The organism is Streptococcus sp. HMSC078H12, from assembly GCF_001814615.1.
Taxonomy (GTDB): Bacteria; Bacillota; Bacilli; order Lactobacillales; family Streptococcaceae; genus Streptococcus; species Streptococcus salivarius_F.
The window spans coordinates 1-57,671 of the sequence record NZ_KV817303.1; the positions used below are offsets into that span (position 1 = coordinate 1).

Below are 57,671 nucleotides of genomic sequence, written 5' to 3' on the forward strand. Positions count from 1 at the left end.
CGGAGCGAAACGGACTTAAAGTCACAAAAATATAAAAACCATCGAACATGACATTCGATGGTTTTTTCATATGACTTAAAGATAGTTAAACCCTAGAAGAATCAGCAATAGTAACAGGTAGGTTAAAAGGGCTGTAGAACGCCAACCTTTACTAAATAAGCGACTTTCAACCTTATTGGCCAAAAAGATAGCTGCAAGAGCACCTCCAACTAAACCACCAAGATGGCCTGTAATCCCAACACTAGGTGTAAACAGGTTGAAGATTAAGTTTATGACAATCAAAGCCAAGTAATTGCGACCTAACTGATTAAGCAAAGGACTATGACTATAGTAGCCAAGAATCACAACAGCCGCAAAAAGTCCAAACAAGGATGTCGAAGCACCAGCTGCAATAACATTAGGCGTAAAAAGTAAGGTAAAGGCATTTCCCATAACACCAGCTAACAAATAGAGCCCTAGAAAACGTAGAGTCCCAAAAATCTGCTCAGCCATTTTCCCCATAAAGTAAAGGGCAAGCATATTAAATAGAAAATGCTCAACACCTATATGCACAAAAATTGGTGTTACAAGACGCCAGAGGTTCAGTGGGCTGTACTGAACAAAAGCACCATACATAGCCCCCATCTTAAAGAGGCTCAAAGGCGAGGTCGCTTGAAAGCCGTTTAAGAGATATTGACAGATAAAAGTCAACGTCGTAAGCCCCAACAATAGATAGGTTGCTGGGTATTTCTTCCACTCATTTATTTGCATGTGACGACCTCCTTAACAGGAATATCATAGCTGTCTGGTTGAAAATCATGTTTCTGGCAAGGATAAACCGTACTAACGGTCTCCCCTTCAAAATCAGACAAATAGCGGTCATAGTAACCTGCTCCGTAACCAATGCGATAGCCTTCATCATTGAAAACTACTCCTGGCACATGAATCAAATCAATCTCTGATTTTTCCACAGCCAAATCAGACGCAGGTTCCATCAAGCCAAAAGAAGTTGCAACAAGATTATCTGGATCATAATCCACAAAAATCATTCGACCTTGTTTATATGTTTTAGGAATCAAAAGTCGTTTACCATCCTTTAAAGCCTGATTGATTAAAAGACTGGTATCATATTCATGAGGAAAAGACAAATAAGTTGCAATCACCTGGGCATCTTTATAAGCAGGTAAGGCAATCAATTGCTCCAAAAGATATTTATCTATCTTAGCCTTAGTCTCAGGATCTTGTGAAGTTAACTGAGCCAAGACTGTTTTTCTAAGTTCATTTTTCATAGGTTTATCATATCAAAAAAGCTACCAAAAGTCAGACTTGGTAGATTTTTTAGCTGTATCAACTAAGGTTAGGCTTCTGCCTTGTGTTTAAGGAATTTTCCAATTTCAGCCACTGCAAAAGCGAGGGCATCTTCATTTGGACTCATCTTAGGATGGTGAAGTGCATATGGCGTGTCAATTCCCAACCAGAACATGACACCAGGAACCTTACTAAGCAAATAACCAAAGTCCTCTCCAGTCATAGCTGGTGGACAATCAATCAGGTTAACCTCTGGGCTAGCATCAAAGAAAGCCATCAACTCTTTGGCCAAGGCTGGATTATTTTCCACAGGAAGATAACCACCTTGTTTCAACATGATATCCACTTCCATACCAAAGCTAGCTGCTACGCCCTCTGCAATCTGGCGCACGCGCTTCTGGATAAGGAGACTCATTTCCTGAGTAAGGGTACGAATAGTTCCATAAACCTCTGCAGTTTCAGCGATAACATTGTTAGTAGTTCCTGCATGGAAAGAACCAAAGGTAACTACCCCACCCTGGATAGGGTCAACATTACGACTGACAATTGTTTGCACCTGAGTAATAAAGTAAGAAGCTGCTACAAGGGCATCATTGGCCTCATGTGGAAAGGCAGCATGTCCACCTTTCCCCTTGAAAGTAACGAGGACTTCACAAGTCCCAGCAAAAAGGGTGCTTGTGTTAGTCGCAATATCACCTACCTTGAAATCCGGACGGACGTGGAGCCCATAGAACTCATCTGGCAACCAATCTCCAAAGGCACCGTCCTCATACATAAGCATACCACCAGCTTCATTTTCTTCAGCTGGTTGGAAGAGGAAGAGCATGTTATTTTTAGGCTGTACTTGAAGCATCTGATCCAAAAGACCAAGTGCCGTAGTCATGTGCATATCGTGTCCACAAGCATGCATACGACCTTCATGAGTAGACTTGAAGTCAAGACCTGTTTCCTCTACGATTGGGAGACCATCAATATCTGTACGCCAACCAATAGTCTTTTCAGGAGCATGCCCGTGAAGATAGACAAGAATCCCTGTACGCCAAGTACGTTGCTCCACAAAGTCCTTACCTTCAGTCATTTCAGCAATACGCTCTAAGAGATAAGCCTGAGTTTTAAATTCTTCCAAACCAATTTCAGGAATTTGGTGAAGGTCTCGTCTGATTTTAATTAAATCAAGTGTCATGTTTTTATCCTTTTTATTTGTCTTATTTTATAGAGAATCTAGAAATAGAGGCCCTACAGGCCTCTACTATCAATATGTTACAAGTTACGCAAAGCGTCTTCAAGTGCTGTTTTTTGTTGTGTTTTTTCATCGATTTCCTTGATGATACGAGCTGGAACACCAGCTACAACCACATTTTCAGGAACATCTTGAGTAACGATAGCTCCAGCAGCAACGACTGAACCGTTACCAACTTGAACACCTTCAATAACAACAGCATTGGCACCAACAAGAACGTTGTCACCGATACGAACTGGGTCTGCTGAAGCTGGTTCAATCACACCAGCAAGGACCGCACCTGCACCGATGTGGCTGTTTTTACCAACAGTAGCACGACCACCAAGGATAGCACCCATATCAATCATAGTACCAGCACCAATTTCAGCACCGATATTGATTACAGCACCCATCATAACGACAGCATTGTCTTCGATAGTTACTTGGTCACGGATAATAGCACCTGGTTCGATACGTGCATTAAGGTGACGTTTATCAAGCAATGGAACAGCTGAGTTACGGCCATCTTGTTCCACAACATAGTCCTTGTTTTCAGTCAAATTCGCAAGAAGTGGTTCGATATCTTTCCAATCTCCGAAAAGAACGTTACCAAGTTTAGTGACAGAAGCTGGAACAGCAGTTGCCAATTCCCCTTCAAAAGTTACCTTAACATTCGTTTTCTTTTCAGCATTACCGATAAAAGCGATAATTTCTTGTGCAGACATTTTTTGTGCAGTCATGAGATTCTCCATTCACATAAAGTTAGGAATTATTATACCAAAAATTCTGATAATTGTCTTTGCTTTTGCCAAATACAGTGTATTTTTATGTAAAATTGGTCTTTAGAGCTTCTATATCAGTAATCACTCGGTCTGGCTTGATTGGGGAATTCTCCAACTCTCGAGGAGAATAAGGGAAGGTATTCAGCAAAATACCATCGATCCCAACTGCTTCAGCCACAGCAATATCAGTCGTTAAGTCATTTCCAACCATGACAGTCTCAGACGGGTTTAACCCATGATCATCCAAAACTTGCTTTAAAAATTCAGGTTGAGGCTTACAGATACCGGCATCCGAAGACAAGTAAATAGCATCAAAATAAGGTCTTAAAGCCATTAAATCAATCTCAGCGTTAGTAAAGGCTGCTTGAGCATTAGACAAGAGATAAATCCGACAGCCCTGCTCTTTTAGAAAGGCTAGCACCTCCTTGGTATGGGGATAAGCCGTCACATGTTTGCGAGATAAGACGCGAAAGACCATTGCTATCAATTGTCCCCAATCTTCCGGCTGATTAGAACTACTAGACTGAGGCCGAGCATCTACATAAAGCTGGTTAAAAATGTGGGCTAAGTCAATTTCTGGATAAGCAACACCTTTGAGCTCTATTAACTCCTTACGGGCCTGATCCACGCGCTTAGCATAAGCCTTTTTAAGAGCCTCACCCTCATAAGCCGCTCCATAAGCTTGATATAGCTGGCCTAGTTTATCCCATAACACAGGATCCTTCTCATCGGTTAAGATATCAACCAAGGTACCATAAAAATCAAAAATGTAGTTCCTATAGGCTCTATTTTTCATCGCTTTTTACCCAATACTGAAACTTTCTTACTTATTGCTCTCATCATACACCTTTTAGGAAGACCAAACAAGCTAACTGAGACATTTTCCCATCAAAAAATCCCAACGACTGTTAGGATTGCTTATCATCTCTAATACGACCAATCAGCAGTTCTCCTGCAACGGTTAATTGCGTCACTGAAGTCAAGTCCAAAGTCTCCTTATTGGCATGAAAGAAAAGAGGTGTCATCTCAGCAAATGTTTGAACATGCTCTGATGGCATAGACCAAGTCTTAGCAATCGTCACACGCTCTAAAAGGTCACAGGACTCTTGAAAATGTTCCAGAACATCCTGGTTCGAATAAGCCTGCGCCTCCGGTAACAATTGGCGAAACTCTTTAAGATGATCCTCATGAGGAATAACCTTAAAAATCAAGCCATGATCAGACAAAAGTCGTCCAAATTCTTGATAATTAGCTGGTGAAAAAATATCTAAAATCACATCAATACTGTGTTCACGTAAAGGCAACTGAGCCAAATCTCCAACAAACCAAGCTACATTTTTCCGAGGATTTTGACGAGCCGCAAGAAGGATAGAATCCTTAGACAAATCAAAGGCCATGAAATCCTTGTCAAACTCTTGAGCCAACTGACGGCTATAATAGCCCTCACCACAAGCAACATCTAGAACGTGCGAGTGTCCAGGAAGGTCACGCAAGCGCTCTGAAATCACCTCCAGGATAGGATCGTAATAGCCTGCTACAAGAATCTGACTCCTCTTTTCAAAAGAAGCCATATCATAGTGCTTATCTCCCTTAGTCTGTCTCAAAAAATTGACAAAGCCCTGCTTGGCGATATTAAAGGTATGCCTATTCTGACAAACCAAGCTAGACAAATCCAAATGCATTGGCGCCTGACAGATAGGACACGCAAAAAGACTCTCTTGATCTTTAAAAACACTAAATTTGGCCATAAATCCTCCTTAACACAAAAAAAGAGCACACACCTGAAATCGCTTAGGGCTGCTGGATTCCTCCCCTGACCCGCTTCACGCACAGATGTTGCTCCGAAAAATATTATACCATAAATTGAAGTGATTGCAAGTAGAGAACTTATGATAAGACTAGCTAGACCTACCCCTATCAATCCCTATTATCTTCTTCTGTCAGTATAAACTTCGATAAAACATAAGACTTACCATGGTGACATTTATGTCACTACTTTTTTATTTCTCGACACCTTATAATAAATCCATAGCTTGAGGAAAGCACCAAAAGCTAGTGACATGGCTGACTTTATTTAAAGGAGAAGTCATGTTTAACATATCTCTTAACTCGTGGTGAGAGGGTATGAGATTTAAAAACTCACCAAAAATAAAAAAAGGAGAATGACAATGATTAATAAAGAAATGAAGGCAGCTGACCTAGCCTCAGTAACAGGAGGCGGATGGAAGACCAACCTCGCCATTGGAGGGCTCTGCCTAGCTTCAGGACCTATTGGAACTATGGTATGCCTTGGAGCCTACAATGGCTATATGGACTCTGCACGATAAAAGAAAGGATATATGAACAATGACTAAGACCATTAACAATCGTAAAAACATGACTACTCAAGAACTTGAAGCTGTATCAGGTGGAGTGGTTCCTTGGGCCGCTATTTCTGTTGGCATGGCTGCTGCAAAACTAACTTATGATCTTAGCTATGCCGCAGGTAAATCTTTCTATAACCTCACTCACTAACTAACAGAACTCGGCTGACATCTCAAAGATTTTGAGGATGATAACTCATGAAACATATAAACAATCAAACAAATGATACTACTGCTAATCAATCACCTAAAACGAATAATTATTTACTCGTAAAAATAGCTTTAGCTGGAATTATCAGTAGCCTACTTCTGATACTCCTAATCAACATTATCTTTCATGTACGATTAGGAACACCAATTATTGATACTAATTTGAAGTCCGCTTTTGGTACTCTGATTCTCTTTATGCCTATTTTTCTTTTAACAAGAGAGAAAGAAAAAAATAAAGCATAGAAAGAGTGACCTAAATTGCCTTCAGGAAAACAAAAATACTCTTCTTCCATTAAAAAGTGCAAGTCCCTTTGGACTTGCACTTTTGTTTACATATCTTGCCTTGTTTCCAATTTAGCCAATCGTTTGGCTTCTTTTTTACGTTCACGACTCTGACGGAAAAAGTCTTGCATAATCTTAGCACACTCTTCCTCCATGACACCAGTCTCTACTTCTACACGATGGTTGAGACGCTCATCTCTTAGGATATCGTATAGGCTACCCGCACCACCAAACTTTTGATTGCTTGCTCCATAGATCACTTTAGGAATACGAGCCAAGCCAATTGCCCCACTACACATGACACAGGGTTCGATGGTTACAAAGAGGGTACAATCTAACAAACGCCAATTGCCCACAGTCCTATTAGCCTCTTGAATAGCCATGACCTCCGCATGCATGATAGCTTGATTGAGCTCCTCACGTGCATTGTGCCCACGACCTATGACTTCGCCATCTTTAACGATGACACAGCCAATTGGAATCTCTGCTTTATCTAGAGATTTTTCGGCCTCCTTAAGAGCTTCAGACATAAAAAAGTCTTTCTCTTCTTGGGTAAAGTCAAGCATTAGTGTCACTCCCGTTCCAAGATTTGCGAGACAATATCTCACTTAGTCCTTCTATTATAGCATAAGAAAAGAAATACCGAAGACCTCCATTTTAAAGGACACAAAAAAAGCTAAGACGAATCATCCTAGCTTCAAACACATTAGTCTGGTGAGTCTTAGGAATCACACCAATGTGTTCCCCCAAGGCTAGACGAAAAGTCAACGACCGCTTAACATCCTAATTCATATGTCAGTCGGAGTGTCATAGTCAATTGTCTGTGAAATCATTATATAGGCCTAAGGCCTCACAACGATAAACAAAAATGCAACTGTCTCAAACAATTGCAAGGATAGCGTTATAGTTGTGATATTTCACACTTTCCTTCCAAACAAATAATGCCTACTATAAAAGTAACTTTTATAGCTTTTTCCTTACCCACCTATAGTTTATCATGAAACCTCTATCATTTAATTTAAAAATCGGTAATAAAACAATGATATACATTAGAAACAACTGTTAATTGTATGCATTCTTTTGAATATTTTGCTTAACACTTAAAATGTTGGTATATCAACCTTTTAGAGCTTCATAAACTATTTTTTCTAGTCTATCTACACTATTAAACACCTATCATCCTAAGTCTTATCTAATTTTACTGTTTATTAGTCTAACAAGTGTTTAATATTTTATCTCCAACAATTCTTTAAAACAAGGTATGGAACAAGATAATGATTTTTTAGAGAGGTTGCTTCAAAGATAGGAGACCTAGATAGCTAGTCAAAGGATAAACTAGAAGGGAAGTTCTTCTTCCAAGACGAGGTCAGCCAAGTCATTATCAGGATTATTTTCCCTAACAGCACGCTGAGCACGACTCTCCAGAAGCTGGAAAGAGGAACAAAGCACTTCAGTAACGTAATGGGTTTGACCATCCTTATCGTACTTACGGGTACGAAGCTCCCCATCAAGAGAAATTAAACTCCCCTTGCTAGCATAAGATACTAAGGTCTCAGCCAAACGCCCCCAGACAACCACTGTAATAAAGTCAGCCTCACGCTCACCATTTTGCGTCTTATAGCGACGATTAACCGCAACTGTAACACGTGTAAAAGACCTATCGCTAGCAGTCTTAACCATTTCAGGAGTCGCCGTCAAACGTCCAATTAAAATAACTTTGTTATACATTTTTTTACCTCCACCTATCTATTCGTAAGCGGAAGTAAAAAAATAACTGATTACAAAAAAAGAAGCAACAATTATTGCTCCTTCTACTATTTAACCTTTCCAGTGTTTAGCTGGATCAAAAGCCTCTCCGACTACTGCTGAATCATCAAGTTCAATAATACCACGTTTTTGTGGGGCATTTGGAAGTGCCAACTCACGTGGGGCGCACATCATACCATAACTATCTTCACCACGAAGTTTTCCTGGGAAGATAAGGGCACCGCTAGGCATCATAGCACCAGGAAGAGCTACAATAGTTTTAAGCCCAAGCGCTGCGTTTGGTGCTCCTGCAACGATTTGGACCTTCTTATCACCGATGTTCACTTGGCAGATGTTAAGGTGATCGCTATCTGGATGTGGAACCATTTCATCAATTTGTCCAACCACAAAGACTGGTCCTTGTGTGTTTTCCAAACGCTCTTCAAAGCCCTCTTTAGCCAATTCCTCGTTCAAGACAGCTACATCTTGGTCTGACAAGAAAACTTGACCATTACCTTCGATATTAATGAGGCTTGATGCTTCAAAAATATTCCAAGCAAGAGTCTTACCTGTTTCATCAGCTGTGACACGCGCCACTTTACCTTTACGTTCTACGCTACGTTTGATGTCCTTAGTATCTTCCAAGATAACCAACAAAACGTCGCCAACTTGTTCCTTATTGTATGCAAAAATCATGGGTTCTCCTTCAATAGTTCTTTTATAGATTTTAAAATCGACTGACATGCCAAGAATCGTCATTACTACCATAGCGATAACTAATCTTGTCAATTTTCCAGTCACTCTCTGTTAATTTTACGATAAATTGTTTATGGTACCAAAAGTCATTCCCATAAGAAAATTCGAGAAACATCTTAGCCTTACTCTTCATAATAAACTTAACTCGACAGGGCTCTAACACAAAATCATAGGTGCCCGGAGAACCAAAAGAAGCTGAAAAACCTCTTTTATAACAGTTATCAGTCAAGTGTTTTTGAGCTAAAGGAGTCAACTTCACTTTAAATTCATCAAATAACTCCATTTCTCCAGGAATAGTTTGATGTGTAGGAAGATTATTTTCCTTTTTGTAGGTGTTTATTTCTTGGTGTTTTAGGAAGATATCACTTTCAATTTTGGAATGCTCTACTAAAATTTGGCATAATTCTTCGATAATCTCCTCATTTTTTTCTGTCAGATACTTTTCTTTAGTTTCTGAAATATCAAGAGAGATATTAGGAAAGTGATTGATTTTCATCTTTTAAATCTCCGACAAAAAGGCATTGATTTCTTCTTTGGTTTTACGAGCTTTATTGACCAAGCGTCCCAATTCCTGACCTTTCTGAGTCACGACAAAACTTGGAATACCAAAGATATTCCAAGTTTGTGCCAAAGCCATATAATCATCACGGTTAACACGCACAAAGGTCATATCTGGATGGAGGGCTTCAATTTCAGGCATAACGGGATAGATGAACTGGCAGTCTGGACACCAATCAGCAGTGAAAAAGAAAACCACCTTTTGATCACTTTCAACATAGCTTGCCAATTCTTCAAGATTCTTAGGAATAATCATGCCTGCTCCTCCTCATAGGTCAAGATATCCTCTGCATAAACAAAGCTATAGGCACGTCCATCCTCTAAGACGATACCTCCTGTAAGCTCTGGATTCTCCTTATCAGTGGGATTTGTATAAAGGACTGCAATGGTCCCCAGGTGAGATAATTCTTGTCTAATATCTTGGATTAATGCAGCCTTCTTCATTTCTGCACGTGACTGTCTATACTTCTCTGCCATTGCCAAGAGACCTAAAGCTCCTACGCCTCCAGCAAACAAGGCCAATGTTTTACGTTTCATAAGAAACATTTTACCATAATTTTAGACGAATGGGGAGAGGCTACCTATCTCTTGAGAATCGTGCTAAAATAGTAGAAAGTACTACTCAAGGAGGATTTTATGACTACCCTATTTGACAAAATTAAAGAAGTAACCGAGCTCAGTGCTACTTCAGGCTTTGAAGCTCCTGTACGCGACTACCTTCGCAAAAACATCACCCCACTTGTAGATGAGGTCCAAACAGATGGTCTCGGTGGTATTTTCGGTATCAAACATAGCCAAGCAGAAAATGCCCCTAAGGTGCTTGTGGCTGCCCACATGGATGAAGTTGGGTTTATGATTAAGGAAATCAAAGCAGACGGGACTTTCCGTGTCGTCGAACTTGGTGGTTGGAACCCACTGGTTGTCAGCTCACAACGCTTCACCCTACACACTCGTGACGGTCGTATCTATCCTGTCATCTCAGGTTCAGTTCCACCTCATTTCTTACGTGCTAGTGGCGGAGCTTCAAGTCTTCCTAGTGTTTCTGATATCGTCTTTGATGCTGGTTTTGCCAACCAAGAAGAAGCAAATGCCTACGGTGTTTTCCCAGGTGATGTCATCATTCCTGAATCTGAAACGATTCTCACAGCCAATCAAAAGAATGTCATTTCTAAAGCTTGGGATAACCGTTATGGTGTTCTCATGATTCGTGAACTCTTGGAAAACGTTAAGGATCAAGAACTCAATAATACTCTAATCGCTGGTGCCAATGTTCAAGAAGAAGTTGGTTTACGTGGTGCCCATGTCTCTACCACTAAATTTGATCCTGAAGTTTTCTTTGCAGTGGACTGTTCTCCTGCAGGAGATATCTATGGTAATCAAGGTAAGGTAGGCGATGGTACCCTTATTCGTTTCTTCGATCCAGGTCACATCATGTTGCCCAATATGAAAGATTTCCTTTTGACTACAGCTGAAGAAGCTGGTATCAAATACCAATACTACTGTGCTGCGGGCGGAACAGATGCTGGTGCCGCTCACTTGCAGAATGCTGGTGTTCCATCAACAACTATCGGTGTTTGTGCCCGCTACATTCACTCGCACCAAACCCTTTATGCGATGGATGACTTCCTAGAAGCACAGGCCTTCTTACAAGCTATTGTTAAGAAGTTGGATCGCTCAACAGTAGATTTAATTAAAAACTACTAAGACAAGGAGTAACCCATGATTATAGGTTTTATCGGTGTCGGAAAAATGGCGACAGCCATTATCAACGGCCTAAATACAAGCTCACATCGTATCATTATTTCAGGGTCTTCCTTGGCTCGTTCACGCCAGCTTGCAGAGGAACTAGAGGTTGAAGCGGCTGCTTCCCATCAGGAATTGTTGGATAATGCTGACCTGGTCATCCTTGGTATCAAACCTCAAATGTTTGACAAGGTACTAGCCGGTCTCAATTTTCATCAACCTATCATAAGTATGGCTGCTGGAGTGACCTTAGAACGCCTTGCTTCCCTCACCAGTCCAGACCTTCCTCTTATTCGTATCATGCCGAACCTTAATGCTCAGATCCTCAAAAGCACTACTGGTCTTTGCACTAATGATAAGGTATCCGAGGACCTTTTGGCAGTTGCCAAGGAAATCACAGACAGTTTTGGAACCACTGTTGAATTGGCTGAGAAAGACTTTGATACCTTTACTGCCCTAGCAGGTTCTAGCCCTGCCTACATCGCCCTCTTTATCGAGGCTCTAGCCAAGGCTGGTGTCAAAAATGGCCTAAGTAAGCAGGTCGCTCTGACCATTGCCACACAGACGGTTCTAGCTACTGCTGAAAATCTCAGTCTTGGTAGCGACAGTCCACATGATCTTATTGACAAGGTCTGTAGCCCTGGTGGGACTACTATCGCCGGTCTCATGGAACTTGAGCGTACAGGCCTCACCCATAGTGTAGTTTCAAGTATTGATACAACCATTGCTAAAGCCAAAAAACTATAAGAAAAAAGCTCGGAATCTTCCGAGCTTTATTTGATATATGGCGCTAAAAATTGTAAGAGTAACAACATTGAAACCGCAATACTATTGTTAATGATATGGGCCATGATACAGTACTCTAACTTTTGAAACTTACGATATGCTATTCCAAGGGCAAGACCCATACCTGCATATACAATCCAAACACCGATACTATTCGGCATATGAACAAGGCCAAAAAGTAAACTACTAACAATCAAGCCAACAATAGAATCTGGATTAAAGACGCGTCCCATGAGGAGCCCGCGAAAAACCAGCTCTTCCACAATTGGTGCCATAATTACTGTAAACGTTATGAGAAGGAAGGGATTCATATGGGCATTTTCTATGGCTGCCTGATTGGTGCTATTACTAACACCTTCCATCATCATGACTATAGAACCAATCCTAGTAACGATATAAATACCTAGGTAGGTCAAGCCAATCATACCCCAGACCTTCAGGGAAGAAAGGGCCTTAAAGCCTTCGAAAAGCCCAAGATGTTTTCCTAAGAAAAGAGCTCCTGCGCTCATAAGAAGCAAGACAAAAATTAAGAGACAGACCAGCCTTATATCTTTGACACCTAAATAGATGGTTGGAACTTGATCAATAATTAGTATTAGGAAAGCTAGTAAAAAATAAAGAAAGCGTTTGAGAATTGACCCTTTGTTCATGAGAATCCACCTCTTTTCATCATTTATTTGTATCTTTATTATAATACAACAAAACTTGTTTGACAAGACAAAAAGAAAACGAAAGAGGAGTTTTTCAAGATAATATAGGCTCTTATCCTATTTTAGATAGGATGAGACGAATAAGAGCAAATCCCAATACTAAGCCATAGAGCAAGACTGATAAGACTGTAACATATGGCAACTGAATATTGACAAAGGCATATAGGGCAATCAAAGCAAAGATAAGCAAAAACTCTAAAATCAGAGTTGCAACTGCTGTCGCCATTAAAATCTGTTTATTTCGCTCATCATAGGCAGCAATATACATCTGGTGAAGACGTTTAGGATGAGTAAGCGTCGCAAAATAATAGATTGACAAAACATAAACCCCAATGGTAAGTCCTAAAACTAAGCCTAGAGCATAATCACTAAGACTGTTAGAGCGAACAATAAATAATCCCAAAATACCCAAAGAAAAGAAAGAGCAGGCTACTCGTGTAATGTATTTCTTAAATTCGGCCTCTGTTTTTCTATTTCCTAATAACATTTTTATTAACATATCTTAACACTCCCTTTATTATCCTTTATAAGAGCAATATAACTTTTTTCACTGACAACTTTAAACACTTATTCACCTTAAACGAAAAGGCTGAGTAGTACAACTATGCTATTGTTTAAGATATGGACACCCATACTGTACTCGATACGCTTAGTCTTATAATATGTTATCGCAAGACCAGCTGACATAATACCATAGATGACAATTGTCTGAAGCGTAAATGCTGAGTGACCAGCCATAAAGAGAAGACTGGAAATAACAAGACCCGTCTTAAAGTATTTTCCAAAGAGCACCTTGGCTAAGAGTCCTCTAAAAATGATTTCTTCCATAATCGGAATAATAAAACCGGCGACTACTAGGTAAAGATAGAATGGTACGTGGGCAAAGATAGCATTTAAAGCATCTTGATTTTCCATAGTCGCATTGTGTGTTAACTGACCAATAAAATACCCTAGAAGATCACCTAGGAAAAAGATGACGAGATTAAGAGAAGCAATCGCAACGAGACGTCTCCAATTAATCTCTTTAAGCGATAAGAGTTTAAATCTATAAGCAATCACGATAAAAATAGCCAAACTCCCTAATGCCCAAATACCGTAACCTATTTGCTCCACAAGTGAAAACTTACCATCCTGAGTAAGTAGCGGGAAAGCACCTAATAGTGTTAAATCTAAGATTAGTAGAGTGAGCGCTAAAACAATAACACCAATTTTCTTCATGACTTGTTTAAACATATCTTTTCTCCTTAATCTTCCTCAAAAATAAAGACTTCTTCAATAGTCTTTCCAAAATATCTAGCAATTTTAAAAGCCAGTTCCAACGACGCATTATAGCGACCTTTTTCGAGTGAAATGATGGTCTGCCTCGTGACCCCCATCTCATCTGCTAACTCTGCCTGACTAATCTTATTAGCCTTGCGAAGTTCCTGAATTTTTGTTTCCATGTGGCACCTCAACCTTATCGTTTATTCTCAAATAGTTAAACTCCTTACTTTTCTTTGTTAAGTTAACTTTACATTTATAGTATAGTTCACTTTACATGTTTTGTAAAGTCTTTTTTACATTTTCTGTAAAGTTTTCTTTACTTATAGAATTACACATAAATAGAAATATTCGAATGATTCTGTCAGTGCATTCAAAAAAGCTAGCCAATCACTCAGCCAACTTTTCTGGTCTTATCAAATTTTTGATAACTTATTTAGTTTTAAGGCGCTCAACATCACGCGCAATCACCAACTCTTCATCTGTTGGGATAACAAATACTTTAACAGCTGACTCTGCTGTTGTAATGTCGCCTACATGTCCAAAGACATTCTTTTCAGGATCCACTTCAATACCAAACCAAGTGAGACCATCCAAAACTGAAGCACGAACTTCTGCCGAGTTTTCACCAATACCTGCTGTAAAGACGATAGCATCCGCTCCGTTCAACACACCGAAGTATTGAGCAATGTATTTACGCAAACGATCCACATAAAGATCATAGGCCAAGGCACATTTTTCATCACCAGCATTTTTTCCCGCAATGATATCACGCATATCGCTTGATTTTTCAGAAATACCAAGGAGACCTGATTCCTTATTAAAGACGTGACGGATACGCTCAGCATCAGCCATTTCAGGCTCACGGTCAATAACGAATGGAATAATTGCAGGGTCAAGATCCCCAGTACGTGTTCCCATCATAACGCCACCAAGTGGTGTCAAGCCCATTGATGTGTCTACTGATTTACCACCATCAACGGCAGTAATTGAAACACCATTTCCCACATGGGCTGTGATAATCTTAGTTTCTTCAATTGGCTTACCTAACAACTTAGCTGCTTCTTGAGAAACATATTGGTGGCTAGTTCCGTGTGCTCCATACTTACGGACTTGGTAGTCTGTATAGTAACGATTAGGCACTGGATAACGGTAGGCCACTTCTGGCATAGATGTATGGAAGGCTGTGTCAAAAACAGCAACACTCGTAATATCTGGGAGGAGCTCCTTAAAGGCACGAATTCCTGATGCAGCACCTGGATTATGTAAAGGCGCCAAGGCTGACAATTCTTCAATCTTAGCCAAAGCTTCCTCATCAACCAAGCTTGATTCTTTGAAGTATTCCCCACCAGCAACTACACGGTGACCAACACCTGTAATTTCATCATAACTCTTGATAATGTCAAAACGAATCAAGTCATCAAGCAAGATTTTAACTGCCTGAACATGGTCAGCAATATCTAGAGTTTGCGATTCTGAACGGTCATCAAATTTTACTGTTGAAACAGAATCTTTCAAGCCGATACGTTCAATCAAACCCTTAGCAAGAACAACTTCATCTGGCATCTCATATAGTTGCCATTTCAAGCTTGAGCTTCCTGCATTAATTGCTATTGTTTTTGTCATAAGCCACCTCTTTGTAAAACGCTTTCAATAATATAGTCCTATTCTAACATGTTTTGCTAGAAAATGGAATTATCTGATTTCCATTTTTGGAAATTCTCTGTAAAATCTTTGAGGACCTCTGGGTTTTGCAAATCACTAAGTGGATAAACAAAGGTCTCAGGAGCATTTTCAGTTTGTTTTTTAAGCACAAAGATAGACTTCATGTTATGTTTATTGCCAAAAGCTGCTTCTGGAAGAGTGATAACGGCAATAATATCAGCATATCCTGATAGCCATTTCTTAAGCAAATCACTTTGTGGGCTTGTCAAAAGATTAGTTGGTGCCAAAAGAATAGCAATACCATCTTTCTTCAGGTACTTGAGTGATTGCTCCATGAGAAGGTGATGGGCATAGGTGTGTTCACCGGTTGCTGCAACCTTGAAACGACTCGCAATCTCATCATTTGGGTAATAACCAACAGGTAGGTCACTGATAATAACATCACTCTCTTTGAGAATATGTGGTCGAACAGCATCTTCTTGAATGTAAACTGCACTTGAATTCACCACATCAGCAATACTAGCTGACAAATCGATAAGGAGATCGTCAACTTCCATTCCCATATAATTAAGGGTTTTCTGACTATTATTTAGAAGAGTCTCAGCCAAGTTTCCTGTCCCCGAACCAATCTCCAAAACATCTAATTGGTCATCCTTGGTCAACCCTTCGAGTAGGTAGAGGATGATAAATCCAATAGCATCAGGTGTAAATTGGTGATTGGCTTGTAAGGCTTCCAATTGCCCTAGTTTGATAAACAAGAACTGAAAAGCACGACGCCACTCCTCTTTACTTAGATCAAGAGCACGTAATTTCTCGTTGTTTTTGATGATGACTTCATTAGCTACCTCAGCCCCCAAATAATAGGAATTTTGCTCAATAAGCGCATCGTAAGCATGGGTTCCAAGATCATTTTCAATGGTTTGGACATTTTCTAACAACAGCTCAAAGGCTGTCTCAATTGCTTCAAAATTCATGATTTCCTCCGTCCTTCTATCATATCAAAAAGGAAAGAGAATTTCTATTTCTGCTCCTGCTTCTTCACATAACGATAGGTCTTGATTTGGCCTTTACTGGCAACTCTAACAATCACTTGTTTGTCCTTAACCTCATAAGTCGTAGTTCCCTGAGAGAAACTAAAAGCACCTGCTTCCTTGTCCGCCAAGTCCATGGTCATCTCTGCCATGAGACGACTTTGACTGGAGATCATTTGCGCTTGGTTCTGTCTAGAGCTAGCAACCACCCGCTCCAGATAAACATGCAGAAGAAGTGTGAAAATGCCAGCCATAAAGAGAGCGTAGAGAAGAACGCCTCCCCTAACCTGTTTTTTCAAAAGCATAAACAAAACTCCTTTGTAGCCCATTTTTAAGAGTCACTTGGATGGTGACTATCTGGTTATTTTGACTAATTGTACTAGCTTTTACATTGAAAAGCATTGGTTGGTAGCCTCGACCGTCAGCATTTGTTTTTCGAAAATCAGTAGCACTTGAAAGTCCAAAAGCCAGGTCTTGATTATCCTGCTTAACATAGAGTTTGTTCCCTTCTACCTTTACCAACTGACAACCTTCTAATTCTGCCTCCATTTGTTGAACAAATAGAAGCCAGTCTTGGCTTTCTTGTTGCTTGATCTGCTTAACATTGCTCACCAATACTGTAGTCAGACCTTGATAAACTTGAACTGAACCAGCAATCACCAACAAGGCCACTAGACATTCCAAGAGGGTAAAGGCGCGAACCTTACTATTGAGAGACATGAATAATCTCCTTTCCTGATTCATAAACCGCGATACCTTGCTTGCTACGTTTTACTGTCACTGTGATGCCATTTAAGGTCAACTGATCCTGTTTGGTCTGAACTGCCATGGTTGCCACACTCAAGACCTCCTGTTGGTGGAGATTCCTAGCCATTAGCCTACGATTGGTATTGATCTGATCCAAGATAAGACCACTGACGAGTACTAAGACAGCCATTGCTACCAAGCTTTCGATAAGAATATAGCCTCTAAGAGACCGTCTTTTTATATTTACCGCTGCCCATGTTAAGCTGATAGGTCACCACCTCCTTATCACTTGAAAAACGAATCTTTGTGAGGCTAGAGTTGCCTCCTTTGGCATCAAACACTAGCGTCTGCCCCTTATCTAGATGTATCTTTTTAGGAATCACCAGACTTGATTTTCCGTTACTGATTTTATCCTTGGATAACTGCAATTCAACATTGGACCCTTCCGCCGCTGCCAAGCGCTGACTATCTCGGTATAGGTACTCAAAGCGCAGATAAAAAAGATTAGTCTCAACCTGCTGAAAAATACCTGTGACTGAGCCTGATAAACTCAGAGTGAGAAAGGCAACCACTGCTAGAGTCACCAGACTCTCCAACAAGGTGAAGGCTCTAATTGGCCACTGAGCGGCTTTCGCCACCATGTTTCGCATAGTAATCATTGTATGAATCTGCCTGTTTTTGCGTGATTTGACCTTCTGAAACAAGAGCGGCTAAGCTAGCTGTCTTGTTATTCTTCATTTCATAAAGTTCTGCTTGAGAATCCACGACCTTGACCACAGCCGCATTTCCAGTCTCTTTAACAGAATCCTTCTGCTTGCTCAAGTTAGGTACAAAGAGCAAAAGGAGAATACTGATAATGAGAAGCACGACCAGCATTTCAATCAGCGTAAAAGCACGTAATTTAACGGCATTCAATTTTTTCAACATCATTTTCATGACATCATTCCTTCCATATTTTGATACATTGGTAATAGCATGGCTGCATAGATCATTACAATCACGACAGCAACAATAACAAAAATGAGAGGTTGCACAAAGGTTGTTGCCTTATTAAGACGGTTAAAGAAAGCCTGCCAAACCTCTTCAGCATAGACTTCTAACTCATAGCCCAACCTAGCATTAGCCTCTCCATAAGCAATAATTAAGGATAGTTCCTTAGTGAAGAAAGGGTGACTAGCAATACGGTCAGGAAAACTCTGTCCTAGCATCAAGCCTTCTTCTAAATCAGCCCCCAGCTCACGAAAGAGCTTTGATTTTTGCTCTTTCATTAGGGCAACTAAGTCTAGCAAGTCAATACCTTGCCCTAAGAGATTTCCCCATTCCCTAGCATAATAGGCGGTCATATATAGTCTGACAGTTTGGCCTATAAAAGGGATTTTTGCCATTCGTCGATAAAAGACAAGGGCTGGCTGGCGTTTCACCCATAGATAGAGAATTAAGCTTAATACAAGCAGTCCGCACAAAGTCACAAAAAAGAGCTTGGGAAAAATCTGAACCAACTGTACAGCCCAATTCTCCTTACCATCTCCCTCTAACAGTTGAGGTAAAAGATAATTTTTGAGCCCCAACATAATCAGAATCAGGAAACCCAGAAGTAGAATAGGGTAGGTCGCTACCTCCATGAGTTTCTTACGAACCTTAGTCATACGAAGCATGTAGGTTTCAATCTTGGTTAAACTCCCTAGAAGATTACCATGCTTATCAGCAAGGGCAATCTGAGTAACAATATTGTCCGAAAAGCCCACTGCCGCAAACATCTGGTCCAACCTGTCGCCTCGCATTAAGCTCGCCTTCATAAGAGACAAGGACGATTCTTTCAACAAGTGACTTCGCTCCAAAAAGGCTACGATTTCAGTCAAGGTAAACCCTGCCTTTAAAAGTTGTTTGAAAAGCTGGATAACCTTGAGTTGCTGATTAATCTTTAATTTTTTCCCCTTGAATATCCCCTTCTGTGAGATATCCTTGTTTAACCAAGCCTTCCAACTGCTGGTTCCAGCTGGTTGACGAGTGGCTTTGGAAATTTTCACTGGCAAAATCAATCACACCTCCTCCCTTAATCAGACGCATGTAGGCAATCCCTTGAAGGGCATTATCCAACTCGGACTTATCTACACCAAGGTCCAGAAGACGCTCATAAACACCTGCCACACTCTTTGCGTGAATAGTTGAAAGAACAGTCACTCCCGTCAGACTAGCTCTAATAACCGCTCGAGCAGTCTCCTTATCTCGAATTTCTCCAATAATCAAAACATCCGGGCGGTGACGCAGTGATAGCTTAATCAAATTATCATAGGTCATGTCAATTGCTTGATTCACCTGAAGTTGCAAAACATTATCCTGTTTAATTTCCACAGGATCCTCAATCGAAATCACCTGCTGCCCCTTAAAACGCTCCTGAACCAACTCATGCATAAGCGTAGTCTTTCCAGAACCAACGGGACCTGCAAAGAGATATAAGCCACGATAATCCAAAGCATCCATAATAGGCTGGATTCCTTGATTCCAGTACACTAATTCTCGACGTTCGGAATGTAGAACACGAATAACTAAACTTTCTAAGCCACGATAATCCCCAACGGTAGACAAACGCAGAGAAACTCTTTGACCATCACCACAATCATAGTCACAGGAACCTAGTTGACTCCTACGCTTCTCACCCACCATCATTCCCGCCACAAATTTAAAGTGACCAATAAGACTAGCCATGAAATCAGGCCGATATACATCAATTAATCTCCTCTCCTGGCCAACTCGCATATAGAGCTCGTAATTATCCTGACGTGGAATGACATAGATGTCTTGAGCCCCACAACTATCAGCATTTTTGATCATTTCCTTAGCAAATTCTGTTACCATAAGGACCTCCTCATAGACCTATTCGTAAAAAGTTTAAGAAAATGAAAAAAAGCTCGAAAATTTCGAGCTTCTGCATTATTTAACGTTTAATTTTACAGTGGGCATGATTTGGAAGGTCATTTCGCTTTTCATATCCCGGACGGTATTTTTCCTCAGGAATTTCCTGCCAATCATCCAAAAGAGCAATCGATTGATAGACCTGCAGGTATTCGTCACACTCCTCACACCAGTGCTTATCCTCTTGATCCCAAAAAGCAGTCATGACACTACTACGGCTGATATAACTTGGCAAGGTTTCTTCCATCGCAAACCAAAGTTTTTTATAGTACTTGAGGGCATCGTAAAAATCTTCAAATTCCTTTGTACTGATGATATCCTCTTGCCAGCCTTCTAGGAACCACCACGGCTCCAAATCCCCTTTCATTTCAACTACTTGGTACATTTTTCTTTCTCACTTCATCTTTGGTGTTCTTATTATACAAAATTTTCTGGAAAAGATAAAAAAAATGGTCTTCTATTTTATATTTATCAAAAATAGAAGAAATTCTAGTCATATAAATACGAAAAGAACCCACAATTCATTGTGAGTTCTTTTGCTTTCGTTTTAGTCTTCAGATGATTCCACAATTGCTTCATCAACAGCAATGTTTTCAATAACTTCAACTTCGTTAACTGAAAGTGGTTCAATGTTACGGTAACGAGCCATACCTGTACCAGCAGGGATAGTCTTACCAATGATAACATTTTCTTTCAGACCAAGGAGATGGTCTTTCTTACCACGGATAGCTGCATCTGTAAGGACACGTGTTGTTTCTTGGAAGGAAGCCGCTGACAAGAATGAATTTGTTTCAAGTGAGGCTTTCGTAATACCAAGAAGGACTGGACGAGATGTTGCAGGAACACCACCAGAGATAACAATATCCTTGTTAGCATCTGTGAAGTCAGAAATGTCCATAAGTGTACCTGGAAGGAGATCTGTATCACCTGGATCCATAACACGTACTTTACGAAGCATTTGACGAACCATTACTTCGACGTGTTTGTCACCGATTTCTACCCCTTGGCTACGGTAAACTTTTTGTACTTCTGCAAGAAGATAAGTTTCAACTGACAAGGTATCACGTACTTCAAGGAGACGTTTAGGTTGGATTGAACCTTCTGTCAAGGCCGCACCACGGTGTACTTCGTCACCCACTTCAACTTTCATACGAGCTGTAAATGGAACAACGTATTCACCCATTCCAGTCTTACCTTGAACGAAGACTTTCTTAGTACGTGTTGCAGCATCTTCTTCGATTTCAATAACAGTACCCTTAACTTCAGTGATAACCGCTTCCCCTTTAGGGTTACGTGCTTCAAAGATTTCCTGGATACGTGGAAGACCCTGTGTGATATCGGTATTTGAGGCTACCCCACCGGTGTGGAAGGTACGCATAGTAAGCTGTGTACCAGGTTCCCCGATAGATTGAGCAGCGATAGTACCAACTGCTTCACCAACTTCAACCGCATCACCTGTTGCCAAGTTGATACCGTAACAGTGACGGCAGACACCGTGACGTGTGTTACATGTAAAGACTGAACGGATAGTTACTTCTTCAACACCAGCATTGACAATAGCAGCAGCCATGTCTTCAGTAATCAAAGTATCTGGACCTACGATTACTTCACCTGTTGTAGGATTCTTAACTGATTTCTTAGTGTAACGACCTTGAAGACGTTCTTCAAGTGTTTCCGTAACTTCTTTACCGTCAGTAATCGCACGGATGAGAAGACCACGGTCTGTTCCACAGTCGTCTTCACGGATGATAACATCTTGGGCAACGTCAACCAAACGACGAGTAAGGTAACCTGAGTCGGCTGTCTTAAGGGCCGTATCGGTCATACCTTTACGCGCACCGTGAGTAGAGAAGAACATTTCCAAAACGCTCAAACCTTCACGGAAGTTTGAAAGGATAGGCAATTCCATGATACGTCCGTTAGGAGCGGCCATCAAACCACGCATACCGGCAAGTTGAGAGAAGTTAGAGATGTTACCACGAGCTCCTGAGTCCATCATCATAACGATTGGGTTCTTAGGATCTTGTGTTTCAATCAGACGTTTTTCAAGGGCTTCTTTCGCTTCACGCCATGTTGTTGTAACAGCAACATAACGGTCATCATCTGTCATCAAACCACGACGGAAGGCCTTGTTAATTTCTTCAACACGGTGGTGAGCAGCATCGATAATTTCTTGTTTGTTATCGATAACTGGAATATCGGCGATACCCACTGTCAAACCAGCAAGTGTTGAGTGGTAGTAACCAAGGTCTTTCAAACGGTCAAGGAAGGCTGATGTTTCAGTCGTACGAAGACGTTTGAAGGTTTCAGCGATGATGTTACCAAGATTTTTCTTCTTGAATGGTGCATTAATTTCCAAACTATCAATAACTGTTTGGATATCTTGACCAGGTTCAAGGAAGTATTTATCTGGTGTACTATCTGTCAAGTTCTCATTTGTTGTTTCTTGAAGATATGGAATTTCTGCTGGGATGATTGAGTTAAAGAGAATCTTACCAACAGTTGTAACCAAAATCTTATGAAGTTGGTTTTCTTTCCAAGGTTTATCAGGCATGCTGTCTACTGCAATACCTACACGGCTATGCAAGTGAACATAACCATTACGATAAGCCATAACTGCCTCATCAATATCCTTGAAGACCATACCTTCACCCTCACGGCCTTCTTCTTCCATAGTCAAGTAGTAGTTACCAAGAACCATATCCTGAGATGGCGTTACGACCGGTTTACCGTCTTTAGGGTTAAGGATGTGTTCAGCCGCAAGAAGGAGCAAACGTGCTTCAGCTTGAGCTTCTTCAGACAATGGAACGTGGATGGCCATTTGGTCACCGTCAAAGTCGGCATTGTAGGCCTCACATACCAATGGGTGAAGACGAAGGGCCTTACCATCAATCAAGACTGGTTCAAAGGCCTGGATACCCAAACGGTGGAGGGTAGGTGCGCGGTTAAGAAGTACTGGGTGTTCCTTGATAACATCTTCAAGAATATCCCAAATACGTTCATCGCCACGTTCAACCATACGTTTAGCGGCTTTCACGTTACCCGCGTATTCACGCGCAACGATTTCACGCATTACAAATGGTTTGAAAAGTTCGATGGCCATCAAACGTGGCACACCACATTGGTACATTTTAAGTGTTGGACCAACGGCGATAACGGAACGTCCAGAGAAGTCAACACGTTTACCAAGCAAGTTTTGACGGAAACGACCTTGTTTACCTTTAAGCATGTGGCTCAAAGATTTAAGTGGACGACTACCTGGTCCAGTAATTGGACGACCACGACGTCCATTATCGATAAGGGCATCTACCGCTTCTTGCAACATACGTTTTTCGTTTTGCACAATGATACCTGGAGCATTCAATTCAAGCAAACGAGCCAAACGGTTGTTACGGTTGATAACACGACGATAAAGATCGTTCAAGTCAGATGCCGCAAAACGTCCACCATCCAATTGAACCATTGGACGAAGGTCTGGTGGCAATACTGGCAAGATGTTAAGAACCATCCATTCTGGTTTGTTACCAGACTTGTAGAAGGCATCAAGAACGTCCAAACGACGAACTGCTTTAACACGTTTTTGACCAGTTGCTGTCTTCAACTCTTCTTTGAGTTCAGCAATTTCAGCTTCCAAATCCACTTGTTTCAAGAGATCTTGGATAGCTTCTGCACCCATTTTAGCGACAAATGAACCATGTCCATACTCTTGCAATTTTTCACGATATTCACGTTCTGTCAAGAGAGATTTTGGTTCAAGTGGTGTTTCCTTTGGATCGATAACCACGTAAGCTGCGAAGTAGATAACTTCTTCAAGCGCACGAGGGCTCATATCCAAAGTCAATCCCATACGAGAAGGGATTCCCTTGAAGTACCAGATGTGTGATACTGGTGCTTTCAACTCGATGTGACCCATACGTTCACGGCGAACCTTAGCACGTGTTACTTCAACACCACAGCGGTCACAAACGATACCTTTATAACGGATACGTTTGTATTTCCCACACGCACATTCCCAGTCTTTAGTAGGACCAAAGATTACTTCGTCGAAGAGTCCTTCGCGTTCTGGTTTGAGCGTACGGTAGTTGATTGTTTCAGGTTTCTTAACTTCACCATAAGACCATGAACGGACCTTAGTTGGTGAAGCTAGTGTGATTTGCATACTTTTAAATCGATTTACGTCAACCACTAGTATTACCTTTCTTTTGTTCTATTGACAATAGCAGCGCTATTCTCACCTTTATCAGCTACCTTAGCAGAGAGAGTGAACTCCCTCCCTAAAGCTTATTTTATTCTGTTTTATCTGAAGCTTCTTCTTTAGCTTTTTCTAATTCAGCAGCTTCTTTGGCTTGTTGTACACGTGCTTTTTCAAGATCATCGACGTGCATGACATCGTCGTCTTCACCTTCATCAAGATCACGCAATTCAACTTCGTAGTCATCCTCATCAAGGACACGCATATCAAGACCAAGTGATTGCAATTCTTTAACAAGTACTCGGAATGATTCTGGTACACCTGGTTTTGGAATTGGTTTACCTTTAGTGATAGCTTCATAGGCTTTCAAACGTCCGTTAACGTCATCTGACTTGTAAGTCAAGATTTCTTGAAGGATATTTGATGCACCATAAGCTTCAAGGGCCCAAACCTCCATCTCACCGAAACGTTGTCCACCAAATTGTGCTTTACCACCAAGAGGTTGTTGGGTAACAAGTGAGTAAGGACCAACTGAACGGGCGTGAAGTTTATCATCAACCATGTGGTGAAGTTTGATCATGTACATGACACCAACTGACACACGGTTATCAAATGGTTCACCTGTGCGTCCATCGTAAAGGATTGTCTTAGCATCACTATCCATACCTGCTTCACGAACAGTATCCCAGAGGTCTTCTGAGCTTGCCCCGTCAAAGACTGGTGTTGCGATGTGGATACCCAAGTTACGAGCAGCCATACCAAGGTGAAGTTCCATAACCTGACCGATGTTCATACGTGATGGCACCCCAAGAGGGTTCAACATGATATCAACTGGTGTACCGTCTGGAAGGTAAGGCATGTCTTCAACAGGAACAATACGAGAAACAACCCCTTTGTTACCGTGACGACCGGCCATCTTATCTCCGACCTTGATCTTACGTTTTTGTGCGATGTAAACACGAACAAGCATGTTAACACCTGATTGCAATTCATCACCGTTTGCACGTGTGAAGATTTTAACATCACGAACGACACCATCACCACCGTGAGGTACACGGAGTGATGTATCACGTACTTCACGAGATTTATCACCAAAGATAGCATGGAGAAGGCGTTCTTCAGCAGAAAGGTCTTTTTCACCCTTAGGTGTTACCTTACCAACAAGAATGTCACCTTCTTTAACCTCAGCACCGATACGGATAATACCCATTTCGTCAAGGTCTTTGAGGGCTTCTTCACCAACGTTTGGCAATTCACGTGTAATTTCTTCAGGCCCAAGCTTTGTATCACGTGTTTCTGATTCGAATTCTTCCAAGTGAACAGATGTATAAACGTCATCTTTCACAAGACGCTCACTCATGATAACGGCATCCTCGAAGTTGTAACCTTCCCATGTCATGTATGCGACAATAGGGTTTTGACCGAGGGCCATTTCTCCACCTTCCATAGATGGACCGTCAGCGATAAAGTCACCTTTTTCAACAATATCGCCAACCTTAACCAAAGTACGTTGGTTGTAGGCAGTACCTGAGTTTGAACGACGGAATTTTTGAATAGTATAAACATCAAGAGAACCATCTTCACGACGAACTTCAACTTTATCAGCATCAGAGTAAACAACTTTACCGTCGTGTTGAGCAATAACTGCAGCTCCTGAATCATGGGCAGCTTGATATTCCATACCAGTACCAACATAAGGTGCTTTAGGATCAATCAAAGGCACAGCCTGACGTTGCATGTTGGCACCCATGAGGGCACGGTTAGAGTCATCGTTTTCCAAGAAAGGAATACATGCTGTCGCAACGGCAACTACCTGTTTAGGAGAAACATCCACGAAATCTACAAGGTGTGATGGGTACTCTTGGTTATTACCTTGATGACGACCCATAACGATTTCTTCTGCAAATGTGCCATCTTCGTTCAATTTAGAGTTAGCCTGAGCAACTGTGTACTCATCTTCTTCATCGGCAGTCAACCAAACTACTTCGTTGGTTACTTTACCAGTTGCACGGTCAACCTTACGATATGGTGTTTGAATGAAACCATACTTGTTAAGGTGTCCGTATGAAGACAAGTTATTGATCAAACCGATGTTAGGTCCTTCAGGTGTTTCAATTGGACACATACGACCATAGTGCGTGTAGTGCACGTCACGAACTTCATATCCGGCACGGTCACGTGTCAAACCACCAGGTCCCAAGGCTGACAAACGACGTTTGTGTGACAACTCTGACAATGGGTTGTGTTGGTCCATGAACTGTGACAACTGTGAAGAACCGAAGAATTCTTTAACAGCTGCAGTTACAGGGCGAATATTGATGATTTGTTGTGGTGTCAAGACTTCGTTATCTTGAACTGACATACGCTCACGTACGTTACGTTCCATACGAGCCAAACCAATACGGAATTGGTTAGCAAGCAATTCACCAACGGCACGGATACGACGGTTACCAAGGTGGTCGATATCGTCTACTTTACCGATACCTTCAGCAAGGTTGAGGAAGTAGCTCATTTCAGCTAAGATATCCGCTGTTGTCAAAGCACGAACTTTATCATCTGGGTTGGCATTACCAACAATTGTAACTACACGATCTGGATCATTTGGTGCAACAACCTTGAATTTTTGAAGAACAACAGGTTCTGTAACCACCGCATAATCATTTGGTGTGTATACAAATTTGTTCAAATCACCATCCAAGTATTCTGCGATTGAATCAATCACATCACGTGTCATTTCAGTACCAGCTTCAACAAGGATTTCACCTGTTTCAGGATCTACCAAGTTTTCAGCAATTGTTTGTCCCAAAAGACGTGTCTTGATGTTAAGTTTTTTGTTGACTTTGTAACGACCAACAGCAGCCAAGTCATAACGACGTGGATCAAAGAAACGAGCTACAAGCAAGCTACGTGAGCTGTCGGCAGTTTTTGGTTCACCTGGACGAAGACGTTCATAAATTTCTTTAAGCGCTTCATCAGTACGTGAATCTGCTGGGTTTTTGTGGATATCTTTTTCAATGGTGTTACGAACCAACTCGCTATCACCAAAGATATCAACAATTTCGTCATCACCTGAGAATCCAAGCGCACGCACAAGCGTTGTGAATGGAATCTTACGTGTACGGTCGATACGAGTGTAGGCGATGTCTTTTGAATCTGTTTCAAGCTCAAGCCATGCCCCACGGTTAGGGATAACTGTTGATCCATAACCCACTTTACCGTTTTTATCAACCTTATCGTTAAAGTAAACACCAGGTGAGCGCACCAACTGAGAAACGATAATACGTTCACCACCATTGATGATGAAAGTACCCATCTCAGTCATAATAGGGAAATCTCCGAAGAAGACTTCCTGAGTTTTGATTTCACCAGTTTCTTTGTTAATAAGACGGAAAGTCACAAAGATAGGTGCTGAGTATGATGCATCGTGGATACGAGCTTCTTCAAGTGTATACTTAGGCTCTTTCAATTCGTAACCAACGAATTCCAATTCCATAGTGTCTGTGAAGTTTGAGATAGGAAGTACATCCTCAAAAACCTCTTTAAGACCAGTATCCAAGAATTCTTTGAATGAATCCGTTTGGATTTCAATCAAGTTTGGTAAATCAAGAACTTCTTTGATTCTTGAAAAACTACGACGGGTACGATGTTTCCCGTATTGAACGTCATGTCCTGCCAAGTCTTCTACTCCTTTTCTACATTCGAGACCTGCTTTGCAAGTCGTGCACTTTAAATATTTGTCTTCTGCCTTTTTCAGTTGCTTGTCCCATTGACAAGTGTTCAAACACCAACATCCACTCACCTGATTAATGATAAGCGAAAAATTTATTCTGTGAATTTTTAGAACCTTTAAATATGCATTACAACACTTGAAAATCCTAAAAATAAGCACAAAAATAGCAGCTAAATCTGACCGAAAAAACGTTGATTTAACTGCTGTATCTCTTGATTGGACAATATTTCAACCAAGTAAGACGACAAATAGTTGTCTATATTATACCTAATTTTTTACTTTTTTGCAAGTTTTCTTGGCAATTCCTAATGCCCTCCAAGAATGCTAGACCAGGCTTTTTGATAGTCACTGTCAGCTCCACCAATAGCAAACTTGTAAGTCGTATCTCCAGGTCCATTTTTAGCCCAGTAAGTATCAACCATTTCACCACTTACAGAAACATTACGACCATTGACAGACACTGTTGCTGGTTTAAGACCTGTTGATTTGAGCACACTTGCCTTAATGGCACTGGAATCGATATTAAACTTATCTCCAGTTTTAAAAATACCTGGATTTGCATTATAGATAGCGGAAGTCAAACGAGCCATATATTGCGCATTATAGGTGTAACCCGTTTTAGAATTGGTTGGTGTGTTATTGTCATAACCAGCCCAACCACCAAGAGTAATACCAGGCGTTGACACAATCAACCAAGCATCCGCAAAGTTATCTGTCGTTCCTGTTTTACCCATCCAGTCAGCTGAGGCTGCTGCACCATTGACATTTTTCAATTCAGAATGAAATTGAGTTGTTGCTCCTTTAACTACCACTTCTTTGAGCAGATTATCCATGATACTAGCCGTAGCTCTTGAAAAGACTTGCACCCCTTCAGATTTATGTTGATAGATAACTTCGCCAGTCCGGTCAGTAATACTATCAATCATATAGCCCTTCTCGTAGACGCCACCATTTGAAAGCATTTGATAGGCATTTACCTGTTGGGCAACCGTGGTTTCAATCCCTCCACCAAGAGGTAAACTCTCGATATTGTAATTAGCAATCTTATACCCCATCTTGGTCATGTAACCCTCAACATCAACATCATGACGTTGAAGCATTTGGTAAGTCCAAAAGGCTGGAATGTTCCACGAGGTATTGAGTGCCTCTTGGAGGTTCATCATAGCTGTACCCTTATCACCATCATGGAGAATAGGCGTTCCACCCGTAAAATTAGTTGGGTAGTTAGAAAGGATACTTGAGCTCCCCATCAAACCTTGATCAATAGCAATTCCATAAGCAATAATAGGCTTAATAGATGAGCCTGGGGAGCGTGCCGTATCAAAGGCATGGTTATTTTGATTATTTTCGTAACTACGACCACCAACAAATCCTAGAATTGCTCCAGTCGCATTATCCATGAGCACATTTCCAACTTCAACTCCACTATTGCCACCTTGGTCGAGGAGGCCACCATATTGACTCGCAGCATCTTGCATCGCATTATAAACTGCATTGTCAATAGTTGTCTTAACGCTGTAGCCACCAGTTTGGAGCTCTTGAAGGGCTCTCTCACGATAGCTTTCCTTTGTCTTATCATTTTTCAAATCTTGACTCGATACCTTGTCACGTTTAACGAGGTAATCATACATGACATCCTGAGCCTCAGACATAACAGAATAGTACAAATAGTCATGACTTACGGCATCAGACTTCTCACCGGCCTTGAAATCCTTAGTGATATCATAACTCTTATAGCTTTCGTACTGCGACTTATCTAGATAGCCACCGCGATAAAGATTGTAGAGTACATCTTGTTGACGTGCCAAGCCATAAGAAAGATCCTCTGCGTTTTTTAATTGACCGTCAGCTGTATAAGGTGAGTAGACAATTGGGCTCTGTGGTAAACCTGCCAGATAGGCAGCCTGAGGAACTGTCAAATCCGCTGCAGATACGCCAAAGATACCTTGAGCAGCCTCCTCAATACCAGCAATATTTTTCCCCTTGTTATTACGTCCAAAAGGAGAAACATTCAGATAATCGGTTAAAATTTCATTTTTAGAAACACGACGCTCCAATTGTAAGGCATAGATAATCTCTGCCGCCTTACGTTTAAAGGTTGGTGCATCTCCTGTTACCTGTTGCTTGATTAACTGCTGCGTTAGCGTCGAACCACCACTTGAAGAGCCAACTCCCAAAACTGATGACACCAAAGCCCTAAATACTGCCTTTGGCACGACACCCTTATGCTTCTTAAAATTTTCATCCTCAGTCGCAATGATGGCATTTTTGACATTGTTAGAAATCGCATCACTCTCAATAGGCGTTCTCAGCAAGTCAGTGTCAATATCCGCAATCTTCTTGGAATCGGAATAGCTCATCGAAGATACCAAACTAACCTCACTAATCTGATTCAACAAGGTTTTGTCCTTAATCGACGGAACAGACTCAATTTGACTCCCCAAATAACCCAAACCAATTCCTGCACCGAACAAGGTAAGGACGATAATAACCACATAAAAGAAATCAGACAAAAGCTTTAAGGTTTTTAAGAAAACATCACCCATGTCTAAGAGTGTCATCCGGTCCTCAGGCGACTTTCTCCCTTGCTTACGATTCCACTTAGAATCAGTCGTAGCTTTCCTTTCATTAAAAGATTTATCCCCTCTTTTAGACCTAGAACCAGCAAACTTTGTGCGAATAGCCTGCCCTAGTCGTCTAAAATAATTTATTATTTTTTCAAAATTCATAGAAATACCTCAAAGCCTATTATAACAAACTTTGACAAAGCTTGCATAGGCCTACTTTCTTTTGGTATAATGGTGCAGAATATACTTTACTGGAGAATATCATGACAATTTTTGAAGAACTAAAAGCACGTGGCTTGATTTTTCAAACCACAGATGAAGAAGCCCTTGTAAAAGCCTTTGAAGAGGGACCAGTCTCATACTACACTGGTTATGACCCAACAGCAGACAGTCTCCACCTTGGACACCTTGTAGCTATCCTTACAAGTCGCCGACTTCAATTGGCTGGACACAAACCTTACGCCCTCGTTGGTGGTGCAACAGGTTTGATTGGTGACCCATCATTTAAAGATGCTGAACGTAGCCTCCAAACCAAAGAAACCGTTGAAGGTTGGGTTGAAAAAATCCAAGGTCAGCTTTCTCGTTTCCTTGATTTTGAAAATGGTGACAATAAAGCCGTTATGGTCAACAACTATGATTGGTTTGGTTCAGTCAGCTTCATCGATTTCTTGCGTGACGTGGGTAAATACTTCACAGTTAACTACATGATGAGTAAGGAATCTGTTAAGAAACGTATCGAAACAGGTATCTCTTACACTGAGTTTGCCTACCAAATCATGCAAGGTTACGATTTCTACGAACTCAACGATAAGTACGGCGTAACCCTCCAAATTGGTGGTTCTGACCAATGGGGTAACATGACAGCAGGTACTGAGCTCTTGCGTCGTAAAGCGGACAAATCTGGACACGTTATCACAGTTCCACTTATCACAGATTCAACTGGTAAAAAATTCGGTAAATCTGAAGGTAACGCTGTCTGGCTTGATGCTACTAAAACAACACCTTACGAAATGTACCAATTCTGGCTTAACGTTATGGATGATGATGCTGTTCGCTTCTTGAAGATTTTCACTTTCTTGTCACTTGAAGAAATCGAAGAAATCGGTAAAGAATTTGACCAAGCTCGTCACCAACGTTTGGCACAAAAGGTTTTGGCTCGTGAAGTTGTTACTTTGGTTCACGGTAAAGAAGCCTACGAACAAGCTGTTCACATCACTGAACAACTCTTCGCTGGTAACCTTAAAGCTCTCTCAGCACGTGACCTTAAAGTTGCCCTTAACGGTGTCCCAACTTATGAGATCTCAGCAGATGAAAATCTGAACATCGTTGAACTTCTCGTTAATGCTAAGATTTCACCTTCTAAACGCCAAGCACGTGAAGATGTCCAAAACGGTGCTATCTACATTAATGGTGAACGTGTACAAGACTTGGATTACACTCTATCAGATGCAGATAAAATTGATAATGAAATTACAGTTATCCGTCGTGGTAAGAAGAAAAACTTTGTCTTGACTTACTAATTTATAGCTATTCTCACTCCTTAATGGAGTGAGTTTTTTTTACCAAAAAAGAGCAGTAGGATTGATTCCCAACTACTCTCTTCAGAACACAAAAAAACCAGCACTAGGCTGGTTTTTGAGACTATCACATTAGTTATAGATTTTGAATGCGTCATCGTCGTTTTGACCAACGAATGGCATTGCTTTACGCAATTCAGCACCAACTTTTTCGATTTCAAGGTTAGCAGCTTCTTCACGGTAAGCAGTAAGTTTTGGACGTCCAGCTTTGTAGTCGTTAACGAAGTCGTTAGCAAATTTACCGTTTTGGATGTCAGCAAGAACTGCTTTCATGTTTTCTTTCACTTGTTCAGTGATAACACGTGGACCTGATACGTAGTCACCGAATTCAGCAGTGTTAGAAATTGATTGACGCATTTTCTTGAATCCACCTTCGTAGATCAAGTCAACGATCAATTTCATTTCGTGAAGCACTTCAAAGTAAGCCAATTCTGGAGCATATCCAGCTTCAGTCAAGACTTCAAAACCAGCCTCGATAAGGGCAGTCAAACCACCACAAAGAACTGCTTGTTCACCAAACAAATCTTCTTCAGTTTCTTCTTTATATGTTGTTTCAAGAAGACCAACGCGTGCTGCACCAACACCTTTACACCAGTCCATAGCGATGTCTTTAGCGTTACCTGTAGCATCTTGGTATACTGCGTAAAGTGCAGGAACACCAAAACCTTCTTCAAATGTACGACGTACCAAGTGACCTGGTCCTTTAGGAGCACACATGAAGACATCAACATCTTTAGGAACTTTGATGAATTCAAAGTGGATGTTAAATCCGTGTGCAAAACCAACAGCGTTACCAGCTTCAAGGTTTGGAGCAATTTCTGCTTCGTAAAGTTCTTGTTGGATTTCGTCTGGAGCCAAGATCATGATAACGTCAGCCAATTTAGTTGCTTCTGCTACTGTGTAAGTATCAAAACCATCTTCTTTAGCTTTATCAAATGATTTACCTGGACGAACACCGATAATCACATCGTGACCTGTATCACGCAAGTTTTGTGCATGTGCATGACCTTGTGAACCGTAACCGATAACGGCGATTTTTTTACCGTCAAGTGCTGCTACTTTTACGTCTTTTTCATATTCCATTTGAACTGCCATAGTAATATGTCTCTTTTCTAAAAAAATATTTTATTGCCTTTTTAAGGCTGGGTTAACAAATTTAAGTTGGATTTTTTAATCACGGGTAAATCCAGTAGCACCCGTACGAGCGATATTCTTGATTCCGTAAGGACGAATAACTCGTAGAAGCGCCTCGCTCTTTTCAGCATCACCAGTCATCTGGATAGTGATAGAGCTTGGTGCCACATCAACTACCGAAGCACGGAAAGGTTGAATAATCGCCAAGATTTCAGCACGCTTAGAGGTTGGTGCTGATACCTTAACTAGGATAACTTCACGTTCCAAGTGTGGCTGATCCGTGATATCACGGATACGAATCACATCAATCTGACGATTAAGCTGTTTGATGATTTGTTCCACTTCATTTTGAGAATTCACATCAATAATAATCGTAATACGTGAAACGTTAGGATCCTCAGAAGCCCCTACAGAGATACTTTCAATATTAACTTGACGTCGTGAAAGAACACCTGTGAAGCGGTTAAGGACACCCGAACGGTTCTGAAGTTTAGCTGTTAACATTCTACGCATTGAACTTCACCCCCAACATTTCGTGATTACTCTTACCAGCCGGAACGATTGGCAAGACATGCTCTTTACGAGAGATATCTACCTCGATGAACATTGGCACGTCTTCCTTGATAACTTCCAAATCCTGATCAATTGTCTCTGGATTATCAAACTTGTAAGACTTAATGCCATAAGCTTGAGCCATCAATTGGAAATCTGGAAGGGTATCAAAGACAGACTCTGATGTACGCCCTTCGTAGAAGGACTCTTGCCATTGACGTACCATACCAAGTGAGTGGTTGTTCAACATAACAACCTTGATTGGCACCTTGTAAACATTTAAGATAGCCAATTCTTGGTTCGTCATTTGGAAACCACCATCACCAACAAAAAGGATAACTTCTTTATCAGGATTAGCAATTTTGGCACCAATTGCTGCTGGGACACCAAATCCCATTGTTCCAAGACCACCTGAGGTCACCAGTTGACGCTCATTTTGGTATGGATAATACTGAGCTGTCCACATTTGATGTTGACCAACGTCAGTAACAACAACGGCATCACCCTTAGTCAATTCACCGATACGCTCGATAACTGCCTGAGGCTGTACCATACGTTCTTTCTTATCGTAAGAACGTACACGCTCTTTGTCTTTTGTGACTTTTTCAATCCATTTTTCAGTGTTATTCTGAACCACTGGCTCTGCCAAGAGCATTTCAAGAGCTTGCTTGGCATCACCAACAACTGGAAGGTCCACTGCAATAATTTTACCAATCTCAGCTGGATCTACATCAATATGGACAACCTTAGCATTCTTAGCAAATGTTTTAGGATTACCTGTCAAACGGTCATCAAAACGACAACCAATGGCAATCATAAAGTCAGCATCGGTCATAGCAATGTTAGCTGCATATGAACCGTGCATACCACCCATACCCAAGAAAAGGGGATGACTAGTAGCAATTGTCCCTTGTCCTAGAAGACTTGTGACAACTGGGATTTGGTAGCGTTCTGCAAAAGCAACTAGCTCCTTAGCAGATTCAGAATAAGACACCCCACCTCCAGCTACAATAACCGGCTTCTTAGCTTTACCCAACTGCTTCAAGATTTTCTTGATTTGCATTTCGTTTGGTCTTAGCGTCGGTTGGTAACTTGGAAGATTAATTTCAGGATCGTTGATGAAGGCTGTTTCCTTAGCTACAACATCTTTAGGGAGGTCGATAACAACTGGACCAGGACGACCAGTTATTGCAATATGAACCGCTTCCCTAATAATACGAGGAATATCAGCTGTATCGCGAATCTGATAATTGTATTTTGTAATCGGCATGGTAATTCCGACAATGTCAGCCTCTTGGAAGGCATCCTTACCAATACCTGGTGTTGCTACCTGACCAGTAAAGACTAGGAGAGGTACGCTATCACTCATAGCATCTGCAATCCCTGTAATAGCATTAGTGGCACCAGGACCACTCGTTACAAGAGCAACACCGAGTTTACCAGTTGATTTGGCATAACCTTCAGCTTCGTGCAGACTTCCTTGCTCATGACGAGATAAGATATGATTAATCTTGTCATTTTTGTAAATAGCATCATACAAAGGAAGAACCGCTCCGCCAGGATATCCAAAGATAGTTGAAATCCCAAGTTCAAGAAGTGTATCAAGAATCAAATCAGCACCAGAGCGTGCTTCTTCAAGTTCAATTTTCTTCACATGGACCTCCTTTAGTAGTTGTTTTTTTCGAATTGTCTAAAAATTCAAAACCTTGTATACTATGATAACATTTTTAACCAAATTTGCAAGGGTTTCAGAGAAAAATATCACAAACTCTTCGGAAAGAATGTTCTTAGTTTTTTTCTTGTGCTTGACGTTCTGCTTTACGTTCTTCGAATTCTTCGTCACTCATCAAAGTTCCGCCGACGTTGGCTGATTTAGCAAAGGCTGTATAGCGACGCAACCAACCACTTGAAATTTTTGATTTGAAAGGTTTCAAATGTTTGCGACGTTCTTCAAGGGTTGCATCATCGACAAGTAGATCAAGGGTACGATTTGGAAGATCAATCACGATTTCATCGCCATCTTCGATTAGGGCGATATTACCACCTTCTGCTGCTTCTGGAGAAACGTGACCAATAGCAATACCACGAGTCGCTCCTGAGAAACGACCATCCGTAATCAGAGCCACATCCTTACCAAGACCGCGTCCGACAATCTTAGAAGTTGGTGCCAACATTTCTGGCATACCAGGTCCACCCTGAGGACCCTCGTAACGAATGACAACGACATGTCCCTTCTTAACTGTTCCATTGTCAATCAACTCAAGGGCTTGATCTTGTGAATCACAACAAATAGCTTTACCGCGGAAAGTTTTAACAGATGGATCTACACCACCGACCTTGATAACAGCTCCATCCTGAGCAATATTTCCGTAAAGGATAGACAAACCACCAACTGGTGAAATAGGATGCTCAATCGGATGGATAATTTCTTCATTTTTAATTTCAGCACCAGCTACGTTTTCTTTCAAGGTTTTACCAGTAACTGTAATACGGTCACCCTTAATAGCTCCCTTTTTAATCAACTGATTGATAATGGCTGGAACACCGCCAGCTTCATGCACATCATGCATGGTGTAAACACTTGAAGGTGCAATTTTAGAGAGATAAGGTGTCTTCTTGGCAATTTCGTTAATGTCCTTAAGGTCATAGTCAATACCAGCCTCACGCGCAATAGCAAGGGTATGGAGAACAGTATTGGTTGAACCACCCATGGCCATATCAAGAGCAAACGCATCATCGATAGCTTCTTTGGTCACAATATCACGTGGGCGAACATTATTTTTGATGTTATCCATCAATTTAGTAGCTGCTTGACGGACCAATTCACGACGTTCATCTGAAACGGCTAGGATGGTACCATTACCTGGAAGGGCAAGACCCAAAACTTCCATCAAACAGTTCATTGAGTTGGCGGTAAACATTCCTGAACATGACCCACAAGTTGGGCAGGCATTTTTCTCCAAGTAATCGAGTTCTTCCCTGCTCATATCACCAGCTTGATAAGTACCAACAGCTTCAAACAAGCTTGATAGAGTAGCCTGATGACCTGTCATGTCAACGCCACCCTTCATAGGGCCACCAGAACAAAATACTGCTGGCACATTAGTACGCATGGCTGCCAAAATCATCCCTGGCGTAATCTTATCACAGTTAGGAATATAGAAAACCCCGTCAAACCAGTGGGCATTAATAACTGTTTCTGCAGAATCGGCAATCAATTCACGAGATGGAAGACTGTAACGCATCCCAATATGCCCCATGGCAATCCCATCGTCCACACCAATGGTATTAAACTCAAAAGGAATACCGCCAGCCTCGCGGATGGCTTCCTTGGCAATATCTGCTAATTCACGCAAGTGAACATGCCCTGGGACAATATCAATATAAGAGTTACAAATAGCAATGAAGGGCTTTTGCATATCCTTGGCAGATTTAACTTGCCCAGTCGCATACAAAAGTCCGCGTGCTGGTGCCTTATCAACACCAACTTTGATCATATCACTTCTCATGATGTTACCTTCAATCTATAAAATTTCTTACAACATATGTTACCACTTTGGAAAGTAATGTCAAGGAATTTTCAGAATATTTCTGTAATTTCGAAAAGACGTCCCAACCGTATCAAAACTGACAAAACAAAAAGGAAGCCATAAGACTTCCTAAATGATTATTTCAATATTATTCAACACTAAAGAGGTATGGATAAACTGGTTGGTCTCCTTGGAAGATTTCAACTTCAATATCTTCGTGAGCCTCTTCCAATTTTTCCGCAAGTGCTTGAGCTTGTTCTTGATTACCCTCTTCGCCGACGTAAATCATAACAATTTCACTGTCTTCGTCAATCATCTTGTCAAAGGTGTCAAGAAGGGCTTGGTCCATATCTGGTGTAGACACAAGGATCTTACCATCAACCATACCAAGGATATCATTTTCATGAATCTCAAGACCATCAATAGTTGTATCACGTACCGCCAAGGTCACGCTACCACTTGTTACATCTGAAAGACTAGCTGTCATAGCTTCAACGTTCGCTTCGATACTTTGGCTAGGATCAAAAGCAAGCAAACTTGTAAAGCCTTGTGGTACTGTACGTGTTTCAACAACAGCCGCATTGACATCTACTACTTCAGCAGCTGATTGTGCTGCCATAAAGATGTTTTTATTGTTTGGCAAGATGATAACATTCTTAGCATTAACCTGCTCAATAGCCTTAACAATGTCTTCTGTTGATGGGTTCATTGTTTGACCACCTGAAATCACATAGTCAACACCTTGTGATTTGAAGATATCTGCAAGCCCATCTCCAGCAACAACTGCAATAAGAGCAAAGTCTTTAGGAGCAGAAGGTGCAGCTTGGATAGCTTCTTCTTTTTGAACTTGTGCATCGTGTTGGTTACGCATGTTGTCAACCTTAACTTTGACAAGAGCCCCATATTTAAGACCTTCTTGCATGACAAGACCTGGATCCTCAGTGTGGACGTGAACTTTGACAATTTCATCGTCATTAACAACAAGGAGAGAATCCCCAAGGTTACTCAAGTAATTTTGGAACTCTTCATAGTCGAAGTCTTTCACATAAGTTGGACCTTGTTTGAGACCAATCATGATTTCCGTACAGTAACCAAAAGTAATGTCTTCTGTTGCAACATGACCAGCAACTGACTTATGATGTTCTGCATTGATCATCTCTGTCATCGTAGCAGGTGTCGCTTGGAAGTCCTCTGAAGCGATATACTCACCTGTGAGGGCTGACAAGAAACCTTCATAAATGAGGACCAAACCTTGACCACCTGAGTCTACCACACCGACTTCTTTCAAAACTGGAAGCATCTCTGGTGTCTTAGCCAAGGCAGCTTTAGCTCCATCAAGAGCTGCACGCATAACCTCAACAGCATCATTTGTAGATTCAGCTTTCTTAATTGCTGCTGAAGCTGCACCACGAGATACTGTAAGGATTGTTCCTTCGACAGGTTTCATAACAGCTTTATAAGCAACTTCAACCCCTGCTTGGAAGGCATGAGCTAGATCTTGGCCGTCAAGTTCCGTTTTATCCTTGATACTTTGACCAAATCCACGGAACAATTGTGACGTGATAACACCTGAGTTACCACGGGCACCCATTAAAAGACCTTTAGACAAAATCTGACCAACTTCACCAACTGTTGAAGCTGATTGATCTGCGACAGCTTTGGCTCCGTTATCCATAGTCATTCCCATGTTTGTTCCAGTATCTCCATCTGGTACTGGAAAGACATTGAGTGAATTCACATATTCTGCTTGCTTACCTAGACGTGTTGCTGCCGCTTGGACCATCTCCTGAAGCAAGCTTGTTGTAATTTTAGACACTAGTTTTCTCCTACGACTTTAATATTTTGAACGTAAACATTTACTGTTTCAGCCTTGATACCGAGTTGATTCTCGAGATTAAATTTCACACGTTCTTGAATATTTTTTGAAACCTCACTAATCTTAACACCGTAACTCATAACAGTGTAGACATCCACAGTGATACCTGCATCAGTAGATTTCACGACAACTCCTTTTGCGTAGTTTTCTTTTCCAAGAAGTGCTTGAAAATTATCTCGGATAGCACTCTTACTTGCCATACCGACAACGCCAAAAATTTCTGTTGCTGAACCGCCAACTACTGTTGCGATGACATCATCTGACAATTCGATTTGACCATCTTTTGTATTGATTTTTACAGTCATAATTACTACCTCAAAAAGTTTTTATCAGCTTATTTTACCATATTCGAGCCCACTTGTAAAAAATAAGAAGAAGATACCCTTTGAATAAGAGCATCTCCTCAGTATTTATCATTAAAACTTTCTCTTTACGAGATAACGACGATACATCACGTAGAGGAAGATTGCACGCCATACATTATCAACAACGGTTGCAATCCAGACTCCGGCAAGACCCATTCCCAGACTCACCCCAAGGAAGTATCCTGAGAAAATTCGGATGATCCACATCCCAATTGTCGTCGCATAGAAAGGCATCTTAGCCTTACCCAGACCTTGCCAAACTGCTGTGTAGACTAGAGTCCCCGAAGTCACAGGATTCCCAAGGAAAGAATAAAGAATAACTACCTGACTAGCCGCAATAGCTGCTTTATTATCTGTAAAGAGACCCGATAATCCTTGTCCAAAAAGCAAGATGCTCCCTGAAACTAGAACCATCAAAAAGGTTGAAATCCAATAAGACTCTCGTATAATACGCTTCATCTGCGTCTTATCCCCTCGACCCAGACTATTGGCAACCAAGATAACCGTAGCCGTTGCGACTCCCATACCAGGCATATAGTTAAACTGAGTGAGGTTTTCACCAATGGCGTTACCACCGACAACGGCTGTACCAAAGGTAACAATAATAGCCACGATGACCACATCTCCAGCACGCATCATCAGTCGTTCACCTGCTGCTGGCAGTGCAATCCCCAACAACTCTCTATTAAAAGGTTTGGTAATTTCAAGCTGCTTCACATCTAGTTTCATCGCTTGCCAGAGTATCACTGTCCCAACCAGACGAGAGAAAACCGTAGCTGTAGCTACCCCAATAATCCCCCAATGTCCCACAAAGATGGCTAAAGAAGATAAAATAGCATTAAGAACATTGGTCAAAAGACTGACGACCATGGAAATACGAGGCCGTCCCTTGGCCCGTAGGATGTTACCAAAAGTAGTCATCAAGGCTAGGAAGACCACTCCTCCACCGACAAGAGCAAGGTAGAGACTACCAGCCTGAGTCACAGATTGCTCAGTACCTAAAAGATTAAGAATGGCCCCACCACCAAAAATGGAAAGTAGACCAAGGATGAGACTAAGAGCAAGGGTAATAATAATAGCATCCCAAGTGTCTCGGTTAGTCGCTTTAACATCACCTTTTCCTAAACTTCTGGCAATGACACTGGCACTTGAGGCTCCTAGAGCAATAAAGATAGCTTGGTAAATCGTAATGATATTATTGGCTACGGAAACCCCCGATATAGCGATAATACCAACCTGGGCCACTAGGTAAGAATCGACAACCCCCATCAACATTTGTAGAAGGTTTTCGGCCATAGCAGGCAAGGCTATGTTTAGAATTTTCTTTGTTTCTGTCATAATATTCTTTTCTATATTGATAAAAATAGGGCTGATTTCTCAGCTCCTATTTTTTTATTCTTATACACCAAGATAGCTTTCAACTGCTTTTTGCATATCAGCTGCCGCAACAACTGTTTTATGGCGAACTTCTGCATGTTCAAGTCCATCTACAGCCGCTGGGATAGCTACACCTGAAAGTTGGTGCAAATCTTCTACTGCTTTGAAATCATCCCCACTGTCTTTACCAGTGACAGCTGAAACAGCCACACGTGGGAATTTGTATGGGCTAGCTGTTGAAGCGATAACTGTTGGTGTGTGGTCATCTGTCTTTTGAACATATGCTTCGTAAACAGCTGAGGCAACTGCTGTATGAGGATCTTCGATATACTTGTCTTCATCATAGACACGCTTGATTTCAGCAGCTGTTTCATCCTCAGTTGCAAAACCTGCTGCAAACAAATCAAGAATATCTTTATCTGCATCAGCCAAAGTATACTCACCCTTAGTCACAAGTGCATCCATAAGCTCTTTAGTCTTAGTAGCATCATTACCAAGAAGGTGGAAAATCAAGCGTTCCAAGTTAGAAGATACCAAGATATCCATAGAAGGGCTTGTTGTTACCTTGAAGTCACGTTTCTTGTCATAAGTACCCGTTGCGAAGAAGTCTGTAAGGACGTTATTTTCATTAGAAGCACAGATTAATTTGCCAACTGGAACACCAATCTGACGCGCATAATAAGCCGCCAAGATGTTACCAAAGTTTCCTGTTGGTACTGTGAAGTTCACCTTATCTCCGTTTTGGATATGACCTGCCTTAACCAACTGTGCATAGGCATATACATAGTAAACCACTTGCGGTACCAAACGACCAACGTTCATTGAGTTAGCTGATGAGAATTGCGTATGATGATCCAACAATTTCTCACGCAAATCAACATCATTAAACATACGTTTCACATCTGTTTGAGCATCATCAAAGTTACCATCAATAGCAATAACGTGCGTATTAGCTCCTGTTTGAGTGGTCATTTGCAATTCTTGGATTTTTGAAACACCATCTTTTGGATAAAAGACAATAATTTCAGTTCCTGGAACATCTGCAAAACCAGCCATGGCAGCCTTACCAGTATCTCCTGATGTCGCTGTCAAGATGACAATCTTATTATCAACACCTTGTTTTTTAGCTGATGTTGTTAGCAAATAAGGCAAGATTGAAAGAGCCATATCTTTGAAAGCGATGGTAGAACCATGGAAAAGTTCAAGGTTGTAGTGGTTCTTAAGTTTAACTACTGGTGCGATGGCAGCTGTATCAAACTTGTCATCATAAGCATTTGTGATACAGTAATCCAATTCCTCTTCAGTGAAATCATCCAAGAAAGCAGACAAAACCAATTTAGCAACTTCTTGGTAAGAAGCGTCTTTCAATTGGTCAAAGTCCAAAGCAACTTCAGGTGTTGACAACGGTGTGAACAAGCCACCATCTGTTGCCAAACCTTGAAGAATAGCCTGACTAGCTGTTACTTTATTATTTTCGTCACGTGTTGATTGGTATACAAGTGTCATGGTAAATCCTCTTTTTAGATAGTCTTTGGCTCTATTGTATCATAATTGTCAGAATATTTCTACACGTATTGTGACTTGGGGGGAAATCATTCGTATGTCACCTCATTATCCCCTCTAAAAGACACGAAAAAATCCGGAATCTCTATTCCGGATGTCATCTTAAAATTTATCTTTGGTATCATTCTTAGTTGAGAAAGTAATATCTTTTGATTTGCCATCGCCACTAAGCGTTACTTTATTATCTTTTTTAGTAACTTTTAGCTCTTGACCTTTTTTCACATTGAGACCATCGATATCAACGTCTTTGTTGACAGAAGTAACAGTCATCTTATGCCCCAAACGACTAACCTTCCCTTTGAAAAGAGTTGTCGTTGTTTCACCTGTCTTAGAATCATACTTTTGATCACTGTCTTTAGCAGCTTTTTCAAGAGCCTCATCAAGTTCTTTTTCTATTGTTTCCTCACTGTAATAATTTTCGAAGGAATCTCCATAGAAGGCTTTAAATAAATCTCCAAAAGCTGAGAAGGACTTCTGAACCCTCTCACGATAGTCCTTGATATAGGTTTTCTTATCAAAAGTATAACTAGCAGTCACCTTGGCATTGCTACCTTTTACCTTCATGGTTACGGCAGTGTCTGTAAAGTACTTTTCAAGCTCCTTACTGTCCAAGTCTGTCAAGCTTTCAGACATGCTTGAGCTATACTCTCTACCTAGAGAACTACTGTACCATTTGCCATCAATATTACCTGTCACATAACGGTAAGTCATAAAACCACCAATACATAAGAAGATAAGAACTACGGCTGATAAGACTGAAACCAGAATGCGTTTTTTCTTTTTGGGATCCATTGGTTTTTTAGGAGCCACATTTGCCATAGCTGCTTGTCCTTCTGGAAAAGCAACCGTAGAAGGTGCTGTTACTACTGGCACTGCTTCAGTTGGTGCAGGACTTGTACTTGTCTCAACGATTTCCGCCTCAACCTTAATAGGTTCAGTTGTAGCGGTAGCTTCTTCTTTGGCTGGCTCTTCGTTAACAAACTCTCCAGCTTTTAAAGCGTCAGCCATTTCCTGAACACTAGGCTTACGTCCGTTTACCGTCTCAAAATAGTCCAACCATTCTGCTCTTGTCATTTATATTCCCCTTTAATTTCCTTTTATTTATTTTTTGTAAAGCTAATGTCACCAAATTCACTATGGGCCTTGATAGTAAAACCTTCATTGTTAGGCGTATAATCTAATACATCACCTTTTTTAAAAGCATCTGAATCGCCAGCCTTATCCACAGTGATTGTTTGCTCCCAACGGTTAATCTCACCCGTGAAAGCAATTGTTGTTACGCGACCTGTCTTACCATCGTAAGTATAACTCTTTGGAAGTTCTTTTTTCACTGTTTCGTCAAACTGTTTATAGTAAGCCTCTTCTGACAATGCGTAGCTATCAAAGACCTCTGAAAACTCTTCACCATACTGACCTTTCAGCTCATTAACCCTACCCTTATAAGCCTGATAGAGCCCTTTACGATTATAAGCAAAGCTCACCTCTAATCGAGCCTTATTATCAGTAATACTCATTGCTGTATTAATATCAGTAATCAGATTCTGACCTTGTGGCAGAGCATTACTGATTTTATTCTTGGCACTAGCTGTATCTTTTAGAGTGGCTAACATTTTCTCACTAAAAGTTGGGCTAGTCCAATTTCCCTCAATACTAGCCGCTCGATAACGATAACCCATCACGAGACAAACAATCAAAAGTACAGTGAGTATCGCTGCAATCACTCCTGACACCATTCCCACAATATTTTTTGAGGTTACTGGCTCCTTTGATTCTATTACTTTTTGACTAGGATTGAATTGAACACTCACCATCCTATCAGCATTAAACTCTTTAAACTTGTTAGTCGCTCTATTCCCTTCCCCGGAAGCCCTCGGTGGCCTCATCTTATGAGGCTTGAGAGGATGTGCTGTTTCACCCAAACTAAGCCCTTCTTCTTTTTTCATAGGAATCTCCTTATCTTGCTGTAAGGTTATTATAACAATTCTTAAAGCGTTTTTCTATCTTATTCGGGAAAGTCCTTTATTTTTAATTTGGATAAATACTCTAATATGGCGGATTTACAGTCAAAACCACCCGTGAGAACGGGTGGCTTGCTCTTCGGCTGAAAGCCTCTGCTACCGGCCGAGGCCTAAAGGCCTACCGAATGGTTTCCCTTCAGCACCACCTTTGCTAGCTGACCCGTCTAGCGGGTCTCTTTAAGATTACTTTCTTTTATTCTTCTCACCTGTAAACGGATCATACTCCTCAAAAAGACTAAGCTGATCTGCTACCACGTCTTCTTGTAATTGATTACGAATATATTCTTCAATTCGCTTCTGATTTCGCCCAACCGTATCAACATAAAAGCCTCGACACCAAAATTTGCGATTCCCATATTTATACTTTAAATTTGCGTGTCGATCAAATATCATTAAGCTACTTTTGCCCTTTAAATATCCCATAAATGAGGAAATACTTAGTTTCGGTGGTATACTCACCAACATGTGAATATGATCTGAGCAAGCTTCCGCTTCATGAATTTCAACACCTTTTCTTTCACATAATAATCGTAAGATTTGACCTATACTTGCTTTGTATTTCCCATAAATTATCTGACGTCGATATTTGGGTGCGAACACAATATGATACTTACAATTCCATGTAGTATGTGCTAAACTATTATTATCCTGTCTCATCAGGAGTCCTCCTTTAGTATATTAGTTAGTGGTCGGGAAACCTTATCTAATATAACACTTTAGGGGGACTTTTTTTGATACATCGCTAAAAGCTTTTCGGAACCACTAGAACAGCTAGTGGTTTTCGTGAGACAACAAAAAAAGTAGCCCTTACAGAGCTACTTTAGTCTATCTCTTACCCTTTGTAATCAAAGGCAATTTCGATAATTTCTTTCAATTCTGAAATGAGTGGTTCTTTTGGATTAGCTGTTGTACATTGGTCTTCATAAGCATGTTCAGCCAAAGTGTAAGCTGTGTCTTGAAGAAGTTTCTTAGTGACACCTTGTCCCTTCCAGTTCATGTCAATACCAACGGCAACACCCAATTCGTATACTTTTTGTGCCAAAACTTCAACCAATTCAGCATCTGATTGTTTGTCAGTACCCCATCCCATGAAACGAGCGATATCTGCGTAATCTTTGTCTGCACGGAAGTAGTCATATTTAGGGAACATAGCGTGTTTTTGAGGATCACGACCATTGTAACGGATAACGTGAGGCATCAAAATCGCATTCGTACGTCCGTGTGGAATATCAAACATAGGACCAACCTTATGAGCGAGTGAGTGGTTGATACCAAGGAAGGCGTTGGCAAAGGCCATACCAGCCATTGTTGACGCATTATGCATTTTCTCACGTGATTCTTCATCACCAAAGCGGTAAGAATGTTCGAGATTTTCAAAAACAAGTTTAATCGCTTGAAGTGAAAGTCCACGTGTATAGTCGCTAGCCATGACTGATACATAAGATTCAATGGCGTGAGTCAAAACGTCCATACCTGTGTCTGCTGTAACGCTAGCAGGCACACTCATAACCAAAGCAGGGTCAACGATAGCAATGTCCGGAGTCAAAGCATAGTCTGCCAATGGATACTTGATATGAGTTTCACTATCAGTGATAACCGCAAATGATGTTACCTCTGAACCTGTTCCTGAAGTTGTTGGGATACAGATAAATTGTGTCTTCTGAGCGTAAGGAATCTTGTAAGTACGTTTACGGATATCCAAGAATTTTTGTTTAGCACCGAAGAAGCTTACATCTGGGTGTTCAAAGAACATCCACATCGCTTTCGCAGCATCCATTGCAGAACCACCACCAAGAGCGATAATAACATCCGGTTGGAAGTCTACAAAGCGTTCCAATCCTTTATAAACTGTATTCGTAGATGGGTTTGGCTCAACATCTGAGAAGACATCTACTGCTGGTCTGTGGCGGTTAAGTTCCAATTGGCGTTTAACCAAGTCTGCATAACCAAACTGAACCATACCAGGGTCACAAACCAACATCACGCGCTCAGCTTCAATGTGACGCAAGTAAGTTATTGAATCTTTTTCAAAGAAGATTTTTGGTGGGACGCGAAACCATTGCATGTTATTGCGACGCTTTGACAATGTTTTGACATTCAAGAGGTCGAATGAGCTAACATTGTGTGACACTGAGTTATGACCGTGTGAACCACAACCAAGAGTCAATGATGGAATCATGTTGTTATAGATATTACCGATACCACCTTCGGCTGATGGGCTATTTACCAAGACACGGCAAGCCTTCATGCGAATACCATATTGGAGTTGAAGATCTTCATTTTCAGTGTGGATAACAGCTGTATGTCCAAGACCACCCAAATTGAGCATGCCTTCTGCTTTTTTGAATCCATCTTCAACGCCATCAGATTTGATAAGAGCAAGTACTGGAGACAATTTTTCCAAGGCAAGTGGGTGTTCCATTGTTGCATCTGGAATTTCTGCCAAGAGCATTTTTGTGCCTGCAGGAACTTTAAGACCAGCTTTTTCAGCAATTTCAATAGCTGAGTGACCTACAATGGCACCATTTACAGCTGTACGCGCTTCATTAAGAACGACTTTTTCCAACTTAGCAATGTCAGCTTTTTTAGAAATGATGACACATTGATGTGCTTCAAATTCAGCCTTAACTTCGTCATAGATAGCTGCATCAACGATAGCTGCTTGTTCAGAAGCACAAATCATACCATTATCAAAAGTTTTTGAAACGATGATATCGTTGACAGCACGTTTAACCTTAGCATCAGCAGCAATATAAGATGGGACGTTTCCGGCTCCTACACCAAGCGCTGGTTTACCAGTTGAATAAGCAGCCTTAACCATACCAGGTCCACCAGTCGCAAGTACTGTAGCAATCTTAGGATGGTTCATCAAAAGACCAGTTGCCTCGATAGATGGCTCTTCAATCCACTGGATGCAGTCCTTAGGTGCACCTGCTTCAATAGCTGCATCACGAACAATACGAGCTGCTTCTGCAGATGATTTTTGGGCTGATGGGTGGAAGGCAAAGATGATAGAATTACGTGTCTTAAGAGCAATAAGTGCTTTGAAAATGGTTGTTGAAGTTGGGTTAGTTGTTGGTGTAACCCCACAGATAACACCGACTGGCTCAGCAATAGAAACCAAGCCTTGTTCTTTATCTTCAGCAATAACGCCTACAGTTTTATCATATTTAATACTATTCCAAATGTATTCAGAAGCATACATGTTCTTGATGGCTTTATCTTCATAAATACCTCGCCCTGTTTCATCAACGGCCAATTTTGCCAAATACATGTGTTTATCTAGGGCAGCAATCGCAGCTTGGTGAACAATATGGTCCACTTGCTCCTGCGTAAAGTTAGCCATAGCATCAAGGGCTTCAACCCCTTTTGTTGCCAATTCATCAATTACTGTTTGAACATCTTTAGTTTGTTTAGTCATATGAAACTCCTTTGAATACTTGTTAAAAACTTCACAAGCTTTAACACAAGTATATTATAGCGTTTTCTAGTCGTTATGTAAACCCTTACAACGACAAAAAAATAAAGAAATCCATCCATTTTTGGACAGATTTCATCATTATTACCAAATAATCACACGATCTTCTGGGGCACGCCACATGCCGTCGCCTTCTTTGACGTCAAATTCCTTGTGGAATTCGTCGAAGTTGCTCACAATAACATTGGTGCGCCATTTAGCTGGAGCATGCACATCCACGCTAGCTAACATTTGCATGTATTCTTCACGTGCTTTCATACGCCAGATTGTCGCAAAATTAACAAAGAACTCACGAACTGAAAAATCCTTATCTCGTTTAGCTGCTTCTAAGGCACAGGCTACACCACCGAGGTCAGCAACATTCTCAGAAACAGTCAATTTACCATTGACCTTGGCACCATAAGAGTCCAAGCCCTCAAACTGATCCACAATCTTGTCAGTACGTTCCTTAAAGGCTGCATAGTCTTCTTCAGTCCACCAGTTCTTAAGACTACCATTCTCATCAAAGGAAGCTCCGTTTGTATCAAAGGCATGGGAAATCTCGTGAGCAATGACAGCACCAATACCACCATAGTTGGCTGATGACGATTGGTGAAGGTCATAGAAAGGTGCTTGAAGGATAGCTGCTGGGAAAACAATTTGGTTCTGCTGTGGATCATAGTAAGCATTAACCATGTGGGCAGGCATATGCCACTCACTTCGATCAACTGGTTGGTTCCACTTACTCCAGCTATGAGCAATTGAAATTTCGACTAACTTCTGTGCATTCTCAACAAGTGACAAGTTCTCATCAATAATCTTCTTATCATATGTCTCAGGTAGTTTTTCTGGATAACCGATATGAGGCGTAATGACATTAAGTTTCGTAATAGCTTTTTCACGTGTTTCCGGTGCCAACCAATCCGCTGTTTGAAGACGTGATTTATAAACATCAATCATGGTTGCCACTTTGGCTTCAACGTCTGCTTTTGCTTCTGGTGAGAATTTTTCACCTGCATACCATAGTCCTAGAGCTTGATTGTAAGGGCCTTGCGCCAAATAGTAGGCAGCCTTTTTCTTTTCCATGGCTTGTGGTGTTCCTGAAAGCGCACGACCATATTTTCCAGCCAAGACACGAAGCTCGTCTGTCAAATAGGCATTCCAAGATGTAGCAGCATTAATAAGTAGGCCCGCCTTAAGTAACTCCCAATTTGCTTCTGAGTAATATTCCGCCGCAAACTCTGTCCAGAAGCGTTCTTCAGGAACGATAATTTTATCAGGAACTTGACCCAAGATTTCTGTGAAGATGTTATCAAGTGGGAGTTCCGGTGCCAACTTGGTAAAGTCTGCCCAATCATATGGGTGGTAAAGTTCTACATACTCGGAAGATTCTTCCCTCGAAAGGACATACTTAGCCAACTTAGCATCGAGAACGATAACCTTGTCCAAGATATCTTTGATTTCTTCAGCTGTAAAGCCATATTTCTCAAGGAGTTCTTCTTGTGTCTCACGCCAGATTCCCAAAAGTTCCTTGCCCTTTTCATTATCCTCAGTGTAATAGGTTGTATCAGGCAAAATAATCCCTGGCGCTGATGCCCAGAGGACATTTAATTGAGCATTCATAAAATCTGGAGACACACCAAATGGGAACTCATTAGGCTTACCGGTCATCTCATACTTAGCAATTTTCGAAGCAAACTCTGAAAATGATGAGAGTTGCTTGTATTCTTCAATCAAAGGCTTAACAGGCTCGATACCTACTGCCTCACGTTTGTCAAAATCCGCAGCCATACGGTGAAACTTAATGAAGTTTTGTAGAATAGCATTGTCTGGAATATTCTCTCCTGCCAACCATTGATCAGTTGTTTCAAGCATGAGGTCTTCAATTTCATCTGCTAAATCTGAGAAACCACCTGTACGTGGTTTGTCATCTGGAATCACTGCTGTCTTTTCCCACTCACCATTAATCGCATGGTAAAAATCATCTTGTAAGCGTGTCATTACACTTCCTCCATCAACATTAAAAGTGCTTTCATTATAACAAAATTCCCCAGCAAAAGCATTTACTGAGGAAAGTTTGGCTTATTTAACTAAAATTGCTAGGGTTTGATAAGGCTTAAGACTTACCTTTTCAGCAAGCTCTGCATCGTCATAGTTTGACAAGAGCACGCGCCCTGACTGGTATTCTGCTGGAATCTCCACTTCAGCTTCACTTCCATAGAAATTATTGAGTACCAAGAGTTTTTGACCGTCTAAGTAGCGTTCAAAGGCGTAGACTTGTTGACTATCTTCAAGTGCCGGCTGATAGCTACCTTCTGAAATAATCGGCATTTCTTTACGCAAGCGAATCAATTCTTTATAGAATTTAAAGATTGGTCCGTCGATTTCATTTTCAACGTTGATGTCTTTATAAGATTTACCAGCTTTCAACCATGGAGTGCCTGTTGAAAAACCCGCATTTTCAGAAGCATCCCATTGCATTGGTGTACGAGAATTATCGCGTGATTTGGCTTGAATAATCTTAAAGGCTTGCTCAGGAGACTTACCTTGGTTTAAGAGCATTTGGTAAGCATTGATGGACTCGACATCCACATAATCTGCCATCAAATCATAGTCTGGATCAATCATTCCAATCTCTTCGCCCATGTAGATATAAGGTGTTCCACGTGACAAGTGAATGCTAGCTGCTAGCATGGTCGCTCCTTCATTACGGAAGTTCTTGATATCTACAAAACGATTCAAGGCACGAGGTTGATCATGGTTATTCCAGAAAAGGGCACTCCAACCACCACGTTCACTCATTTCCTTGCCCCAAGTATGATAGAGACGCTTGAGCTCTTCAAAATCAAATGGAGTAATAGTCCATTTTTGACCATCTTCATAGTCGACTTTAAGATGATGGAAGTTAAAGGCCATAGACAACTCGTGGCGCTCCGGTGCTGAATACAAAACACAGTTGTCAATGGTTGTCGATGACATCTCTCCAACTGTCATAAAGCTATCATCAGAACCAAAGGTCGATTCATTCATCATACGAAGATAGTCATGAACAATTGGTTTATCCGTATAAGCTGGTTTCCCTTCATTTTCAGGGCAATCCACCAAGACCTCATCTTTCCCAATCAAATTGATCACATCGAAACGGAAACCTTTGACTCCCTTGTCACGCCAGAAGTTGACCACCTTGAACAACTCCTTGCGGACATTGGGATTGCGCCAATTGAGGTCCGCCTGTGTCACGTCAAAGAGGTGAAGGTAATATTTCCCCGTATCTCCAAAAGGAGCCCAGGCAGAACCACCAAATTTAGACAACCAATCAGTTGGTTGGTCCTGAATGAAGAAGAAATCTTGGTAATACTTGTCACCAGCCAATGCTTTTTGGAACCACTCATGCTCCGTTGAGCAATGGTTAAGCACCATGTCTAGCATGAAGTCAATCTTGTGCTCTTTCCCGACACGGACCATTTCTTCAAAGTCAGCCATATCCCCAAAGACAGGGTTGACAGCTGTGTAGTCTGAAATATCGTAACCATTGTCACGTTGTGGGCTTGGATAGAAAGGATTGAGCCAAACCATATCCACGCCCAACTCTGCTAGATAAGGAATCTTTTCAATGATCCCTCTGAAATCACCGATTCCATTTCCTGTCGTGTCCTTATATGATTTTGGATAAATTTGGTATACAACCTTTGTTTTATCTAATGCCATTTATTTAACCTCTTTTTTATCAAAGGGTGGGGCCTTTATGCCTCCACCCCTTATGTGTCATTATTTTGTACGTGTTGCAGTCATGAGAACATCCCCACGGTTGATATCACGTGGAAGATTTCCTTCAACATCTGCTTGGAAATCATCTTGATTGGTAATGATAACTGGAGTCTCAGTGACCAAACCAGCCTTTTTAATAACGTCCATATCAAAGCTAATTAATTGTTGACCAACAACAACTTTATCACCTTGTTCAACATGAGTCTCAAAACCTTTTCCGTCAAGGCTAACCGTATCCATACCAATGTGCATTAGCATTTCAACACCTTCTTCAGAAACGATACCTACTGCGTGCTTAGTTGGGAAAAGTACTGTCACTGTACCATTCACTGGTGAAACCAATTCCCCTTGACTTGGTTCGATGACGACACCTTGTCCCATTACACCTGATGAAAAGACTGGATCTGTGGCTTGGCTAAGTGGTTTAACTTGGCCAGCAAGTGGGCTAACAACCTCTGCTGACTCAGCATGAACCGTTGGTTGTACCAAACCTTCTGAAGCTTCTTTAAGCGCTTCTTGTGCATGCCCATTTTCCTCTGTTTTCGTTAAAAATCCAGTTTTGTGGAAGAGGAATGTCAATACCATAGCAACTACAATATCAACAATCATGATAATCGCAAAGATTGCCCAATATTGAGGTTTAATTGAGAGGATAGCTGGAAGACCACCTATACCAATAGAGTTTGCTTGAACTCCAAAGACCGCTGAAAGCAGTCCTGACAAGGCAGAGGCAGACATACCTGCTACTAATGGATAGACATACTTAACGTTAACACCAAAAAGTGCTGGTTCAGTGACACCAAGATAAGCTGAAATAGTTGCTGGAAGTGAAATTTGTGCTTCACGTTCATCGTGACGTTTAATAAAGTAGTACGCAAATACTGCTGAACCCTGTGCAATGTTAGAGAGGGCAATCATTGGCCACAAACCAGTACCGCCAGCAGTACGCACCAACTCAAGGTCAATGGCATTAGTCATATGGTGAAGACCAGTGATAACAAATGGTGCATAGATGGCACCAAAGATCGCACCGAAGAGCCATTTAACAGGACCAGTCAAGCCTGCTAATACCACACCTGAGATAAGGCCTCCAAGCCACCAACCAATTGGACCAAGAACAGCGTAAGAAAGGATAACTGCTGGAACCAATGACAAGAGTGGTACAAAAATCATTGAGATAACTTCTGGAATGTATTTACGCCAGAAAATTTCAAGATAAGAGAGTGTTAAACCAGCCAAGAGGGCAGGAATAACTTGTCCTTGGTAACCAACTTTTTCAAAACCAAGGATAAAGTGTGGAACATCTCCCGCAGCCTTGTGAGCCGCGTATTCATAGGCACTAAGCAAGCTAGGATGAACCAAGCAAATCCCAAGTACAATACCAAGAATTTGACTCGTTCCCATCTTACGAGAGACAGACCATGTGATACCTACTGGCAAGAAACCAAAGATAGCACCACTGATGACTGAAACAATTTCATTAACACCTTCCCAGAATTTCGAGACCTCAACAATTGTTTTACCACCTAGATTACTGAATTGGATACTACCCAAGACATTTTGCAGACCAAGAAGAAGCCCCCCAACAATCAAAGCTGGAATCAAAGGCGTAAAGATCTCCGCTAAGGTTGTCATAACACGCTGAACTGGATTTTGGTTGCTCTTAGCAGCTGATTTAGCAGCTTCTTTAGAAACACCTTCAATCCCTGATACAGCAGTGAAATCGTTATAAAAGATTGGTACATCATTACCAATGATAACTTGAAATTGACCTGCATTGGTGAAAGTCCCCTTAACAGCAGGAATGGCTTCGATTGTTTTCACATCTGCCTTCTTATCATCACCAAGAACGAAACGCATACGCGTCGCACAGTGAGTAACAGCAGTCACATTTTCTTTACCACCGATTGCAGCAAGCAAATCTTTGGCTTCTTGTTCAAATTTACCCATTTGAATCTCCTTTTCTTTTTTGACAATATCTATTTGACTTGATAAACTGATTGTAAGCGATTACAAATTTGTCTGCAAGTGTTCCGGGATTTTTTTAACATATTTTTGTAAAAAAACATCGGTTGTATGTTTTTTTACCTACAAATGAGGAGAAAGATGAAAAAATATCAGATTATTTATAAGGATTTAGAAAAAGCTATCCATGAGCAAAAGTATCAAGTGGGAGACTTCCTCCCCACCGAGCAAGAACTGGTTCAATCTTACCAGGTTAGTCGAGACACTATACGAAAGGCGTTAACCTTACTCGTTGAAGAAGGCTTGGTCAAAAAAATTCATGGCTCTGGTTCTCAGGTTATTAACCAGGAACAAATCAACTTTCCTGTATCTGACCTTACTAGTTACCAAGAACTAATAGAACAACAAGGCCTTAATTCGCAAACCAACGTTATTTCTCTGGATAAAATCATCGTTGATTCCAAACTCTCAGAAAGAACTGGTTTTTCTAATAGCCGACAGATCTGGCGTGTTGTTCGTCAAAGAGTCGTTGATAGCTGTGCCTCTGTTATAGATATTGATTACCTAGACGCCAGCCTTGTTCCGCAACTAAACCGTAGCATTGCTGAATACTCTATTTACGACTACATTGAGAATCAGCTCAACCTTAGCATTTCCCACGCCTTTAAAGAAATCACTATCGATAATGCTACCGATCAGGATAAGATTCTTATCGACCTAGGTAAGGACCAGCACGTCGTCTGTGTCCGTTCAAAAGTTTATTTAAACAATGGAAAACAGTTCCAATTTACGGAAAGTCGCCACAAACTTGAAAAATTCAAATTTGTTGATTATGCCAAGCGCCATCATTGAAAGAAAGGGCTCTGCTAACAGAAAAAGTATCGGACATTCTTGTCCGATACTTTTTAGTTTTTACGAATAGGATCTGCTAGATACTCCGCACGAGCTCCACCAATTAACTTAGGACGACTCGCCAAAGCAGTCACATGAGCACCACCTAATTCTGGAGTAATAGGACGAAGAGGAACTTGGACCCTCTTCACATGCATACCAATAGAGGTATCCCCAATATCAATACCAGCCTGAGCAACAATTTCCTCCACCTCAACAGGATCCTTCATATAGTCGAAAGCGGCCAGCTGACCACTTCCCCCAGCGTGCAAGGTTGGAAGAACATTCACAATTTCCAAATCTTTAGCCATGGCAAGCTCACGCTCAACAACCAAAGCACGATTCAAATGTTCACAGCCCTGAACAGCCAAGTAAATCCCTTTAGGTTCCAAAACCTCAAGAATAGTTTTCACAATTCGTTGACCAATTTCACGGCTAGAGGCTTTGCCGATAGTCCCACCAGCAACCTCACTGGAAGACAATCCCAAGACAAAGATAGCTCCTCTCCCAATAGCTGAACGTTCAACAATATCTTCTACAAGCACACGTGTCTTCTCTTCTAAATCTAGCAACATCACAACAGCCCCCCTTTAGACAACAGCTGTATTCAAGATTCTCACAATAAGATAGTACAGAATCACAAAAAAGACAAGGAAAAATGCCCCTAATAATAATAACTGCCTACGACGTTTCTTACTTAGATCCCAGGAAAAACCAAATCCCATCAAAAAAGGACCAACACTATAACTTAGCATAAACCATAAATCTACACGTGCTATATGCCCAAAAGATGAAATAAAGGCTGCCAAACCTATTAAGGATAAAATCCAAGAAAAGTCCCAACGATCTGGTTTAGCAAAAGCTAAGCCTATTAAGAAGCAGCCCAAGGCAGGCATGATAATAAATGATAGGGTCATAAAATAAAACATGCCATTATTATAGCATGTTTTACAGTTTCATGTTAGTGGCGGTTAATAACACCATAAGCAATAGTAAATGCAATAGCAGCAATACCTACAACGATTGCCATGATGGCCCAAAAAATAGTCATTGCACGGCGTCCCTTGCGATTGTTGAAAGGAAGTCCCCAACCAATCATGATAACACCTAGCAATCCAAGCCAGATTTTATAAGTGATAACAATCGCCGAATCAAAATAGGCAAAAGCAACCAAACCTAAACCTAGCAAAGAAATCAAATAAGACCACTTACCCTTCAAAAATGAAGGCAAGGCCCAACCAAATAACACTAAACCTAGTAGAGCAAGAGCTCCACCACCAAAAAATACAGGTACAATATAATTATCAAACATATTCATATTATAGCATATCTTAAAAAGTTAGGAAATAGAATCTATCAACCAAAGCCATATCCACTCTTTAAAATTTGTTCACTCCCAATCACAGATTAATTGGCAGATACTAACTATTTATTTTGGTACAAAAAAACAAGACCCAGAAAGGACCTTGTTTTAATAAGCTAATTAAGCTTTGTTTGCGCTACTTCTATAATCAAAACGAACTGAAATTTAGAAATCGGGGGCAAAATGGGGGAAAAACATAAGAAAAAGGCTTGCCCACATTGGACAAACCCTTTATTTTCAAGCTTATATAGTCTAATTAAGCTTTGTTTGCTGAACATAGTTGATTTATTCGCCATACTTCCCATTACACCGTAAAACGCTATATTTAAGATTTTAAACAACTATATTAATAGGAAGAGAACTTCATTATTCCTCTTAGTTCTATAAAAAGTGTGGCTAATTTGAGGCAAAATATTAAATTGAATTTGCCTCAAATCGTAAAACCTAGTTTGACAAGGTTTTATTTGATTAATTGTATAACAGCATTATATCAACTCCCAGCAAATTCTATATAACTTTTTGATGCAAAGAATTTGTATAGTTTTTCTTAGATAAGGGAAGTAATTCAAAAATCAGACACTAAAAATCTAAATTTTGGAGATCGGTACATAAATACCTATTTTTCTTTTAAACACATGGATTATCTTTATTCTCTTTTAGGATCGGTAAGAATCGTAAACAATAACTTATTACATGTATAAATACTACAATTCCTAATACCCAAAAAATATTTAAAGATACTTTTGTTATGTAACAATAAATATATAAAATTACAACGATTAAAAATAGGTTGACATCTATTATAGATTTTACATAGTTTGCTTTCTCTGTAAGTTTAATTTCCTCACCGTGTTTTAAAAGATAATAGTTCAAAAAATATTGAATTTTGTCTAAAAAAGTAGGAACAAATATTGGTAGTGAGAGCTTGATCATTTCAAACGTTGTATCAGAATTTGAAAAACTATAGAATGTAAATAGTAGTGAACTACATATAGTAATAGAAAACAGATTAATAATTACATTAGAACAACAGCTATTTTTACCAGATTTATTTTCTTTACGAGATTCTGCAGAGAGCGCTTCAGAATTATCCTTACCACGCTGTATTGTAATCTTAGAATATAAAGACTTGCATTGATATAGTAAAAAAGAAAAAGTAATAACTAGAATTACAGAGAATAGTGATCCTAAAGCAAATGAATTTGCCGTAATTACGTAAAGATGTCCTAAAGTAACATTGCTTTGATTATGATGTACCAAAATAAGCAGAATTAAAAGAAAAATATATATAAAAATATTAGCAAATGCAGATAATGCCCTATATTGTATCAAATATTTGAATTTTTTTCCTTGAGAATATTCTGTCTGTAAAATAACATTATCCATGATAGAGGGCACGATTTTGGGCAACACCCAAAGTAACATACTTATACTAGCAAAATCAAGAGTACGTTTATTAGTTCCACCGATATCAAAGTTTATTAAGAATGTTACCATAACGGTTGTTGCCAAAGTTATTATTGATATAATACTTAGCATCTTTAAATCTTCTTTAGCAACTACAGCTACATTGAGAATGAAAAACCTAATCAGAAATATCAAATAGTATGATGTGATTCCATCACTAAAGTTAAAATGGTTTACCCCGTTATTTAGAGGTATTAAAACAGAAAAATTCAACAATAAGA

At 40.7% G+C, this 57,671-nt stretch carries 54 protein-coding genes, 1 other RNA gene and 1 pseudogene (1 of these 56 running past the window's edge); 7 read left to right on the top strand and 49 right to left on the bottom strand.

The genetic code is table 11. The annotated features are described in order from the left end of the window. Window positions 1-75: 75 nt before the first annotated feature. The 7 genes from HMPREF2979_RS00005 to ffs all read right to left on the bottom strand — a co-directional run bounded on the left by HMPREF2979_RS00005 (window position 76) and on the right by ffs (window position 5,136). Window positions 76-750: a rhomboid family intramembrane serine protease gene (locus HMPREF2979_RS00005; protein WP_070654491.1), complete on the bottom strand. Its 675-nt coding sequence runs from the start codon at window positions 748-750 to the stop codon at window positions 76-78. Beyond that, a complete protein-coding gene (locus HMPREF2979_RS00010) occupies window positions 741-1,268 on the bottom strand; it encodes a 5-formyltetrahydrofolate cyclo-ligase (RefSeq protein WP_002885624.1) in 528 nt (175 codons plus the stop codon). The genes HMPREF2979_RS00005 and HMPREF2979_RS00010 overlap by 10 nt, the downstream gene beginning before the upstream one ends. 68 nt (window positions 1,269-1,336) lie before the next feature. Further along, a complete protein-coding gene (locus HMPREF2979_RS00015; protein WP_002885806.1) occupies window positions 1,337-2,470 on the bottom strand; it encodes an N-acetyldiaminopimelate deacetylase in 1,134 nt (377 codons plus the stop codon). A 77-nt stretch (window positions 2,471-2,547) separates the two neighbouring features. Beyond that, complete coding sequence (gene dapD, locus HMPREF2979_RS00020) at window positions 2,548-3,246, bottom strand: 2,3,4,5-tetrahydropyridine-2,6-dicarboxylate N-acetyltransferase (protein WP_002886999.1); 699 nt, start codon at window positions 3,244-3,246, stop codon at window positions 2,548-2,550. A gap of 85 nt (window positions 3,247-3,331) precedes the next feature. After that, window positions 3,332-4,084 carry an HAD family hydrolase gene (locus HMPREF2979_RS00025; protein WP_070654493.1) on the bottom strand — a complete coding sequence of 251 codons (753 nt, stop codon included), beginning with the start codon at window positions 4,082-4,084 and terminating at the stop codon, window positions 3,332-3,334. A gap of 112 nt (window positions 4,085-4,196) precedes the next feature. Beyond that, complete coding sequence (locus tag HMPREF2979_RS00030; protein WP_070654495.1) at window positions 4,197-5,036, bottom strand: methyltransferase domain-containing protein; 840 nt, start codon at window positions 5,034-5,036, stop codon at window positions 4,197-4,199. Window positions 5,037-5,050: 14 nt separating this feature from the next. After that, window positions 5,051-5,136, bottom strand: an RNA gene (gene ffs / locus HMPREF2979_RS00035) — signal recognition particle sRNA small type. A 320-nt stretch (window positions 5,137-5,456) separates the two neighbouring features. Here ffs and HMPREF2979_RS00040 point away from each other — a divergent pair. The 3 genes from HMPREF2979_RS00040 to HMPREF2979_RS00050 are packed head-to-tail and all read left to right on the top strand — an operon-like array spanning window position 5,457 to window position 6,104. Continuing rightward, on the top strand, window positions 5,457-5,615 hold the full coding sequence (locus HMPREF2979_RS00040) for a class IIb bacteriocin, lactobin A/cerein 7B family (RefSeq protein WP_002885650.1): 159 nt from the start codon (window positions 5,457-5,459) through the stop codon (window positions 5,613-5,615). A 19-nt stretch (window positions 5,616-5,634) separates the two neighbouring features. Further along, on the top strand, window positions 5,635-5,802 hold the full coding sequence (locus HMPREF2979_RS00045) for a class IIb bacteriocin, lactobin A/cerein 7B family (RefSeq protein ID WP_070654497.1): 168 nt from the start codon (window positions 5,635-5,637) through the stop codon (window positions 5,800-5,802). 47 nt (window positions 5,803-5,849) lie between these two features. Next, window positions 5,850-6,104 carry a hypothetical protein gene (locus HMPREF2979_RS00050; protein WP_070654499.1) on the top strand — a complete coding sequence of 85 codons (255 nt, stop codon included), beginning with the start codon at window positions 5,850-5,852 and terminating at the stop codon, window positions 6,102-6,104. Window positions 6,105-6,190: 86 nt separating this feature from the next. Here the strand turns inward: HMPREF2979_RS00050 and tadA are convergent, their stop codons facing one another. From tadA to HMPREF2979_RS00080, 6 genes are all read right to left on the bottom strand, one after another. Beyond that, on the bottom strand, window positions 6,191-6,709 hold the full coding sequence (tadA, locus tag HMPREF2979_RS00055) for a tRNA adenosine(34) deaminase TadA (RefSeq protein ID WP_014635105.1): 519 nt from the start codon (window positions 6,707-6,709) through the stop codon (window positions 6,191-6,193). Window positions 6,710-7,478: 769 nt separating this feature from the next. Next, window positions 7,479-7,871, bottom strand: coding sequence for a single-stranded DNA-binding protein (locus HMPREF2979_RS00060; RefSeq protein ID WP_037601494.1), 393 nt, complete (start codon window positions 7,869-7,871; stop codon window positions 7,479-7,481). A 90-nt stretch (window positions 7,872-7,961) separates the two neighbouring features. Further along, a complete protein-coding gene (gene ytpR / locus HMPREF2979_RS00065) occupies window positions 7,962-8,585 on the bottom strand; it encodes a YtpR family tRNA-binding protein (RefSeq protein WP_070654501.1) in 624 nt (207 codons plus the stop codon). Window positions 8,586-8,616: 31 nt separating this feature from the next. Beyond that, window positions 8,617-9,141, bottom strand: a complete 525-nt coding sequence (locus tag HMPREF2979_RS00070; protein WP_070654503.1) for a hypothetical protein — start codon at window positions 9,139-9,141, stop codon at window positions 8,617-8,619. 3 nt (window positions 9,142-9,144) lie between these two features. Next, window positions 9,145-9,459, bottom strand: a complete 315-nt coding sequence (locus HMPREF2979_RS00075) for a thioredoxin family protein (protein ID WP_002887006.1) — start codon at window positions 9,457-9,459, stop codon at window positions 9,145-9,147. Continuing rightward, window positions 9,456-9,740: a DUF4651 domain-containing protein gene (locus tag HMPREF2979_RS00080; protein ID WP_070654505.1), complete on the bottom strand. Its 285-nt coding sequence runs from the start codon at window positions 9,738-9,740 to the stop codon at window positions 9,456-9,458. The genes HMPREF2979_RS00075 and HMPREF2979_RS00080 overlap by 4 nt, the downstream gene beginning before the upstream one ends. A gap of 99 nt (window positions 9,741-9,839) precedes the next feature. On the opposite strand from HMPREF2979_RS00080, the gene pepA reads away from it, so the two are divergent. Further along, complete coding sequence (gene pepA / locus HMPREF2979_RS00085; protein WP_013991256.1) at window positions 9,840-10,907, top strand: glutamyl aminopeptidase; 1,068 nt, start codon at window positions 9,840-9,842, stop codon at window positions 10,905-10,907. A gap of 15 nt (window positions 10,908-10,922) precedes the next feature. Continuing rightward, window positions 10,923-11,693 (top strand): pyrroline-5-carboxylate reductase, encoded by a 771-nt coding sequence (proC, locus tag HMPREF2979_RS00090; RefSeq protein ID WP_048674215.1) that lies wholly within the window; start codon window positions 10,923-10,925, stop codon window positions 11,691-11,693. 26 nt (window positions 11,694-11,719) lie between these two features. Here proC and HMPREF2979_RS00095 read toward each other — a convergent pair whose 3' ends face one another. The 17 genes from HMPREF2979_RS00095 to pbp1b all read right to left on the bottom strand — a co-directional run bounded on the left by HMPREF2979_RS00095 (window position 11,720) and on the right by pbp1b (window position 30,709). After that, the gene (locus HMPREF2979_RS00095) at window positions 11,720-12,382 is read right to left on the bottom strand and encodes a CPBP family intramembrane glutamic endopeptidase (protein ID WP_070654507.1); all 663 of its coding nucleotides are present in this window, start codon (window positions 12,380-12,382) and stop codon (window positions 11,720-11,722) included. A 112-nt stretch (window positions 12,383-12,494) separates the two neighbouring features. Then, window positions 12,495-12,941, bottom strand: a complete 447-nt coding sequence (locus tag HMPREF2979_RS00100) for a hypothetical protein (protein WP_021144682.1) — start codon at window positions 12,939-12,941, stop codon at window positions 12,495-12,497. A gap of 77 nt (window positions 12,942-13,018) precedes the next feature. Next, the gene (locus HMPREF2979_RS00105) at window positions 13,019-13,675 is read right to left on the bottom strand and encodes a CPBP family intramembrane glutamic endopeptidase (protein WP_048674218.1); all 657 of its coding nucleotides are present in this window, start codon (window positions 13,673-13,675) and stop codon (window positions 13,019-13,021) included. 11 nt (window positions 13,676-13,686) lie between these two features. Continuing rightward, complete coding sequence (locus HMPREF2979_RS00110) at window positions 13,687-13,884, bottom strand: helix-turn-helix transcriptional regulator (protein ID WP_002885716.1); 198 nt, start codon at window positions 13,882-13,884, stop codon at window positions 13,687-13,689. 250 nt (window positions 13,885-14,134) lie between these two features. After that, window positions 14,135-15,328 carry an acetate kinase gene (locus tag HMPREF2979_RS00115; RefSeq protein WP_064520917.1) on the bottom strand — a complete coding sequence of 398 codons (1,194 nt, stop codon included), beginning with the start codon at window positions 15,326-15,328 and terminating at the stop codon, window positions 14,135-14,137. A gap of 56 nt (window positions 15,329-15,384) precedes the next feature. Then, the gene (locus HMPREF2979_RS00120; RefSeq protein ID WP_014635116.1) at window positions 15,385-16,341 is read right to left on the bottom strand and encodes a class I SAM-dependent methyltransferase; all 957 of its coding nucleotides are present in this window, start codon (window positions 16,339-16,341) and stop codon (window positions 15,385-15,387) included. Between the two features lie 44 nt (window positions 16,342-16,385). Next, window positions 16,386-16,703, bottom strand: a complete 318-nt coding sequence (gene comGG / locus HMPREF2979_RS00125) for a competence type IV pilus minor pilin ComGG (protein WP_021144683.1) — start codon at window positions 16,701-16,703, stop codon at window positions 16,386-16,388. Beyond that, complete coding sequence (gene comGF, locus HMPREF2979_RS00130) at window positions 16,681-17,118, bottom strand: competence type IV pilus minor pilin ComGF (protein ID WP_070654508.1); 438 nt, start codon at window positions 17,116-17,118, stop codon at window positions 16,681-16,683. The genes comGG and comGF overlap by 23 nt, the downstream gene beginning before the upstream one ends. After that, the gene (comGE, locus tag HMPREF2979_RS00135; protein WP_013991265.1) at window positions 17,105-17,335 is read right to left on the bottom strand and encodes a competence type IV pilus minor pilin ComGE; all 231 of its coding nucleotides are present in this window, start codon (window positions 17,333-17,335) and stop codon (window positions 17,105-17,107) included. The genes comGF and comGE overlap by 14 nt, the downstream gene beginning before the upstream one ends. A gap of 31 nt (window positions 17,336-17,366) precedes the next feature. Continuing rightward, window positions 17,367-17,795 carry a competence type IV pilus minor pilin ComGD gene (gene comGD / locus HMPREF2979_RS00140; protein ID WP_261787264.1) on the bottom strand — a complete coding sequence of 143 codons (429 nt, stop codon included), beginning with the start codon at window positions 17,793-17,795 and terminating at the stop codon, window positions 17,367-17,369. Next, the gene (gene comGC / locus HMPREF2979_RS00145) at window positions 17,755-18,069 is read right to left on the bottom strand and encodes a competence type IV pilus major pilin ComGC (protein WP_037611125.1); all 315 of its coding nucleotides are present in this window, start codon (window positions 18,067-18,069) and stop codon (window positions 17,755-17,757) included. The genes comGD and comGC overlap by 41 nt, the downstream gene beginning before the upstream one ends. An 8-nt stretch (window positions 18,070-18,077) precedes the next feature. Beyond that, complete coding sequence (comGB, locus tag HMPREF2979_RS00150) at window positions 18,078-19,178, bottom strand: competence type IV pilus assembly protein ComGB (RefSeq protein WP_148132211.1); 1,101 nt, start codon at window positions 19,176-19,178, stop codon at window positions 18,078-18,080. Continuing rightward, window positions 19,060-20,001: a competence type IV pilus ATPase ComGA gene (gene comGA / locus HMPREF2979_RS00155; RefSeq protein WP_002887018.1), complete on the bottom strand. Its 942-nt coding sequence runs from the start codon at window positions 19,999-20,001 to the stop codon at window positions 19,060-19,062. The genes comGB and comGA overlap by 119 nt, the downstream gene beginning before the upstream one ends. 79 nt (window positions 20,002-20,080) lie before the next feature. Continuing rightward, the gene (locus tag HMPREF2979_RS00160) at window positions 20,081-20,443 is read right to left on the bottom strand and encodes a DUF1033 family protein (protein ID WP_002885749.1); all 363 of its coding nucleotides are present in this window, start codon (window positions 20,441-20,443) and stop codon (window positions 20,081-20,083) included. Window positions 20,444-20,605: 162 nt separating this feature from the next. Then, window positions 20,606-24,244: a DNA-directed RNA polymerase subunit beta' gene (rpoC, locus tag HMPREF2979_RS00165; RefSeq protein WP_002887020.1), complete on the bottom strand. Its 3,639-nt coding sequence runs from the start codon at window positions 24,242-24,244 to the stop codon at window positions 20,606-20,608. A 100-nt stretch (window positions 24,245-24,344) separates the two neighbouring features. Next, the gene (gene rpoB, locus HMPREF2979_RS00170; protein WP_002885744.1) at window positions 24,345-27,926 is read right to left on the bottom strand and encodes a DNA-directed RNA polymerase subunit beta; all 3,582 of its coding nucleotides are present in this window, start codon (window positions 27,924-27,926) and stop codon (window positions 24,345-24,347) included. A gap of 359 nt (window positions 27,927-28,285) precedes the next feature. Beyond that, entirely contained in the window at window positions 28,286-30,709 is a 2,424-nt protein-coding gene (pbp1b, locus tag HMPREF2979_RS00175; RefSeq protein ID WP_070654514.1) for a penicillin-binding protein PBP1B, read from the bottom strand. 101 nt (window positions 30,710-30,810) lie between these two features. On the opposite strand from pbp1b, the gene tyrS reads away from it, so the two are divergent. Continuing rightward, a complete protein-coding gene (tyrS, locus tag HMPREF2979_RS00180) occupies window positions 30,811-32,067 on the top strand; it encodes a tyrosine--tRNA ligase (RefSeq protein WP_002885869.1) in 1,257 nt (418 codons plus the stop codon). Between the two features lie 129 nt (window positions 32,068-32,196). On the opposite strand, the gene ilvC is transcribed toward tyrS, so the two are convergent. The 15 genes and pseudogenes from ilvC to treP all read right to left on the bottom strand — a co-directional run bounded on the left by ilvC (window position 32,197) and on the right by treP (window position 53,714). Further along, on the bottom strand, window positions 32,197-33,219 hold the full coding sequence (gene ilvC, locus HMPREF2979_RS00185; RefSeq protein WP_002885764.1) for a ketol-acid reductoisomerase: 1,023 nt from the start codon (window positions 33,217-33,219) through the stop codon (window positions 32,197-32,199). 75 nt (window positions 33,220-33,294) lie between these two features. Then, window positions 33,295-33,771 (bottom strand): acetolactate synthase small subunit, encoded by a 477-nt coding sequence (ilvN, locus tag HMPREF2979_RS00190; RefSeq protein WP_002887025.1) that lies wholly within the window; start codon window positions 33,769-33,771, stop codon window positions 33,295-33,297. Beyond that, window positions 33,764-35,464, bottom strand: a complete 1,701-nt coding sequence (locus HMPREF2979_RS00195; protein WP_070654516.1) for an acetolactate synthase large subunit — start codon at window positions 35,462-35,464, stop codon at window positions 33,764-33,766. Before HMPREF2979_RS00195 ends, ilvN begins: the two co-directional genes overlap by 8 nt. Window positions 35,465-35,597: 133 nt before the next feature. Continuing rightward, window positions 35,598-37,319, bottom strand: a complete 1,722-nt coding sequence (ilvD, locus tag HMPREF2979_RS00200; protein WP_070654518.1) for a dihydroxy-acid dehydratase — start codon at window positions 37,317-37,319, stop codon at window positions 35,598-35,600. 169 nt (window positions 37,320-37,488) lie between these two features. Beyond that, on the bottom strand, window positions 37,489-39,156 hold the full coding sequence (locus HMPREF2979_RS00205) for a DAK2 domain-containing protein (protein WP_070654520.1): 1,668 nt from the start codon (window positions 39,154-39,156) through the stop codon (window positions 37,489-37,491). Continuing rightward, window positions 39,156-39,521 (bottom strand): Asp23/Gls24 family envelope stress response protein, encoded by a 366-nt coding sequence (locus HMPREF2979_RS00210; RefSeq protein ID WP_002885694.1) that lies wholly within the window; start codon window positions 39,519-39,521, stop codon window positions 39,156-39,158. The genes HMPREF2979_RS00205 and HMPREF2979_RS00210 overlap by 1 nt, the downstream gene beginning before the upstream one ends. 111 nt (window positions 39,522-39,632) lie before the next feature. Next, window positions 39,633-40,919 carry an MATE family efflux transporter gene (locus HMPREF2979_RS00215; protein WP_070654522.1) on the bottom strand — a complete coding sequence of 429 codons (1,287 nt, stop codon included), beginning with the start codon at window positions 40,917-40,919 and terminating at the stop codon, window positions 39,633-39,635. A gap of 60 nt (window positions 40,920-40,979) precedes the next feature. Next, window positions 40,980-42,464: a threonine synthase gene (gene thrC / locus HMPREF2979_RS00220; RefSeq protein ID WP_070654524.1), complete on the bottom strand. Its 1,485-nt coding sequence runs from the start codon at window positions 42,462-42,464 to the stop codon at window positions 40,980-40,982. 159 nt (window positions 42,465-42,623) lie between these two features. Beyond that, the gene (locus tag HMPREF2979_RS00225; RefSeq protein ID WP_070654526.1) at window positions 42,624-43,595 is read right to left on the bottom strand and encodes a hypothetical protein; all 972 of its coding nucleotides are present in this window, start codon (window positions 43,593-43,595) and stop codon (window positions 42,624-42,626) included. Between the two features lie 23 nt (window positions 43,596-43,618). Continuing rightward, window positions 43,619-44,464, bottom strand: coding sequence for a hypothetical protein (locus tag HMPREF2979_RS00230; protein ID WP_070654528.1), 846 nt, complete (start codon window positions 44,462-44,464; stop codon window positions 43,619-43,621). Between the two features lie 258 nt (window positions 44,465-44,722). Further along, window positions 44,723-45,196, bottom strand: coding sequence for an IS200/IS605 family transposase (gene tnpA, locus HMPREF2979_RS00235; RefSeq protein ID WP_070654530.1), 474 nt, complete (start codon window positions 45,194-45,196; stop codon window positions 44,723-44,725). A gap of 175 nt (window positions 45,197-45,371) precedes the next feature. Next, window positions 45,372-47,984 (bottom strand): annotated as a pseudogene (adhE, locus tag HMPREF2979_RS00240) (bifunctional acetaldehyde-CoA/alcohol dehydrogenase); the annotation flags it as partial. A 117-nt stretch (window positions 47,985-48,101) separates the two neighbouring features. Next, the gene (locus HMPREF2979_RS00245) at window positions 48,102-49,997 is read right to left on the bottom strand and encodes a M13 family metallopeptidase (protein WP_070654534.1); all 1,896 of its coding nucleotides are present in this window, start codon (window positions 49,995-49,997) and stop codon (window positions 48,102-48,104) included. 81 nt (window positions 49,998-50,078) lie between these two features. Next, window positions 50,079-51,704, bottom strand: coding sequence for an alpha,alpha-phosphotrehalase (treC, locus tag HMPREF2979_RS00250; RefSeq protein ID WP_070654536.1), 1,626 nt, complete (start codon window positions 51,702-51,704; stop codon window positions 50,079-50,081). A gap of 60 nt (window positions 51,705-51,764) precedes the next feature. Then, a complete protein-coding gene (treP, locus tag HMPREF2979_RS00255) occupies window positions 51,765-53,714 on the bottom strand; it encodes a PTS system trehalose-specific EIIBC component (RefSeq protein ID WP_070654538.1) in 1,950 nt (649 codons plus the stop codon). 156 nt (window positions 53,715-53,870) lie between these two features. Between treP and treR the strand changes: the two genes are divergently transcribed. Continuing rightward, the gene (treR, locus tag HMPREF2979_RS00260) at window positions 53,871-54,581 is read left to right on the top strand and encodes a trehalose operon repressor (RefSeq protein ID WP_002885834.1); all 711 of its coding nucleotides are present in this window, start codon (window positions 53,871-53,873) and stop codon (window positions 54,579-54,581) included. 53 nt (window positions 54,582-54,634) lie between these two features. Here treR and HMPREF2979_RS00265 read toward each other — a convergent pair whose 3' ends face one another. The 4 genes from HMPREF2979_RS00265 to HMPREF2979_RS00280 all read right to left on the bottom strand — a co-directional run. Further along, complete coding sequence (locus tag HMPREF2979_RS00265; RefSeq protein ID WP_003092046.1) at window positions 54,635-55,195, bottom strand: TIGR01440 family protein; 561 nt, start codon at window positions 55,193-55,195, stop codon at window positions 54,635-54,637. A gap of 15 nt (window positions 55,196-55,210) precedes the next feature. Beyond that, the gene (locus HMPREF2979_RS09940) at window positions 55,211-55,549 is read right to left on the bottom strand and encodes a hypothetical protein (RefSeq protein ID WP_083312357.1); all 339 of its coding nucleotides are present in this window, start codon (window positions 55,547-55,549) and stop codon (window positions 55,211-55,213) included. 32 nt (window positions 55,550-55,581) lie between these two features. After that, the gene (locus tag HMPREF2979_RS00270; RefSeq protein ID WP_021144704.1) at window positions 55,582-55,938 is read right to left on the bottom strand and encodes a hypothetical protein; all 357 of its coding nucleotides are present in this window, start codon (window positions 55,936-55,938) and stop codon (window positions 55,582-55,584) included. Window positions 55,939-56,610: 672 nt separating this feature from the next. Further along, window positions 56,611-57,671, bottom strand: partial view of a hypothetical protein gene (locus HMPREF2979_RS00280; RefSeq protein ID WP_070654543.1) — the 3' portion only. The gene runs 787 nt beyond the window's last position; the window shows 1,061 of its 1,848 coding nt (coding positions 788-1,848); its start codon lies beyond the right edge, outside the window; its stop codon occupies window positions 56,611-56,613.

Excerpts from the sequence above, each read along its gene's own strand:
- HMPREF2979_RS00005 (WP_070654491.1), bottom strand. The coding sequence starts at position 750 with ATGCAAATAAATGAGTGGAAGAAATACCCAGCAACCTATCTATTGTTG.
- HMPREF2979_RS00030 (WP_070654495.1), bottom strand. The coding sequence starts at position 5,036 with ATGGCCAAATTTAGTGTTTTTAAAGATCAAGAGAGTCTTTTTGCGTGT.
- comGE (WP_013991265.1), bottom strand. The coding sequence starts at position 17,335 with ATGGCTGTCTTAGTACTCGTCAGTGGTCTTATCTTGGATCAGATCAAT.
- HMPREF2979_RS00160 (WP_002885749.1), bottom strand. The coding sequence starts at position 20,443 with ATGTACCAAGTAGTTGAAATGAAAGGGGATTTGGAGCCGTGGTGGTTC.
- HMPREF2979_RS00225 (WP_070654526.1), bottom strand. The coding sequence starts at position 43,595 with ATGACAAGAGCAGAATGGTTGGACTATTTTGAGACGGTAAACGGACGT.
- HMPREF2979_RS00115 (WP_064520917.1), bottom strand. The coding sequence starts at position 15,328 with ATGACAAAAACAATAGCAATTAATGCAGGAAGCTCAAGCTTGAAATGG.
- dapD (WP_002886999.1), bottom strand. The coding sequence starts at position 3,246 with ATGACTGCACAAAAAATGTCTGCACAAGAAATTATCGCTTTTATCGGT.
- ytpR (WP_070654501.1), bottom strand. The coding sequence starts at position 8,585 with ATGATTTTTGCATACAATAAGGAACAAGTTGGCGACGTTTTGTTGGTT.
- HMPREF2979_RS00025 (WP_070654493.1), bottom strand. The coding sequence starts at position 4,084 with ATGAAAAATAGAGCCTATAGGAACTACATTTTTGATTTTTATGGTACC.
- HMPREF2979_RS00010 (WP_002885624.1), bottom strand. The coding sequence starts at position 1,268 with ATGAAAAATGAACTTAGAAAAACAGTCTTGGCTCAGTTAACTTCACAA.
- HMPREF2979_RS00015 (WP_002885806.1), bottom strand. The coding sequence starts at position 2,470 with ATGACACTTGATTTAATTAAAATCAGACGAGACCTTCACCAAATTCCT.
- comGG (WP_021144683.1), bottom strand. The coding sequence starts at position 16,703 with ATGCTTTTGAAAAAACAGGTTAGGGGAGGCGTTCTTCTCTACGCTCTC.
- HMPREF2979_RS00270 (WP_021144704.1), bottom strand. The coding sequence starts at position 55,938 with ATGAATATGTTTGATAATTATATTGTACCTGTATTTTTTGGTGGTGGA.
- HMPREF2979_RS00040 (WP_002885650.1), top strand. The coding sequence starts at position 5,457 with ATGATTAATAAAGAAATGAAGGCAGCTGACCTAGCCTCAGTAACAGGA.
- HMPREF2979_RS00100 (WP_021144682.1), bottom strand. The coding sequence starts at position 12,941 with ATGTTAATAAAAATGTTATTAGGAAATAGAAAAACAGAGGCCGAATTT.
- pepA (WP_013991256.1), top strand. The coding sequence starts at position 9,840 with ATGACTACCCTATTTGACAAAATTAAAGAAGTAACCGAGCTCAGTGCT.
- HMPREF2979_RS00215 (WP_070654522.1), bottom strand. The coding sequence starts at position 40,919 with ATGACAGAAACAAAGAAAATTCTAAACATAGCCTTGCCTGCTATGGCC.
- tnpA (WP_070654530.1), bottom strand. The coding sequence starts at position 45,196 with ATGAGACAGGATAATAATAGTTTAGCACATACTACATGGAATTGTAAG.
- HMPREF2979_RS00045 (WP_070654497.1), top strand. The coding sequence starts at position 5,635 with ATGACTAAGACCATTAACAATCGTAAAAACATGACTACTCAAGAACTT.
- tyrS (WP_002885869.1), top strand. The coding sequence starts at position 30,811 with ATGACAATTTTTGAAGAACTAAAAGCACGTGGCTTGATTTTTCAAACC.
- thrC (WP_070654524.1), bottom strand. The coding sequence starts at position 42,464 with ATGACACTTGTATACCAATCAACACGTGACGAAAATAATAAAGTAACA.
- treC (WP_070654536.1), bottom strand. The coding sequence starts at position 51,704 with ATGGCATTAGATAAAACAAAGGTTGTATACCAAATTTATCCAAAATCA.
- comGA (WP_002887018.1), bottom strand. The coding sequence starts at position 20,001 with ATGGTAACAGAATTTGCTAAGGAAATGATCAAAAATGCTGATAGTTGT.
- treR (WP_002885834.1), top strand. The coding sequence starts at position 53,871 with ATGAAAAAATATCAGATTATTTATAAGGATTTAGAAAAAGCTATCCAT.
- HMPREF2979_RS00110 (WP_002885716.1), bottom strand. The coding sequence starts at position 13,884 with ATGGAAACAAAAATTCAGGAACTTCGCAAGGCTAATAAGATTAGTCAG.
- HMPREF2979_RS00105 (WP_048674218.1), bottom strand. The coding sequence starts at position 13,675 with ATGTTTAAACAAGTCATGAAGAAAATTGGTGTTATTGTTTTAGCGCTC.
- HMPREF2979_RS00075 (WP_002887006.1), bottom strand. The coding sequence starts at position 9,459 with ATGATTATTCCTAAGAATCTTGAAGAATTGGCAAGCTATGTTGAAAGT.
- comGD (WP_261787264.1), bottom strand. The coding sequence starts at position 17,795 with ATGCGAAACATGGTGGCGAAAGCCGCTCAGTGGCCAATTAGAGCCTTC.
- tadA (WP_014635105.1), bottom strand. The coding sequence starts at position 6,709 with ATGCTTGACTTTACCCAAGAAGAGAAAGACTTTTTTATGTCTGAAGCT.
- HMPREF2979_RS00120 (WP_014635116.1), bottom strand. The coding sequence starts at position 16,341 with ATGAATTTTGAAGCAATTGAGACAGCCTTTGAGCTGTTGTTAGAAAAT.
- HMPREF2979_RS00060 (WP_037601494.1), bottom strand. The coding sequence starts at position 7,871 with ATGTATAACAAAGTTATTTTAATTGGACGTTTGACGGCGACTCCTGAA.
- comGF (WP_070654508.1), bottom strand. The coding sequence starts at position 17,118 with ATGTCTCTCAATAGTAAGGTTCGCGCCTTTACCCTCTTGGAATGTCTA.
- proC (WP_048674215.1), top strand. The coding sequence starts at position 10,923 with ATGATTATAGGTTTTATCGGTGTCGGAAAAATGGCGACAGCCATTATC.
- HMPREF2979_RS00230 (WP_070654528.1), bottom strand. The coding sequence starts at position 44,464 with ATGAAAAAAGAAGAAGGGCTTAGTTTGGGTGAAACAGCACATCCTCTC.
- ilvC (WP_002885764.1), bottom strand. The coding sequence starts at position 33,219 with ATGGCAGTTCAAATGGAATATGAAAAAGACGTAAAAGTAGCAGCACTT.
- pbp1b (WP_070654514.1), bottom strand. The coding sequence starts at position 30,709 with ATGAATTTTGAAAAAATAATAAATTATTTTAGACGACTAGGGCAGGCT.
- HMPREF2979_RS00070 (WP_070654503.1), bottom strand. The coding sequence starts at position 9,141 with ATGAAAATCAATCACTTTCCTAATATCTCTCTTGATATTTCAGAAACT.
- ilvD (WP_070654518.1), bottom strand. The coding sequence starts at position 37,319 with ATGAGAAGTGATATGATCAAAGTTGGTGTTGATAAGGCACCAGCACGC.
- HMPREF2979_RS00210 (WP_002885694.1), bottom strand. The coding sequence starts at position 39,521 with ATGACTGTAAAAATCAATACAAAAGATGGTCAAATCGAATTGTCAGAT.
- HMPREF2979_RS09940 (WP_083312357.1), bottom strand. The coding sequence starts at position 55,549 with ATGTTTTATTTTATGACCCTATCATTTATTATCATGCCTGCCTTGGGC.
- HMPREF2979_RS00050 (WP_070654499.1), top strand. The coding sequence starts at position 5,850 with ATGAAACATATAAACAATCAAACAAATGATACTACTGCTAATCAATCA.
- treP (WP_070654538.1), bottom strand. The coding sequence starts at position 53,714 with ATGGGTAAATTTGAACAAGAAGCCAAAGATTTGCTTGCTGCAATCGGT.
- HMPREF2979_RS00265 (WP_003092046.1), bottom strand. The coding sequence starts at position 55,195 with ATGTTGCTAGATTTAGAAGAGAAGACACGTGTGCTTGTAGAAGATATT.
- ilvN (WP_002887025.1), bottom strand. The coding sequence starts at position 33,771 with ATGCGTAGAATGTTAACAGCTAAACTTCAGAACCGTTCGGGTGTCCTT.
- HMPREF2979_RS00245 (WP_070654534.1), bottom strand. The coding sequence starts at position 49,997 with ATGACACGCTTACAAGATGATTTTTACCATGCGATTAATGGTGAGTGG.
- HMPREF2979_RS00095 (WP_070654507.1), bottom strand. The coding sequence starts at position 12,382 with ATGAACAAAGGGTCAATTCTCAAACGCTTTCTTTATTTTTTACTAGCT.
- HMPREF2979_RS00080 (WP_070654505.1), bottom strand. The coding sequence starts at position 9,740 with ATGAAACGTAAAACATTGGCCTTGTTTGCTGGAGGCGTAGGAGCTTTA.